At 34.4% G+C, this 57,671-nt stretch carries 52 protein-coding genes (1 of these 52 running past the window's edge); 23 read left to right on the top strand and 29 right to left on the bottom strand.

The features are described from left to right. The 3 genes from meaB to LNP22_RS18240 form a co-directional block, all read right to left on the bottom strand. Positions 1-202 carry the 5' portion of a methylmalonyl Co-A mutase-associated GTPase MeaB gene (gene meaB / locus LNP22_RS18250; protein WP_429670535.1) on the bottom strand. Its footprint begins 902 nt before the window's first position, so the window shows 202 of its 1,104 coding nt (coding positions 1-202); the start codon lies at positions 200-202; the stop codon falls past the left edge of the window. A 144-nt stretch (positions 203-346) separates the two neighbouring features. After that, the gene (locus LNP22_RS18245; RefSeq protein ID WP_229974722.1) at positions 347-988 is read right to left on the bottom strand and encodes an NAD(P)-dependent oxidoreductase; all 642 of its coding nucleotides are present in this window, start codon (positions 986-988) and stop codon (positions 347-349) included. 56 nt (positions 989-1,044) lie between these two features. Then, positions 1,045-1,452 carry an Rrf2 family transcriptional regulator gene (locus tag LNP22_RS18240; protein WP_229974721.1) on the bottom strand — a complete coding sequence of 136 codons (408 nt, stop codon included), beginning with the start codon at positions 1,450-1,452 and terminating at the stop codon, positions 1,045-1,047. 116 nt (positions 1,453-1,568) lie between these two features. Between LNP22_RS18240 and LNP22_RS18235 the strand changes: the two genes are divergently transcribed. Further along, positions 1,569-2,480: an AEC family transporter gene (locus LNP22_RS18235; protein ID WP_229974720.1), complete on the top strand. Its 912-nt coding sequence runs from the start codon at positions 1,569-1,571 to the stop codon at positions 2,478-2,480. 111 nt (positions 2,481-2,591) lie between these two features. Continuing rightward, the gene (locus LNP22_RS18230; protein WP_229974719.1) at positions 2,592-3,230 is read left to right on the top strand and encodes a peroxiredoxin; all 639 of its coding nucleotides are present in this window, start codon (positions 2,592-2,594) and stop codon (positions 3,228-3,230) included. Positions 3,231-3,301: 71 nt separating this feature from the next. On the opposite strand, the gene LNP22_RS18225 is transcribed toward LNP22_RS18230, so the two are convergent. From LNP22_RS18225 to LNP22_RS18210, 4 genes are all read right to left on the bottom strand, one after another. Next, positions 3,302-5,539 carry a cation:proton antiporter domain-containing protein gene (locus LNP22_RS18225; RefSeq protein WP_229974718.1) on the bottom strand — a complete coding sequence of 746 codons (2,238 nt, stop codon included), beginning with the start codon at positions 5,537-5,539 and terminating at the stop codon, positions 3,302-3,304. A gap of 236 nt (positions 5,540-5,775) precedes the next feature. Continuing rightward, positions 5,776-7,122: an adenylosuccinate lyase gene (gene purB / locus LNP22_RS18220; protein ID WP_229974717.1), complete on the bottom strand. Its 1,347-nt coding sequence runs from the start codon at positions 7,120-7,122 to the stop codon at positions 5,776-5,778. Positions 7,123-7,201: 79 nt separating this feature from the next. Then, on the bottom strand, positions 7,202-7,891 hold the full coding sequence (locus LNP22_RS18215) for an SIR2 family NAD-dependent protein deacylase (protein ID WP_229974716.1): 690 nt from the start codon (positions 7,889-7,891) through the stop codon (positions 7,202-7,204). 4 nt (positions 7,892-7,895) lie between these two features. Further along, complete coding sequence (locus tag LNP22_RS18210) at positions 7,896-8,417, bottom strand: GNAT family N-acetyltransferase (protein WP_229974715.1); 522 nt, start codon at positions 8,415-8,417, stop codon at positions 7,896-7,898. Between the two features lie 118 nt (positions 8,418-8,535). Here LNP22_RS18210 and LNP22_RS18205 point away from each other — a divergent pair, with 118 nt between their 5' ends. Beyond that, entirely contained in the window at positions 8,536-9,213 is a 678-nt protein-coding gene (locus tag LNP22_RS18205) for a TrmH family RNA methyltransferase (RefSeq protein ID WP_229974714.1), read from the top strand. 62 nt (positions 9,214-9,275) lie between these two features. Here the strand turns inward: LNP22_RS18205 and LNP22_RS18200 are convergent, their stop codons facing one another. From LNP22_RS18200 to LNP22_RS18170, 7 genes are all read right to left on the bottom strand, one after another. Further along, positions 9,276-10,871: a PepSY-associated TM helix domain-containing protein gene (locus LNP22_RS18200; RefSeq protein ID WP_229974713.1), complete on the bottom strand. Its 1,596-nt coding sequence runs from the start codon at positions 10,869-10,871 to the stop codon at positions 9,276-9,278. Between the two features lie 91 nt (positions 10,872-10,962). Next, positions 10,963-13,122 carry a TonB-dependent receptor gene (locus LNP22_RS18195; protein WP_229974712.1) on the bottom strand — a complete coding sequence of 720 codons (2,160 nt, stop codon included), beginning with the start codon at positions 13,120-13,122 and terminating at the stop codon, positions 10,963-10,965. Between the two features lie 102 nt (positions 13,123-13,224). Then, positions 13,225-13,398 (bottom strand): hypothetical protein, encoded by a 174-nt coding sequence (locus LNP22_RS18190; RefSeq protein WP_229974711.1) that lies wholly within the window; start codon positions 13,396-13,398, stop codon positions 13,225-13,227. Between the two features lie 381 nt (positions 13,399-13,779). Continuing rightward, a complete protein-coding gene (gene secA, locus LNP22_RS18185) occupies positions 13,780-17,121 on the bottom strand; it encodes a preprotein translocase subunit SecA (protein ID WP_229974710.1) in 3,342 nt (1,113 codons plus the stop codon). 87 nt (positions 17,122-17,208) lie between these two features. Next, positions 17,209-17,430, bottom strand: coding sequence for a DUF2795 domain-containing protein (locus tag LNP22_RS18180; protein WP_007138072.1), 222 nt, complete (start codon positions 17,428-17,430; stop codon positions 17,209-17,211). Positions 17,431-17,604: 174 nt separating this feature from the next. Next, complete coding sequence (locus LNP22_RS18175; RefSeq protein WP_229974709.1) at positions 17,605-18,174, bottom strand: cob(I)yrinic acid a,c-diamide adenosyltransferase; 570 nt, start codon at positions 18,172-18,174, stop codon at positions 17,605-17,607. Positions 18,175-18,304: 130 nt separating this feature from the next. Continuing rightward, positions 18,305-18,991, bottom strand: coding sequence for an ABC transporter ATP-binding protein (locus tag LNP22_RS18170; RefSeq protein ID WP_229974708.1), 687 nt, complete (start codon positions 18,989-18,991; stop codon positions 18,305-18,307). A gap of 312 nt (positions 18,992-19,303) precedes the next feature. Between LNP22_RS18170 and LNP22_RS18165 the strand changes: the two genes are divergently transcribed. Then, positions 19,304-19,960 carry a DUF6565 domain-containing protein gene (locus LNP22_RS18165; protein WP_210666225.1) on the top strand — a complete coding sequence of 219 codons (657 nt, stop codon included), beginning with the start codon at positions 19,304-19,306 and terminating at the stop codon, positions 19,958-19,960. Between the two features lie 51 nt (positions 19,961-20,011). Here the strand turns inward: LNP22_RS18165 and LNP22_RS18160 are convergent, their stop codons facing one another. Continuing rightward, positions 20,012-20,791, bottom strand: a complete 780-nt coding sequence (locus LNP22_RS18160) for an O-methyltransferase (protein WP_229974707.1) — start codon at positions 20,789-20,791, stop codon at positions 20,012-20,014. A gap of 151 nt (positions 20,792-20,942) precedes the next feature. On the opposite strand from LNP22_RS18160, the gene LNP22_RS18155 reads away from it, so the two are divergent. Then, positions 20,943-22,499 (top strand): SDR family NAD(P)-dependent oxidoreductase, encoded by a 1,557-nt coding sequence (locus LNP22_RS18155; protein ID WP_229976404.1) that lies wholly within the window; start codon positions 20,943-20,945, stop codon positions 22,497-22,499. 118 nt (positions 22,500-22,617) lie between these two features. Here LNP22_RS18155 and LNP22_RS18150 read toward each other — a convergent pair whose 3' ends face one another. From LNP22_RS18150 to LNP22_RS18140, 3 genes are all read right to left on the bottom strand, one after another. Continuing rightward, positions 22,618-23,061 carry a GNAT family N-acetyltransferase gene (locus tag LNP22_RS18150; protein WP_229974706.1) on the bottom strand — a complete coding sequence of 148 codons (444 nt, stop codon included), beginning with the start codon at positions 23,059-23,061 and terminating at the stop codon, positions 22,618-22,620. Between the two features lie 92 nt (positions 23,062-23,153). Continuing rightward, the gene (locus LNP22_RS18145; RefSeq protein ID WP_229974705.1) at positions 23,154-23,621 is read right to left on the bottom strand and encodes an FKBP-type peptidyl-prolyl cis-trans isomerase; all 468 of its coding nucleotides are present in this window, start codon (positions 23,619-23,621) and stop codon (positions 23,154-23,156) included. A gap of 65 nt (positions 23,622-23,686) precedes the next feature. Further along, the gene (locus LNP22_RS18140; RefSeq protein WP_229974704.1) at positions 23,687-25,549 is read right to left on the bottom strand and encodes an ABC-F family ATP-binding cassette domain-containing protein; all 1,863 of its coding nucleotides are present in this window, start codon (positions 25,547-25,549) and stop codon (positions 23,687-23,689) included. A gap of 481 nt (positions 25,550-26,030) precedes the next feature. Between LNP22_RS18140 and LNP22_RS18135 the strand changes: the two genes are divergently transcribed. Beyond that, on the top strand, positions 26,031-27,665 hold the full coding sequence (locus tag LNP22_RS18135) for a T9SS type A sorting domain-containing protein (protein WP_229974703.1): 1,635 nt from the start codon (positions 26,031-26,033) through the stop codon (positions 27,663-27,665). Between the two features lie 66 nt (positions 27,666-27,731). Here LNP22_RS18135 and LNP22_RS18130 read toward each other — a convergent pair whose 3' ends face one another. Further along, positions 27,732-28,664 carry a T9SS C-terminal target domain-containing protein gene (locus LNP22_RS18130; RefSeq protein ID WP_229974702.1) on the bottom strand — a complete coding sequence of 311 codons (933 nt, stop codon included), beginning with the start codon at positions 28,662-28,664 and terminating at the stop codon, positions 27,732-27,734. Positions 28,665-28,910: 246 nt separating this feature from the next. Here LNP22_RS18130 and LNP22_RS18125 point away from each other — a divergent pair, with 246 nt between their 5' ends. The 11 genes from LNP22_RS18125 (at position 28,911) to LNP22_RS18075 (ending at position 37,157) form a co-directional block, all read left to right on the top strand. Next, complete coding sequence (locus LNP22_RS18125) at positions 28,911-30,074, top strand: glycosyltransferase family 2 protein (RefSeq protein WP_229974701.1); 1,164 nt, start codon at positions 28,911-28,913, stop codon at positions 30,072-30,074. 84 nt (positions 30,075-30,158) lie between these two features. Beyond that, a complete protein-coding gene (locus LNP22_RS18120; protein WP_229974700.1) occupies positions 30,159-31,508 on the top strand; it encodes a dihydrolipoamide acetyltransferase family protein in 1,350 nt (449 codons plus the stop codon). A gap of 217 nt (positions 31,509-31,725) precedes the next feature. Next, complete coding sequence (locus tag LNP22_RS18115; RefSeq protein ID WP_210666218.1) at positions 31,726-32,496, top strand: 3'-5' exonuclease; 771 nt, start codon at positions 31,726-31,728, stop codon at positions 32,494-32,496. Positions 32,497-32,581: 85 nt separating this feature from the next. Further along, positions 32,582-33,193, top strand: coding sequence for a fumarylacetoacetate hydrolase family protein (locus tag LNP22_RS18110; protein ID WP_229974699.1), 612 nt, complete (start codon positions 32,582-32,584; stop codon positions 33,191-33,193). After that, entirely contained in the window at positions 33,193-33,537 is a 345-nt protein-coding gene (locus tag LNP22_RS18105) for an Hpt domain-containing protein (RefSeq protein ID WP_229974698.1), read from the top strand. Before LNP22_RS18110 ends, LNP22_RS18105 begins: the two co-directional genes overlap by 1 nt. 213 nt (positions 33,538-33,750) lie before the next feature. Further along, complete coding sequence (locus tag LNP22_RS18100) at positions 33,751-35,004, top strand: CinA family nicotinamide mononucleotide deamidase-related protein (protein WP_229974697.1); 1,254 nt, start codon at positions 33,751-33,753, stop codon at positions 35,002-35,004. A gap of 71 nt (positions 35,005-35,075) precedes the next feature. After that, positions 35,076-35,312, top strand: a complete 237-nt coding sequence (gene rpmB / locus LNP22_RS18095; protein WP_007805815.1) for a 50S ribosomal protein L28 — start codon at positions 35,076-35,078, stop codon at positions 35,310-35,312. A 27-nt stretch (positions 35,313-35,339) separates the two neighbouring features. Further along, positions 35,340-35,522 carry a 50S ribosomal protein L33 gene (gene rpmG / locus LNP22_RS18090; protein ID WP_007805817.1) on the top strand — a complete coding sequence of 61 codons (183 nt, stop codon included), beginning with the start codon at positions 35,340-35,342 and terminating at the stop codon, positions 35,520-35,522. A gap of 70 nt (positions 35,523-35,592) precedes the next feature. Further along, positions 35,593-35,745, top strand: a complete 153-nt coding sequence (locus tag LNP22_RS18085) for a DUF4295 domain-containing protein (protein WP_072961632.1) — start codon at positions 35,593-35,595, stop codon at positions 35,743-35,745. Positions 35,746-36,016: 271 nt separating this feature from the next. Then, positions 36,017-36,970, top strand: a complete 954-nt coding sequence (gene ftsY, locus LNP22_RS18080; RefSeq protein WP_210666214.1) for a signal recognition particle-docking protein FtsY — start codon at positions 36,017-36,019, stop codon at positions 36,968-36,970. A gap of 7 nt (positions 36,971-36,977) precedes the next feature. Beyond that, positions 36,978-37,157 carry a hypothetical protein gene (locus LNP22_RS18075; RefSeq protein ID WP_229974696.1) on the top strand — a complete coding sequence of 60 codons (180 nt, stop codon included), beginning with the start codon at positions 36,978-36,980 and terminating at the stop codon, positions 37,155-37,157. A 106-nt stretch (positions 37,158-37,263) separates the two neighbouring features. Here the strand turns inward: LNP22_RS18075 and LNP22_RS18070 are convergent, their stop codons facing one another. Beyond that, a complete protein-coding gene (locus tag LNP22_RS18070; RefSeq protein ID WP_229974695.1) occupies positions 37,264-38,328 on the bottom strand; it encodes a serine hydrolase domain-containing protein in 1,065 nt (354 codons plus the stop codon). 263 nt (positions 38,329-38,591) lie between these two features. Here LNP22_RS18070 and LNP22_RS18065 point away from each other — a divergent pair, with 263 nt between their 5' ends. Then, positions 38,592-39,032 (top strand): lipocalin family protein, encoded by a 441-nt coding sequence (locus LNP22_RS18065; protein WP_229974694.1) that lies wholly within the window; start codon positions 38,592-38,594, stop codon positions 39,030-39,032. Further along, on the top strand, positions 39,013-39,309 hold the full coding sequence (locus LNP22_RS18060) for a DciA family protein (protein ID WP_210666210.1): 297 nt from the start codon (positions 39,013-39,015) through the stop codon (positions 39,307-39,309). The genes LNP22_RS18065 and LNP22_RS18060 overlap by 20 nt, the downstream gene beginning before the upstream one ends. A 132-nt stretch (positions 39,310-39,441) precedes the next feature. Here LNP22_RS18060 and LNP22_RS18055 read toward each other — a convergent pair whose 3' ends face one another. Next, positions 39,442-39,861 (bottom strand): nucleoside-diphosphate kinase, encoded by a 420-nt coding sequence (locus tag LNP22_RS18055; protein ID WP_035640013.1) that lies wholly within the window; start codon positions 39,859-39,861, stop codon positions 39,442-39,444. Positions 39,862-39,971: 110 nt separating this feature from the next. Beyond that, positions 39,972-41,561, bottom strand: coding sequence for a bacillithiol biosynthesis cysteine-adding enzyme BshC (bshC, locus tag LNP22_RS18050; protein ID WP_229974693.1), 1,590 nt, complete (start codon positions 41,559-41,561; stop codon positions 39,972-39,974). A 111-nt stretch (positions 41,562-41,672) separates the two neighbouring features. On the opposite strand from bshC, the gene LNP22_RS18045 reads away from it, so the two are divergent. After that, complete coding sequence (locus LNP22_RS18045) at positions 41,673-42,950, top strand: MFS transporter (protein ID WP_210666208.1); 1,278 nt, start codon at positions 41,673-41,675, stop codon at positions 42,948-42,950. Between the two features lie 74 nt (positions 42,951-43,024). Here the strand turns inward: LNP22_RS18045 and LNP22_RS18040 are convergent, their stop codons facing one another. After that, positions 43,025-47,077: a DUF7948 domain-containing protein gene (locus tag LNP22_RS18040; RefSeq protein WP_229974692.1), complete on the bottom strand. Its 4,053-nt coding sequence runs from the start codon at positions 47,075-47,077 to the stop codon at positions 43,025-43,027. A gap of 120 nt (positions 47,078-47,197) precedes the next feature. Between LNP22_RS18040 and LNP22_RS18035 the strand changes: the two genes are divergently transcribed. Continuing rightward, complete coding sequence (locus tag LNP22_RS18035) at positions 47,198-49,402, top strand: B12-binding domain-containing radical SAM protein (RefSeq protein WP_229974691.1); 2,205 nt, start codon at positions 47,198-47,200, stop codon at positions 49,400-49,402. Here LNP22_RS18035 and LNP22_RS18030 read toward each other — a convergent pair whose 3' ends face one another. The 3 genes from LNP22_RS18030 to LNP22_RS18020 are packed head-to-tail and all read right to left on the bottom strand — an operon-like array spanning position 49,403 to position 52,166. After that, the gene (locus LNP22_RS18030; RefSeq protein ID WP_229974690.1) at positions 49,403-50,167 is read right to left on the bottom strand and encodes an MBL fold metallo-hydrolase; all 765 of its coding nucleotides are present in this window, start codon (positions 50,165-50,167) and stop codon (positions 49,403-49,405) included. A 53-nt stretch (positions 50,168-50,220) separates the two neighbouring features. Then, a complete protein-coding gene (locus LNP22_RS18025; RefSeq protein ID WP_229974689.1) occupies positions 50,221-50,907 on the bottom strand; it encodes a response regulator transcription factor in 687 nt (228 codons plus the stop codon). Next, complete coding sequence (locus tag LNP22_RS18020) at positions 50,904-52,166, bottom strand: sensor histidine kinase (RefSeq protein WP_210666204.1); 1,263 nt, start codon at positions 52,164-52,166, stop codon at positions 50,904-50,906. Before LNP22_RS18020 ends, LNP22_RS18025 begins: the two co-directional genes overlap by 4 nt. Positions 52,167-52,328: 162 nt before the next feature. Here LNP22_RS18020 and LNP22_RS18015 point away from each other — a divergent pair, with 162 nt between their 5' ends. Both LNP22_RS18015 and LNP22_RS18010 read left to right on the top strand, forming a co-directional pair. Next, positions 52,329-52,742 (top strand): DUF1573 domain-containing protein, encoded by a 414-nt coding sequence (locus LNP22_RS18015; RefSeq protein WP_229974688.1) that lies wholly within the window; start codon positions 52,329-52,331, stop codon positions 52,740-52,742. A 677-nt stretch (positions 52,743-53,419) separates the two neighbouring features. Next, the gene (locus LNP22_RS18010; protein ID WP_229974687.1) at positions 53,420-54,487 is read left to right on the top strand and encodes an outer membrane beta-barrel protein; all 1,068 of its coding nucleotides are present in this window, start codon (positions 53,420-53,422) and stop codon (positions 54,485-54,487) included. Positions 54,488-54,768: 281 nt separating this feature from the next. Here the strand turns inward: LNP22_RS18010 and LNP22_RS18005 are convergent, their stop codons facing one another. The 3 genes from LNP22_RS18005 to rimO are packed head-to-tail and all read right to left on the bottom strand — an operon-like array spanning position 54,769 to position 57,601. Further along, on the bottom strand, positions 54,769-55,674 hold the full coding sequence (locus tag LNP22_RS18005; protein ID WP_229974686.1) for an N-acetylmuramoyl-L-alanine amidase: 906 nt from the start codon (positions 55,672-55,674) through the stop codon (positions 54,769-54,771). 35 nt (positions 55,675-55,709) lie between these two features. Next, positions 55,710-56,246 (bottom strand): hypothetical protein, encoded by a 537-nt coding sequence (locus LNP22_RS18000; protein ID WP_229974685.1) that lies wholly within the window; start codon positions 56,244-56,246, stop codon positions 55,710-55,712. A gap of 41 nt (positions 56,247-56,287) precedes the next feature. Beyond that, a complete protein-coding gene (gene rimO, locus LNP22_RS17995) occupies positions 56,288-57,601 on the bottom strand; it encodes a 30S ribosomal protein S12 methylthiotransferase RimO (RefSeq protein WP_229974684.1) in 1,314 nt (437 codons plus the stop codon). Between the last annotated feature and the right edge of the window lie 70 nt (positions 57,602-57,671).

The following is a 57,671-nucleotide window of genomic DNA, read 5'->3' as shown; positions in this document are numbered from 1 at the left end:
ACGTAATAGCACGACTTAAAGCAGTCCGACTACTACTTAATATCCCGTCAACTAATTCTTTTGAACTCGGTTGTAGTTTCCTTTTTTGCTGAATTTCATTGATAGCCGAAACGTTGGTGATTTCGGGAGGTGAAATTCCAGCTTTTTCATGTAAACTGCTTGATTTGCTTTTTGAATTTGACAAAATGTTACTTTTAGACATCGTAAAAGTACAGAAAACAAAAACAGTTTCAAAAAGACAATTGACCTTTTGAAACTGCTGGAGTTTTGTTGCCACGAATTACATGATTTTTTTAACGAAAGTATTATAAAAAAATCAATAAAAATTCATGCAATTTGAATGCGATTAATAACCTGCCGTAAAGCGTACTTGGTGGTGCTTTGGTGTTTCGATTTCGTCTGCAATTACCACAGCTAAATCTTCTACAGACAAAATGCTTCTTTGCTCATCATTAAAAACTGGATTTTCTAAACCCAGACGGTATTTACCTGTTCTTCCTGTCTTTGTTCCTGCATGCATTTCAAAAGCTGGACTAAAAAAGGCCCAATCCAATTCTTTTTCTTCCTTGATGATATTCAAATAATTTCTGGCTGCGTTTGCTCCGTCATAAATTTCTTTTGGAAAATCTGGCGTATCTACCGCTTGTAAATCTGGCGCAACAAATAAACTTCCTCCTCCTCCAATTGTAATAAAACGGCTTGTACCTGATTTTTTAACAGCTTCTTGAATGGCTTTAGAACCATTAAGAAAATCATTATAAATGTTCGGGTTTGTCCAACCAGGGTTAAAGGCGTTTACGACCACATCGTTCCCTTTTAAAATGTCGGCTAAAGTATCAATAACAAAAATATCTGCCGCTACCCAAGTAGCATTTGAAGTTTCCTTTGGATTTCTTGCAATGGCAGTAATGGTGTGATTTCTGTTTGTTAATTCTGTTAAAATTGCGGAACCTACAAATCCTGTAGCTCCAATAATTGCGATTTTCATAAATATATAATTTAATTAGTAATAAAAATTGTTACAGTTTTGAATAAAAAAACGGTTTAGAATTGATTAGAAAAATCTTCTAATGTAATATCTTCTAGTTGAAGGCTTATTTTGCGATTGATATCGGTATATAAATTACTTAAATTTTGATTGATTTTTTTTCCAACAGGACATTCCGGGTTAGGAGTATTTTTTGCATAGCCGAGATTGATAGTCTCAAAAGTCATTTCAAATATGGCTTTCAAAGTAATACTCGATGGATCAACAGTCAATTTTGTTCCACCGTTTTTGCCTTCTTTACTCTCTACCAGTCGATGCGATTTTAGGTTGGCAATTTCTTTTCGAACCAAAACGGGATTCAAGTTGATACTCCCCGCAATAAATTCTGATGATAAAAAATCATTAGGAAATTTAGTGAGCAAAGTAAGAATGTGAGTCGTTATGGCAAATTTACCTGAAATCATACTGTAATAAAATATATTACAAATATAAAGTCTTTTATCGAATAAAAAATAATTTTAACTAAAAATTAATTGAATACGGCAATTCGGAAAGTAGTATTTTTGCTTTTTTACAGACTATGAACAATTTTATTTTAATATTCATTTTTCTTGCTACAGGTCTCATTCTGCAGCATATTAAGCGGTTTCCAACCCACATCTACAAAGTTTTAAATAAAATTGTAGTATATATTTGCCTTCCTGCTTTGTCCTTATATCATATTCCTAAAATAAAGTGGGACAATAATTTATTGTTTCCAATCGCTTCTGGTTGGATTGTTTTTGTTCTGGCTTTTGTTTTTTTTCATTTTGTTGGAAAAAAAATGGGATGGTCAAATAAGCTCATCGGTTGTCTGATCTTGACTGCAGGTTTAAGTAATTCTTCCTTTTTAGGATATCCCATTATTGAAGCTTTGTATGGAAAGGAAGGTCTGAAAACGGCTATTTTGGTCGATCAGCCGGGAACTTTTGTGGTAGTCTCGACATTAGGCATATTTGTGGCTGCATTTTATTCAAAAGGAAGTCCAAATGCATCAGAAATCATTAAAAAAGTACTTCTTTTTCCTCCTTTTTTAGCTTTTCTAACGGCTTGCCTGATGAATGTTATGCAGTATCAATTTGATACCAATATTCAATACGGATTGCTTAAAATAGGAAGTTTTGTAACTCCTTTGGCGCTCACCTCTGTTGGTTTGCAATTGCAGTTTGACAGAAAAAGCAGGCACTGGAAATTTTTGCGATTGGGTCTTTTTTACAAATTAATTTTTGCTCCGGCTCTCATTTTATTTTTATATATTTTTGTATTGAATAAACATTCGGAGGAAATTAAAATTACGATCATGCAAATGGCAATGGCGCCCATGATTACGGGAGCTATTTTAGCCTCTTCTTACGGATTAAAACCTAAATTAAGCAGCATGATGATTGGTTTTGGGATTCCGCTTTCGTTCTTAACCTTAGGCATTTGGTATTTTGTAGTAGGTTTTATTTAATTAAAACACTAACTATATAGGAAGAATAGAATTTTAACTTTTTTTTAAAAAATTTGGCGTTTTTCTTATGCTTTTTTTGAGTAACTTTAAATGAACAAAAAAAAGAATATTATGGCAACATTACGATTAGGCGATATAGCTCCGGATTTTCAGGCGGAGACAACAGAAAGACCCATTAAATTTCATGAATGGTTGGGAGATTCTTGGGGTGTTTTATTTTCGCATCCTTCAGATTTTACACCTGTATGTACGACAGAATTGGGTACGGTAGCAAATTATCTTCCGGAATTTACAAAACGAAATACAAAAGTGATTGCTTTAAGTGTTGATGGTTTAGAATCTCACAAAGAATGGATCAAAGACATAAACGAAACGCAACACACGACCGTAAATTTTCCAATTATTGCTGACGAAGATAAAAAGATTGCAAATTTATACGACATGCTGCATCCTAATGCAAGTGACAAATTTACAGTACGTTCTGTTTTTGTGATTGGTCCTGACAAAAAAATAAAACTAACTTTGACTTATCCCGCCTCAACAGGACGAAATTTTGACGAACTGCTTCGTGTTATTGATAGTTTGCAACTTACTGCCAATTATAGTGTTGCAACTCCAGCTAACTGGAAAGACGGAGAAGATGTAGTGATTACACCGGCTGTTCTCGATAGTGACATTCCAGGGAAATTCCCAAAAGGGCATACGACTATCAAACCTTATTTGCGAATGACGCCACAGCCTAACAAGTAAAATAAATAAAGGCTAATTTTTTTATAACTTTATGTTTTTAAAATAAAGAAAAGTATAATGTCATCATGATATTATACTTTTTTTATGTATTCGATCATCTTCTTTTTGTCTCCAACAACCCAAATAATATCGTTTTTTTGCAAGATAAGGTTAGATTCCGGATTCAGGATACGGTTTCCGTTTCGCTCGATTCCCACGACCATTGCATTTGTTTCATTTCTGAATTTTCCAATACTTTTTTGTGCAAAATTTTCATCCGAAACCTCTAGCTGGCGCAATACAACCTGAGATTCATCTATTGTTTTTGGAGCTTCAATTTCATTCTGATTCAGATATTGTGTAAATTCTGTAATCTGTGCATCGGTTCCAATCACCGAGATTTCATCCCCGGGAAATAAACGCTCGTTTTTGGTAGGAATAGGAATCATCACTTCACCACGTTTTATATAGGCAATATTAATACCCATTAATTCGCGAATGCGCATTTCTTCTAATGTTTTGCCAGCCAAATTAGATTCTTTTCCAATGTCAAATATAGACATGTGACCATCCCAAGGCATTAAGTTGGCATAACGTCTGTCTATCTTTTTATTTTCTCTGTCATTCAAATTCTTCAAAAAGTGATTCTCAATTTTATGATATTGTTCGTTTAGTTTTTTAGGAAATATTTGATAAGCCACGATAGCAAGGATCAAAGCAACGATCGCGATTAGAGGTGAGAAGAAGATGTTTAATAAAAATCCAACAAAAAATAAACCGAGACTTATTCTAACTAATATCAGCATTAAAAGGGCACCTCGATATTTACGTTCTTTCCAAAGTATATCTACTTCTTCTACGGCTACACGGCGCAACGACAGCGCCCATAAAAAGGGAGCTATAATGACTAGTGTAATTAGGACTGCCAAAGTGTTTCCGAATCTTGTGTCGGCAACTAATGGCGCGACAAACTTGGCCGATAATAAAATGACAGCTGCCACAATAATTGAATGAACCACAATTTGCAAAAGATATGTATTTAAGACTTTTTGCCAGATGCTCACAGATTTTATGGCTTGTGCATTTACGCTATAACGGTTGATATTTTTGACCCATTTTTTGGGTAATTTTCGTTCTAAAAAGTCAGAGAAAGGTACCGCATATTTTACCATAAAAGGAGTAGTAAACGTAGTTACTGCAGAAACGGCTACCACAACAGGGTACAAAAAAGAACTTGTAACGTTGAGTGTCATTCCTAAAGTGGCAATAATAAAAGAAAACTCTCCAATTTGCGACAAACTCATCCCGGTTTGTACAGATTGTTTTAGGGGTTGTCCTGCCAAAAGTGCACCAATAGTAGAACTTACAGACTGTCCGAGGATCGTAATAAAAGTTAAAATTCCTACAGGTAAAGCATATTCATAAAGTGTATTTGGGTCAATTAACATTCCTACCGATACAAAAAAAACGGCGCCAAATAAATCTTTTACAGGTTTTATCAAATGTTCAATATGTTCAGCCTGAGTAGTTTCTGCAATAATAGATCCCATTATAAAAGCACCCAGCGCAGGTGAAAAACCTACGTTTGAAGCAAAACTCACCATCATCAAACACAAAGCAAGCGAAATAATAAGCAGCATTTCGTCTGTCAATAAATGTTTTGCTTTTTTAAGAAGCGTCGGAATAAAAAAGATGCCGCCAACAAACCAAACGGTTAAAAAGAAAACTAGTTTTAGAACAGACATCAATAATTCGGTTCCGGAAAACTGCTGACTTACCGCAATAGTCGACAGCAATACCATCATTAAAATAGCCACTAAATCCTGTACAATCAGTGATCCGATAACAATTCCTGCAAATTTTTGTGCTTTTACGCCCAATTCATCAAATGTTTTTAAGATAATTGTGGTAGACGAAATCGATAAAATTACGCCCAAAAAAATACTATCCATTTGTGACCAGCCCATCCATTGCCCCACCAGATATCCCATCGAGACCATCGTGATTATTTGGGTAATGGCAGTAATCGAAGCCGTTCCGCCTACTTTCATGAGCTTTTTAAAACTAAATTCGAGCCCCAAACTAAACAGTAAAATAATGACCCCAATTTCAGCCCAGACTTCCACACTTTTCATATCGGTAATCGAAGGAAAAAAATCAAAATGATTTCCGGCTAAGAAACCCGCAATCAAATACCCCAAAACAAGGGGCTGTTTCATTTTTTTAAAGAGCAATACAGCAATTCCGGCGGTAATCAGGATAAGTCCTAAATCGCTAATAAGTGGTTTTAGATGATGTGTAGTTTCGGCAACGGCGTTTAAGGCAATCATAAAAGTTTTGATTTTTTCAGGAGCTATTCCAGCCTTTCATTCCAAGCTTTTGATCAAAAAACTTATTTTTTAATGCTGTCTCAGGAGCTTCCTCTGGTCGCTCTGTTCCAACAAAAAAATATAGTTTTTTTCGCAAAAGGCTTTTCTTTTCAGTCAGGGCTAACCTCTCGAGAACATTCATAAAAAAAAGCTATCGTTAAAGATAGCTTTTTTTGAGAAAATATTTTGTGTTTTATTTAAATTCCTGTGTAATTACTAGGTGTTATCGCCATTAATTCTGCTCTTACAGCATCAGAAACTTCCAAAGTAGCAATAAAATTATGAATTGCCTTTTTGTCAATCGCTTCGTTAGTTCGTGTTAAACCTTTCAAAGCTTCATAAGGATTTGGATAGGCTTCTCTGCGCAAAATTGTCTGAATTGCTTCTGCTACCACGGCCCAATTTTTCTCTAGATCTTCTGCAAATTTCGCTTCGTTCAAAAGCAATTTATTCAAACCTTTCAAAGACGCTTCAAAAGCAATAATCGTGTGTCCCATCGGAACGCCAATATTGCGTAAAACAGTACTGTCAGTTAAATCACGTTGTAATCTGGAGATTGGCAATTTAGCCGCCAAATGCTCAAAAATAGCATTTGCCATTCCTAAATTTCCTTCTGAGTTTTCAAAATCAATCGGATTTACTTTATGTGGCATTGCGGACGAACCAATTTCTCCTTCTTTTATTTTTTGTTTAAAATAATCCATCGAAACATACGTCCAAATGTCTCTGTCCAAATCGATAATAATATTGTTGATTCTTTTTAAAGCATCAAAAAAGGCCGCAAAATGATCGTAATGCTCAATTTGAGTAGTCGGGAAAGAGTGGTGCAAACCAAGATCGGTTTCGACAAATTTGCTCCCAAACTGTTTCCAATCGATTTGTGGATAGGCTACATGATGCGCATTATAATTTCCAGTTGCCCCACCAAATTTGGCTGCGAACGGAATATTAAATAACAAACGCATTTGCTCTTCTAAACGCTCTACAAAAACCAAGATTTCTTTGCCCAAACGAGTAGGAGAGGCCGGTTGTCCGTGCGTGCGAGCCAGCATCGGAATGTCTTTCCATTCTACACTTAGTTCTTTTAATTTGGAAATTAGACCAATTAAAGATGGCATGTAAACCTGCTCAAAAGCTTCTTTTGTAGAAAGCGGAATGGCAGTGTTGTTAATATCCTGAGAAGTTAATCCGAAGTGAATGAACTCTTTATGCTGTGATAATCCTAATTTTTCAAAGGCATCTTTGATAAAGTATTCCACCGCTTTTACGTCGTGGTTGGTTACTTTTTCTGTTTCTTTTATCCAAAGCGCATCTGCTGTCGAGAAGTTTTTATAAATGTCACGTAAACTGTCAAATAAATTTGGATTTACATCAGAAAGTTGCGGCAACGGTACTTCGCACAAGGCAATAAAGTATTCAATTTCAACCAATACACGGTATTTGATTAAAGCTTCTTCAGAAAAATAAGGTGCTAATGAAAGGGTTTTACTTCTATATCTTCCGTCAATTGGTGATATAGCGTTCAATTCGTTTAAAGTAGTCATTGTTATGTTGTTTGTTCGAAAGTTGCAAATATAAACAGAATTTGGCGATTAAAAGGAATCAAAATAGGCAATTGTGTTTTTAAATCGATTTTAAATGTTCTCTCAAATCTGCAACTCCCTCAGATGCAATTTTAGAAATAATTACTACTTTATTTCGAAGATTCGGAATCGCAATTGGTTTCGGATCGATATAAAAAACAGGCGTTTTATGATCCGTATAGGCGATCAATCCTGCAGCTGGATATACTTGCAATGAAGTGCCAATTACGGCAAAATAATCTGCCGATTCCGTAATTTCGATGGCTTCCTCAAGAGCGGGAACATCTTCGCCAAACCAAACAATATGAGGGCGCAATTGATGACCGTTTTCGTCCAGATCACCTGTAAATAAATCTTCTTTCCAGTCTAAAATAACATTTCGATTTTGAATACTGCTTACTTTTAGTAATTCTCCGTGCAAATGCAAAACCTTTGTACTGCCGGCACGTTCATGCAAGTCATCTACATTTTGTGTGATAATGTGTACATCAAAATCATTTTCTAATTCTGCCAAAAATTGATGTCCCAAATTAGGCTGTACTTCTTTAAGTTGCTGGCGCCTTTTATTATAAAAATCCAAAACTAATTCTTGATTTTTTCTCCATCCCTCCGGAGTTGCGACTTCCATCACATCGTGTCCCTCCCACAAACCATTGCTATCCCGAAAAGTTTTGATCCCGCTTTCTGCGCTGATTCCTGCACCCGTTAAAACAACTAATTTCTTTTTCATGGCGTTATTTCAGCATTAGTTTCATTAATAAATCTGTTTGTTCGTCATCGCCCAGTCTAAAAATATGTTTATCAAAGGCTATAAAACCGTTTTTTTTATAAAAATGTAAAGCGCCATGATTTTCTTCCCAAACACCCAGCCAAATGTATTTCAAACTTGATTTTTGTGCGACCTGTAAGGCTTTTTCGTATAAAAGTTGTCCAATTTTATTGCCTTTGTGTTCTTTTAAAACATAAATACGTTCTATTTCTAAGGCATTTTTGTCTTTTAATTCTGTCTGCGCTGCTGCGAAATTGACCTTTAAATATCCGACTATTTTCTCTTCAAGAAGTGCGAAATAAAATTCTGAGTTAGAATTTGTCAGTTCGTCGGTGAGTTTTTCAAGAGAAAATTTTTCGGTTAAGTATTGTTTCATATTTTCCTCAGAATTGATAGCGGCAAAAGTTTCAGAAAAGGTTTGTTTGCCTATTTTCTGTAGTTTCTCTAATTCTGAAAGACCAATTTTTTTGATTACAATTGTTTCCATCCGTGTAATTTATTCACGAATTTAATTAAACTTTTGCTGATGTTAAAAGAAAGGCTTCTTTTTTAACTCAATTAAAAAGAAATATAAAAAATGTATTTTTGTCACAAATAAAACTCAAATGATTGATTTAGATTACCTCGCTTTTCTTGAAAATATACTGACAGATAATCGCAAAGAAAAATTCTTAAAAGTGCTCTCGACCCGAACGAAACATTTTACAGTTGTAGTAGAGGATGTTTTTCAGATGCACAATACGAGTGCTGTAATGCGTAGTTGTGAAGTTTTTGGAATTCAGGAACTCAATATTATCGAGCAGCGTTACGGTAAAAGAATTGATAAAGAAATTGCTATGGGCGCCCAAAAATGGGTAGATATCAATCAGTTTGATTCGGTTACAAACTGTATTTCGACTTTAAAAAATCAGGGTTACCAAATTATTGCAACTACGCCACATGAAAATGATTGCCTGCTGGAAGATTTTGATATTACTCAACCGAGTGCCCTGTTTTTTGGTACTGAGCGAGACGGGCTATCTCCTGAAATTCTCGAAAAAGCAGATGGTTTTCTTAAAATTCCGATGGTGGGTTTTACAGAAAGTCTTAATATTTCTGTTTCTGCGGCGATTATCATTCAAAATATAACCAACAGATTAAGGAATTCTGATATCGCTTGGCAGTTATCGGCAGATGAAATTTTAGAGAAACGCTTAGCATGGGCCAAAAGTTCTATAAAAGATATCAAGAGAATAGAAGCACGTTATTTTGAGGAAAATCCCGATAAGTTGCCGAAAGATTAAGTTACTAAGCTGCTAAGAAAAAACTTAGAACCTTAGTAACTTAGAATCTCAATAGCTTGAAATTATTTTTTCAAAAACAAAATAAATCCCAGAATGCTAACAATCAAAATAGTCAAAGCTGCCAGCACCATGGTCAGGTCGCGAATGTTTTTTCCTGCCCAATCCATGAATAAAAATTTATGAAGAATGGCAAAAGAGTATCCTTCAACCTTATCTGAATTTTTGATCACAGCTGCTAATCGTGAAGTAGAAGTTTCGATAAAATAAGTTGTTTTTTCGGGCGTTTCGTAGGCCAATTTTACTACTGGCAATCTTTTGTTTACAAAACCATATTCGCGGCTTTCAAAATCAGTAAGAACTTTTGATTCTACTAATTTTGCGTTTTCTAAAGAAGCGCTAGATTCATTAGTCGTCTCGACCATTTCGCAACAGGCTGCTTTTGGAGCGCCATCTGTAAAATAGTACGCTAGAAATTGCGCATACTCTAAATCAATATTGGGTGCTGTTTTATTAGTGATTGCATTGATATAAAGAACTTCCGATTTTGGACCTTCTTTTTTGTTCCATTTTGAATTGGAATCAGATTTTGAAGCTTTGTATTTTTCTTTTTGAATGAGTTGGCAGCGATAATATACGGTGTCATTGAGGGTAGTGATACTGCTGTTTTGAAAACGACTCCAGTCTACATTTAAATTAGTATTGGCAAGAGGGATTTCTTTTGCGGTAAAAGTAGGTTCGTAAACCATTTGCGACAAGGTATACGGCTCCCACTTGGTAGTGGCATGATAAGCGCCGCTAAAAGCAAATGTCAAAGTAAAAAGCGAAACCCAAATCCCAATTTGGCGGTGGTATTTTCGAAGCCCTTTTTTGGGTGCTAAATTATCTGTTTTTTTGAATTGTTTCCAAAGTAATCCATAGATCAAAATGCCGCTAAGGGCAGAAAATCCGATAATGGTAAGCAAAAAAATCATTGTAATAATTCGGATGCTGTTGTTGGTAATAGCATCGATAAACGACCAGTTATGAAAAGTGTCAAAGAACCAAATAAACCATTGTCGTGAAGTAGGATTGTAAGTTGCGAGTTTGCTCGAAGACGTTTCTACATACACTTGCATCGCATCGGGACGGTCTAAAGTTACTTTGTAAACAGGTAAATAACGGTTGACATATTTGTATTGCGTAGTAAATTCGGTTACTATTTCGCTCTTTTTTATGGCGCTTTTTTGGTCGTCTAAAAAATAACGCGAAAGCCATTCTGCGTATTTTTGATCTCCATTCTCTAACTTTTTAGCAGACGAAGTGTCAAAATATAATAAATCACCTGTTATGTTTTTTACCTGATAAAAAGTAGCATCGCCGAAAGCGACAATTCTGAAATTTTTAAATTCGGCAATATTGTTTTTTTGCAAAACTTCCTGAATAGAAAATTGCAATTTATTTTTGTCAATAGGCTGAAAATCTAGTTTTTCGTGTGCAATTTCTGGTTTAAAAAAATGCGCCATAAAAGGATGCATTAAACCTGATAACGTCCAGAATATAACTGGTATGATAGTGATTAGCCCAATAGTACGATGCCACTTGTACATGTGCTGTTTGATTTTCTTGACGATTTTGGAATCTTTTTTCTTGGATTTTTTTTCTTTTATTTCTTTGCTCATGTCTATATTCTTATGATTTTTTTGCCACAGATTAAAGAATTAAAATAATTTTTTTTTAATCTGTGTTAATCCTTTAATCTGTGGTTAAATATTATTTTTTTAATGAAAAATTATATTGTATGCCAAACACAAATGTTCTGGGAGCTGCTGCTGTATAAGTGGGTTGCGCATTTGTTGTATTGGCTCTGGAAACATTGTAGGCGTATAATTTGTCTGTTAGGTTCATGACATTACCATAGATTTCGAAGGCTTTCCATTGGTAACCAATTCTGGCGTTGAACAAGTTGTAACCATCATATTTCACAGTGTTGATTTGGTCTTGATAGTAGCTACCCACCAACTGCCATTCAATAGAAGTTCTAAAATTAGGAAGCCAATTTGGGTAGTAAGTCACCTCAGAATTTCCAGACCATTTTGGTGCTGCTGGCATTTCTTTACCGTTTAAATCCTGAACCGGGTCAGTGGGTTTGTCAGAAAGTTTAAAATCGATATACTCGTGCTGGGCGTAAGTGCCGCCCATGCGAATGTTGAATTGTTTTGAAGGTCGGTAGGAGGCTCCAAACTCGATTCCTTTATGGCGGGTTGCTCCCGCAGAACGATAATCTGTAGAATTATCGGGAAGTTTGATGCTTAATAATTCGTTTTTACCTTCCATATAATACAAGGCATAATCAAAATTTAATTTGTTTTGAAGGAAAGAAAACCATCCACCCACTTCGTAATTATTGAAGGTCGCAGGTTCTAAATTATAATAAAAATCGGCGGTAACTCCTGTTGTTCCTCCAGTTCCTGGTTTAGTTCTGAAGATCGAAGTGATTCCGGGAGGTGCAAAACCTTGTGAATAATTGCCATAAAATCCCGCAAACTCAAACGGATTGTAATTGGCTCCGGCTTTAAAAGTTATTTTATCGTAGATTTTGCTTCCAGTAGATTGGTCAAGCGCATTGTCATAGTTGACTTTCATATTGTCGTAACGCCCGCCGATGGTCACTACTAATTTTTCGATAGGATTGCAACTTAATTGCGCATAACCCGCTGCATTAAAAATATCTGCGGTATAATCTGCTAATTTTGAATCGGGGTGTTCTGCTACAATTTCGTAAGAGCTGACTTTTTGTTTTCCAGCTTCACCTGGATTTAAGCTGGCATTTAAGTCAATTACATACGACCAATACGTTACGGGTGAATAATCGTAGAGCGCGCCAGCAACAATTTTGGTATTCAGAAAATCAAATTTTTGAGTGTGTTGACCAATAGCGCCGTAACTCTTAAAGTTATTAGAATTGATTTCGCCTGTTGCTTTTGTTGGATTAACAGTTGGGCTCCATTTGATTCCGTAGGAAGGATTTTGTCCTAACTTATTGTCGCGCAAATAAGCCGTGATGTAACTGCTTGAGTTGTTATTCCAATCGTGCTCAAGTGTGATGCGAGTTCGTAAGGCATCTGATTTTCTGTAGGTAAAATTGGTGGTGCTTTTATAGCTTCTGTTGTAAAACGCCTCTTCATTGACACTACCACTCATATCTGAATAATATTTTCCATACATGGTATTACTAATCAGTCGGGTAGTGGACGAAATGGCATAATCGATTCTGGCATTCAAATTGTCTTTGTTATAATCGGAATAGGTCATCCATCCATTTTCCTGTAAAGTTGAAATTCCCGCAATATGAAAACCTACTTTTCCTATTGTGGCACCACCGGCAGCCTGAATTCTTCTGTATCCATAATTGTCGGCCTGAACGCCAAACTTGAATTCAGGATCAACCGGTGGTTTTTGCGAAATTAGATTGATCGTTCCGCCCACAGCTTCTGGTCCGTAAAGCGAAGAAACAGGCCCTTTTACAACCTCGATACTTTGTAAATTAAACTGATTGATTTCTAACAAAGCATTGTGATTGAAGATTCCCATTGGTCGAATAGGCAAACCGTCTTCAAGATATAAATAGTAAGCGTTTGTGGTCATCGGCTGACGGATAGCCATCATGTGCTGCTCGTTTCCTAAATTAACCATCAAAACTCCGGGTGTTTTATTGATGATTTCGTAAACCGCACTGGCTTTAGTTTCTTTAATGGTTTTAGCCGTTATTTTGCTAATTGCGACAGGAGTTTCTTTGCGTAAAGTAGCCGTTCTGTTGGCAGTTATAAAAACGTTTTCAAGTTCCTGAGTTCGAGTCGTGTCTTTTTCTGCTTTATTTTGTGCCAAGACGCATTGCCCCACGATCAATACGGCGAAATAGATATTTTTCATTTTAAATGATATAAATTTTAAAAAGTAACAGGTATTTTCCCTGATTTAAAAAAAAACAAGGAAAAAAGATTTCAATTTTGAATTGAAAAGTGTAGCTAAAATTTATACCAAAGTGGATGGAGGATGAAAAGTACTATTTGAAACCGATATTGGTTTTGCGTCAAAAGAAGCAAAAAGGGCTCTTACTGATTGGATTGGTGTTACTAATTTGAAATTAGCTGTAGCTGTATTTTGAATGTAAACAATCTCTGCTTTTTCTTTCAGATTGTTTTGCATTCTTTTTTCGTTATCGGCGTATTTTTTAAGGCTTTTTTGAAGTTCACATCGGCCGTTACAACTATTAAAAACCATTTTTCGTTGTACACAAATAGTTTTTGAGATTTCTTCCTGATTTAATTTGAATGAAGTATAAACAAAGAAGCTCCCAAATGAGGGCACCAAAAGCATACAGGAGAGAAATAGGATCAGTAACTTTTTCAAGAGTTGTTTCGTTGTTTACAAGTGCAAAAATACATTTTTATTGTTTTTAAAGAGTATGATTTTCGTCATTTTACAAAAAAAAAATATCTCCAATTATCAAAAGTAACTGGAGATATTTATGTGAGAAACCTAACAGATTTTAAAATCTGTTAGGTTTAGAGAATTTTAAAGAATTTATTATTTAACAAGAACCCATTCACCAGAAGCGATTAAAGTTTCTGCTTTTTTAAATTTCATTGTTTCTGTTTTACCCGAAGCCACTTCCTGAACTGTTACGGTGTCATTACGATTGATTTTTGGCATATCTCTCACAATAGTTTCTGTAACCTGACGTTGTTGTGTTTCTCCAGCTTCACGATTGATGTCTTCGCTGTTTACCACTTCGTCTTTGCTTAATTTGAAGTTTTCTTTTTGACGCACTTCTCTAGCTTCTTGAATTTCAGGGACGTTTTGAGCAGGCAAATCACCTTTGAATAGGAATGAAATAACCTCTTTATTAACGTTTTCTAACATTCCTCTGAACAAATTAAAAGCTTCTAATTTGTAAATAAGCAACGGATCTTTTTGCTCGTGAACCGCTAGTTGAACAGATTGTTTCAATTCGTCCATTTTACGCAAGTGTTTTTTCCAAGCTTCATCTACAATAGAAAGTGTGATGTTTTTCTCGAAATCAGCGATCAATTGCGTTCCTTGGCTGTCGTATGCTTTTTTCAAGTCAGTTACAACATTCAAAGTTTTTATTCCGTCAGTAAATGGAACTACGATACGCTCAAAATGGTTGTTTGGCTCTTCGTAAACTCCTTTAATGATTGGGAAAGCTTCTCTGGCGCTTCTTTCTGTTTTTTCTGTATAGAATGCTAAAGTTTCCTTGTAAATTTTTCCTGTGATTTCAACATCTGTTAATTTAGAAAAATCTGCTTCTGAAATTGGAGAAGTGATCGAGAAATAACGAATCAAATCAAATTCGAAAGTTTTAAAGTCATTAAATGGCTTGGTTTGACTCACGATTAGCTCGCAAGTATCATACAACATATTAGCGATATCTAGTTTTAAACGCTCACCAAATAAAGCGTGACGACGACGTTTGTACACCACTTCACGTTGAGAGTTCATTACGTCATCATATTCTAATAAACGTTTACGAACACCAAAGTTATTTTCTTCAACTTTTTTCTGAGCACGTTCTATTGATTTTGTCATCATAGAATGCTGAATTACTTCGCCTTCCTGCAATCCCATTCTATCCATTACTTTAGCGACTCTTTCAGAACCAAATAAACGCATCAGGTTGTCTTCAAGAGAAACATAAAACTGAGAACTTCCCGGATCTCCCTGACGTCCTGCACGACCACGTAACTGTCTGTCAACACGACGGGAATCATGACGCTCTGTACCCACGATTGCCAAACCTCCTGCAGCTTTTACTTCTGGAGATAATTTAATATCGGTACCACGACCGGCCATGTTTGTTGCAATCGTTACCACTCCGGCTTTACCGGCTTCTTCAACAATTTGTGCTTCTTGCTTGTGCATTTTAGCATTCAAAACGTTGTGTGTAACGCCTCTCATTTTTAACATTCGGCTTAATAATTCTGAAATCTCAACAGAAGTTGTTCCAATCAATACTGGTCTTCCTGCATTTGATAATTCTGTTACATCTTCGATAACAGCATTGAATTTTTCGCGGGTTGTTTTATAAATGTAATCTTCTTTGTCTTGTCTTGCGATGCCTCGGTTGGTTGGAATTTCGACAACGTCTAGTTTGTAGATTTGCCATAACTCTCCCGCTTCTGTAACTGCAGTACCCGTCATACCTGCCAATTTGCTGTACATTCTAAAATAATTCTGTAATGTAACAGTTGCAAAAGTTTGGGTAGCAGCCTCGATTTTTACATTTTCCTTGGCTTCAATCGCCTGGTGTAAACCATCAGAATAACGACGACCATCCATGATACGGCCTGTTTGCTCATCGACAATCATAATCTTGTTGTCCATGATTACGTATTCTACATCTTTTTCAAAAAGAGCATACGCTTTTAAAAGCTGCGTTAAAGTATGAATACGTTCACTTTTTACTCCAAAATCTTGAAATAATCTTTCTTTTGCTTCCGCTTCTGCATCTTTATCTAATTTTTGCTTCTCGATAGCAGCAATTTCAGTTCCGATATCTGGAAGTACGAAAAAGTCGGCATCAGTGTCACCCGATAGGTATTTGATACCATTGTCCGTCAATTCTACTTGATTGTTTTTTTCTTCAATTACAAAATACAAAGCCTCATCTACTTTGTGCATTTCGCGATTGTTGTCCTGCATGTATTGATTTTCGGTTTTTTGAAGCAATTGTTTGATTCCTTCTTCACTCAAAAATTTAATTAATGCTTTGTTTTTAGGCAAACTTCTGTAAGCTCTCAATAATAAGAATCCCCCTTCTTTAGTGTTGCCTTCTTTGATTAATTTTTTAGCTTCAGCCAAGAAACCATTTGCCAACTGACGTTGCTGACTTACTAGGTTTTCTATTTTTGGTTTCAATTCATTAAATTCATGACGATCTCCTTGTGGAACCGGTCCTGAAATAATCAATGGTGTTCTTGCATCATCGATCAATACAGAATCGACCTCATCGACAATAGCATAATTGTGTTTTCTCTGTACCAAATCGTTTGGCGAGTGCGCCATATTATCTCTTAAGTAGTCAAAACCAAATTCGTTATTGGTTCCGTAAGTGATATCAGCATCGTAGGCTTTCTTTCTTTGTTCTGTACTTGGTTGGTGATTATCAATACAATCAACCGTTAAACCGTGAAATTCAAACAGAGGTGCTTTCCAGGTGCTATCACGTTTAGCCAGATAATCATTTACTGTTACCAAGTGAACGCCGTTTCCTGTCAGTGCATTCAAATAAAGAGGCAAAGTAGCCACCAAAGTTTTACCTTCACCCGTTTGCATTTCAGCAACTTTACCTTCGTGTAAAACCATTCCTCCAATCAGCTGTACGTCGTAGTGTATCATGTCCCAAGTAATTTCTTTACCTGCGGCATTCCATTTGTTGGCCCAGATTGCTTTGTCTCCGTTAATAGTGATGTAGCTTTTTGCAGCAGAGAATTCTCTGTCTTTAGGAGTAGCGGTAACTTCTATAAATTCGTTGTCTTTAAATCGACGGGCGGTTTCTTTTACAACAGAAAACGCTTCCGGAAGGATGTCTAAAAGTGTTTTCTCTGAGATTTCGTAAGCTTCTTTTTCAAGCGTATCAATAGCTTCATATAAGTCTTCTCTTTTATCGATGTCTTCGATTTTTTCAACTTCCGCTTTAAGCGAAGTAATTTTAGCATCTTTGTCTGCTCTGGCTTCTTTTATTTTTTCTTTAAAAAACACCGTTCTGGCTCTCAATTCATCGTGAGACAAACTCATTAAGCTAGTTTCGAATGTTTTTATTTTGTTTAAATAAGGTTGTAAAGCTTTGACATCTTTCTGAGATTTATCACCTACAAAGACTTTTATGATACTGTTTATGAAACTCATGATTTATTGTATTTCTATTTTATCTAAATGTGTATTTCAACCAAAAAAAAAGCCTCTGTGATGAGACTTTTTCCTTTGGTTTATTTTTTAATATTCATCCTCATTCCAAAGATAATCTTCGTCTGTTGGATAATCAGGCCAAATTTCTTCCATTGATTCATATATCTCTCCTTCATCTTCAATCGACTGAAGGTTTTCTACTACTTCTAACGGAGCACCAGCTCTAATAGCGTAGTCAATAAGTTCGTCTTTGTTAGCAGGCCATGGCGCATCACTTAAATAAGATGCTAATTCTAATGTCCAATACATCTGTTATCTGTTTAGTTTGTGCAAAAATAAATTTTTTACTGAAAAAGACAAGTAAATTTTGATTTATTTTAATAAAATTTAAGAACGTCTCTATAATTGCAGATTTTAGATTGTAGATTTTAGATTATTAAAGCGTTGCATTATCTAAAATCGTAATTCTAAAATCTAAAATTTTTATTTCCTCGGAATCCATTTTACTTCTTCCGCTTTTAAGTCTGAGGACAACTTCCGTGCCAAGACGAAAAGGTAGTCAGATAGTCGGTTCAGGTACTGTATTGCAATTTCTGGGACATGCTCATTATGGCTTAAATGTACCGCCAAACGCTCTGCACGTCTACAAACACAGCGTGCAATATGACAATATGACACGGTTTGATGGCCTCCGGGTAAAACAAAATGTGTCATTTGCGGAAGCGATTCTTCCATTTTGTCTATTTCGTTTTCTAATAATTCAATATCAGTATCTATAATTCCCAGATTTTTCAATCGGAGTTCACCGTTTTTCAAAACTTCTTTTTCCTGCGGAGTGGCTAAAATAGCCCCAACAGTAAATAGTCGGTCCTGAATTTCGATCAAAATTGATTTATAATCCGGATTGATTTCCTGATCACGAATCAATCCTATATAGGAGTTCAATTCGTCAACAGTACCATAACTGTCAATTCGCATGTGGTCTTTAGGAACTCGGGTGCCTCCAAAAAGCGATGTGGTGCCTTTGTCTCCTGTTTTGGTATATACTTTCATTTTTTTGAGTTGCTAAGTTTCTAAGTTGTTGAGAAACTGAGTTTTTATAAGCTGCTATGCTTCTGTAGAATTAAGTTTTTTTATTTCCAATTAAACGATTCAACAAATAAACAGTTCAATTATTTAGAAATTATTTTGTGGTGTCACTTTCGATCACGCCATCACGCAAGCGAATTATACGGTGAGCATACGCAGCAATATCTTCTTCGTGAGTAACCAAAATTACGGTGTTGCCTTGTGCATGAATATCGCCAAAAAGCTTCATGATTTCTACAGATGTTTTACTGTCTAAGTTTCCGGTTGGCTCATCGGCGAGGATTATCGAAGGTTTATTAACCAAAGCACGTGCGATCGCCACACGCTGACGTTGTCCTCCAGAAAGCTGATTAGGTTGGTGATCCATTCTGTCGGCAAGATTTACTTGCTGTAATACTTCGGTTGCCCGTGCATTCCTGTCAGATTTAGAATGTCCTGCATAAATCATGGGTAAAGCAACATTATCTAATGCTGTAGTTCTGGGTAAAAGATTGAAAGTCTGAAACACAAAACCAATTTCTTTGTTTCGAATTCCTGCCAATTCATCATCTTTCATTTGGCTGACATCTTTTCCGTTCAAAACATAATGTCCCGAAGTTGGTGTGTCCAAACAACCTAATAAATTCATTAAAGTAGATTTTCCTGAACCCGAAGGGCCCATCAATGCAACATATTCGCCTTTGTTGATTTCTAAATCGATGCCTTTTAAGACATAAACAATTTCGTTGCCTAAAACAAAGTTTCGTTTAATATCAGTTATTTTAATTAATGGGTTTGCCATTTTATTTTACAATTTTGGATTTAAAAGTACAAAACACTTTTCAATAATTGATAAGTAGCCCAGAATTGATTTTTGTTACAGTAGAAGGAGTGTTTTACCGACTGAACTTTTTTCTCAAAAAGAAGAAAATTTTAAACACTCGTTATTTTATATTCTTATTCTTTAAAAGGGCATTATATTATTTTAAATTATTTTTACATAATTGTCATATTTTTTAATTTTAATTAAATATTTTTTAATTTTTTATGTAATTTTTAATAATATGTCTAAAATTTAACTATATTTGGCATATAATATTAAATATTAAAAATTATGAAGAACATACAAATTTTATCAGGAATTGCCATTTTGGCCTTAGGTTTTACCTCATGTAAAGACGAAAAACAAGAGAAAGCAGAAAAAACAGTCGAATCATACGTAATGTATGTAGATTCTGTAAAAAATGTTGCTGCGGACGATTTGAAAGAAAATTGGAAAGATGTGGAAGCTGAATATGATAGAAGAGCTGCAAATGCAGAATTAGCATTGGCAGATATTAAAGACAATACTGTACAAACCGAAAAAATTAATAATAGCAAAATTAAATACGAAGAATTTAAAAATAGTATGGCAGCAACTCTTGCTCCACCACTAACTCCTAAACAACAATTGCGTAATGCTTTGTTTGGTGAAGGAAAAATTGGTGAAGATATGAGCTTTAATTGGGTAAATGCTCAAAACATTCACAATGTGTACCAACAATTTGTGCATACGGTAGAAAACAATAAAGACAGCTATTCTCGCGAAGATTGGGATGAGATCAAACTAATGTATGAAGCGCTTGACAGCAGAAAAAATACAGTAGAAAAAGAAGGTCTTACTTCTGAAGATAACAGAAAAATTGCTGGTTTAAAAATTAAATTTGGACCTATCTACACTCTAAATAGAATGGGAGCTAAATCTGAAGAAGCAGCTGAGGCTAAAAAATAAAAAAAAGCAATAATTACAAAAATGACAATCAGCAATGGTTGTCATTTTTTTTTAAGCTCTAATTACAAAATGTTGTTTTTCCTGCTCATGCCTGAAAAACACAAATCCCCACTGAAAAGTATCGATGGTGACTTTTACTTTCGGATGATTCTTAATTGTCTGCCAGGCTTCTTCCATTTCTGAAGACCAATGAATATCATCAAAAATCCAGACAGAATCGTTAGTGATTGTTGGTAATAAAAATTCAAAATAAGCCAAGGTTGCTTTTTTTGAATGATTGCCATCGAAATAAATTAAATCCCAATCGCAGATATCTGCAGAATTTTTCAAAAATTCACTAAATTCTACATTTAGAAATTCAAAGTTAAAATCTGGAAATTGCTCGTTAAATAAATTTTCCGCAACTGAAAGTGTGTTTTGGCAACCTTCAATACTAAGTAAAAACGAATTCTTATCTCCCAATGCCATTGCAGAAGTTGCTAAGCCTAATGAAGTTCCTATTTCTAAGATGTTTTTTGGCTGAAAATAATTAGTTATCCTAAAAAGCAGTTCGGCTCTTTTTGGCGAAATACCAGCTGTTTTAGCTATTTTAGAAATTTGTCTTTTATTAGATTTAAAAACTCTTGAACCAACACCAAAATCAGTAACTTCTATAAAGTTTTTATTTTGTAGAAGCGATTTGCGGTACTTTTTCAGAATCGAATATTCGGTTTTAGGTTTTTTATCGTAAAAGCATTTTGTCAGTAAATTAAAGACAAAAGGAGAGTGAACAGCATGCTCGTTTTTAGAATGCCAAAGGAATTTTAAGTATGATTTTATTTGAAATAACATAGAGAAATTTACAAAGTAGCGGCGAAGATAGTAAGAATTTTTAGAAGCAGAAAGGCATAAGTCAAAAGTAAGGCGTTATGACTTTTGCAACTGAAATTTTAAGACGCTAAAAACACTATATTTGCGGCCTTGAAATAATACGCATTTTATGATGTTGAAGGAAGAAATAGAGGAGAAAAATATAATAACGGCGCAAGAAATTGATCGTTGTATTGCTGTTTTGGCACAACTAAATGCTGATACAGATCAGATATTTGATATTCCTAAAGACCAGCGAATCGCTTTGATTAAGGAAGCTGGAATGTTTTCGAGACCAGATCGAGGAGAATTTTCCAGAAGGGTTAAGGACGGAAAACAAGCCCTCTTGCGCAAAAAAGAGAAGAAAGATAAAACAGCACGTAAAGATACCGGAATTCGCCATGCGCGTGAAGCAAGCATTTTTGTTGCACCAAAATTATTAGCTTTTAATGATCTTGCTCATAAAGAACAACTAGAACTAGAACTAGAAACGCCACGAAACTGCTATGTCTGTAAAAATGGTTTTACTAAAATGCATCATTTTTATGATAGTATGTGTACCGATTGCGGCGATTTTAATTATGCAAAACGTTTTCAAACAGCTAATGTAAAGGGACAAGTAGCTGTGATTACTGGTTCTAGATTAAAAATAGGATATCACATTACTCTAATGCTTTTACGCGGAGGAGCAACTGTTATTGCGACGACTCGTTTTCCTGTAGACTCTGCATTGCGGTTTTCTAAAGAAGATGATTTTATGGAATGGGGACATCGCTTAAAAATACACGGTTTAGATTTAAGACACATTCCGAGTGTGGAGATTTTTTGCAATTTTATTGAGCAAAAATACGACCGATTGGATATTTTGATCAATAATGCGGCTCAAACCGTGAGACGTCCTGCTGGATTTTATTCCCATTTGATGGAAAATGAATCATTGCCAATAAATGCACTTCCAAAGCAAGCACAGGAATTATTGTTAGATCATATAAGCTGTCTGGATGAATTAAAAATCCTGACAACAGGGGCTTCTTCCAATGATAATATGCCGGTAACTTGGCACGGCCCTGAACCTGGGATTGGGTTACGCGCTTCGGCTAAATTATCTCAAATTCCGTATTCTTTTGATAATGCTTTGGTGGCGAATGAGGTTTTTCCAGAAGGAGAACTCGATGCCGACTTGCAACAAGTAGATTTACGAAAAACAAATAGTTGGCGTTTGCGTCTTGGTCAGATAGAAACAACTGAAATGATCGAAGTTCAATTGGTCAATTCGGTTGCGCCTTTTGTACTTTGTAATCGTCTTTCGGAAGTGATGAAGAAGGACAATACGGGTCAAAAACATATTATAAATGTTTCTGCCATGGAGGGTAAATTTCATCGCTTTTTTAAGGAAGATCGTCATCCGCATACCAACATGGCAAAAGCGGCTTTAAATATGTTAACACATACATCGTCTGGTACTTTGGCAAAACATGGTATTTTTATGAATGCCGTAGATACGGGTTGGGTAACCGATGAAGACCCTGCTGAATTAGCCAAAAAGAAGCAAGAACTAGAAGATTTTCAGCCGCCATTAGATATCGTAGATGGTGCTGCTAGAGTGATGGACCCTTTGTTTGATGGCATCAATACTGGAAAACATTGGTGTGGGAAGTTTTTGAAAGATTATAATCCTATTCCTTGGTAGCAGTAGTTTTTAGTCACGGTCGCAGTCTCAGTTTTTCTGCTTCATAAAAAATCCACAACAAGATTTAATATTGTTGTGGATTTTTTGTTTAAATAAAAAACGCTAACCAGAATTATTGTTATTTATTTTCCAGTTTCATTTTCAAAATGGGGTAATCTTTTCCTTCATCATCCTTATCGGTTCTATCGTATGTTAGAAAGCCAAATTTGGAATAGAAATTTACAGCATTTTGATTTTGTTCGTTTACATCGACTTTGTCGACAGCTAGTTCATTAATAGCAAAATTCATTAATGTTTTGCCAAATCCTTTTCCAATATGTTCTGGCGCCAAGAATAACATTTCTATTTTGTAATCTGAAACACCAATAAAGCCAAGGACTTTATCCGAATTTGTAAGGCAAAATACGGGAAAAGAGTTGAAATCGATGCCAGATACAATTGTTTTATAATAATCAATATCAGATAGCATTAAAAAATTATGTGTAGAACGAACAGAATTTTCCCAAACAAGAATCATTTGTTCTTTAAATCTTTCGTTATAAGGTTGTATTTCAAATTTCATTTTGTTTGATATGTTTATTTCTTTATGCAAAAATAAAAAACCACAACAAATAATTTTCTGTTGTGGTTTCTTACGAACATGTCTTAAGTTTTTTATTTATTGACTTTAATTAATTTTACATCAAAAACAAGAACAGAACCTCCGGGAATTCCGCTGTAATCATAACTGCCGTATCCTAAGTGTGAAGGAATCAAAAGAATGCCACTTCCGCCTTCTTTAAAATAAGGAATACCTTCTGTCCAGCCTTTTATAACTTGATTTAACCCAAAAGAAATTCCCTCAGCTTTGCTCTGATCAAAAATGTTTCCGTTTGTGTAATATCCTTTATAAGCAACGGTTACATTAGAGGTTGCTGTTGGTTGGGTACCAGTTCCGGGTTCATTTATTACATAATACAAACCAGAATCACTTCGTTGTGCTGTTAATTTATTTTTAGCAATATAATCTGTAATTTCTTTTTCATTCTCAGCAGTGTAGTCCGTTTTTTGAGGAGCCTGTTTGTCATTCGAACAAGAAATAAAAAGAGTTAAGGCTACTAAAGTCGTTAAAATGTGTTTCATTAGAAATTAATTTTTAAAAGATCAAATATAATAGAAAGCATTATTTTTTGTGAATGAAATATCGTTTACCCTTCAATTTTAGCCGAAAGCTCAAACCAACGTTCTTCTTTTTGGTCTATTTTATTGATGATGTTTTGCAATTCGTTTGCTTTTTTCTCGATATCAGCGTCGGCAACTTTTCCTTCAGAGAACAGTTGTTCTATTTTAGTTTTATCAATTTCCAGATCTTTGATTTCTCTTTCTAGTTTTTGATATTCTTTTTGCTCATTGAAAGTCAGGTTTCCAGTCGGATTATTTTGTTTCCAGTCTTTCTTTTCGGCTTTGTTTTCTTCCTTCTGCGCTACGTCTGCACTATCTTCATAAGCACGGAAATCTGAGTAGTTTCCGGGAAAATTTTCGATTTCACCATTTCCTCTAAAAACAAATAAATGATCGACTATTTTATCCATAAAATAACGATCGTGCGATACAACCAATAAACATCCTGGATAATCGAGTAGGAAGCTTTCGAGTACATTTAGCGTTACAATATCCAAATCGTTGGTAGGCTCATCGAGAATCAAAAAGTTAGGATTTTGAATTAAAACGGTACATAAATACAGTCGTTTTAACTCACCACCACTTAGTTTTTCTACAAAATCGTATTGCTTTTTGGCATCAAAAAGAAAACGCTCCAGCAATTGTGAAGCCGAAATCATGCGTCCTTTTGAAAGCGGAATAAATTCGCCGTATTCTTTTATAATATCAATTACACGCTGATTCGGTTTCGGATTGATTCCAGATTGCGTATAATAACCAATTTTTATGGTTTCTCCTTTTACAACGCGGCCACTATCCAGCGGAAGTGTTCCTGTAATAAGGTTTAAGAAAGTCGATTTTCCGGTACCGTTTTTACCAATAATTCCGATGCGTTCTCCGCGCTGAAAATCAAAACTAAATTTGTCGAGAATGACATGATCCTTAAATTTTTTAGAAATTTTGTGAAGCTCAATAATTTTGCTTCCCATGCGTTCCATATTGATTTCGAGTTCGACTTTGTTTTCGCGACGGCGGCTTTGCGCTTTTTCTTTAATGACATAAAAATCATCCTGACGCGATTTAGATTTGGTAGTTCTCGCCTTTGGCTGGCGGCGCATCCATTCTAATTCTTTTGTAAATAAGTTTTTGGCTTTGTCAACGCTCGCATTTTCAGAGGTAATTCTTTCCTCTTTTTTTTCTAAGTAATAAGAGTAATTTCCTTTGTATTGGTAAAGTTTTCCGTTGTCTAATTCGATAATTTCATTACAAACACGCTCCAAAAAGAAACGGTCGTGTGTTACCATAAAAAGCGTAATATTTTCTTTGGCAAAATAACTTTCAAGCCATTCGATCATTTCCAAATCTAAGTGATTGGTTGGCTCATCCAAAATCAATAAATCGGGGCGATTGATAAGAATAATAGCTAGTGAAAGACGTTTTTTTTGTCCACCAGAAAGATTCTTTACTTTCAATTTAAAATCTTCTAATTTTAATTTGAATAAAATTTGTTTGTATTGGGTCTCAAAATCCCAGGCATTGTGCTGATCCATGCCGTCAAAAGCTTTTTGATACGCTTCTCCGTCATCTGGATTTTCAAGTGCTTTTTCGTAGGCTTCAATTACTTTTAAGGTTTCGTTATCCGATGCAAAAATACTTTCTTCAATAGTAAGTTCTTCCTGCAAGTTATTGTCCTGAGAGAGAAACGCCATCTTGATTCCTTTTCTCAAAACCACTTGTCCAGTATCAGGCTCGTCCAAACCATTGATAATGCTCATAATGGTCGTTTTTCCGGAGCCATTTTTGGCAATAAAAGCAATTTTTTGGTCTTTATTGATTCCGAATGAGATGTTGTCAAAAAGGGTTCTTTCACCAAATGACTTCGATATATTTTCTACAGATAGGTAATTCATGTTGTAATAGTGCCTAAAATAGGGCTTTATTGTTTATTTAAAACTAAGAGGTCTGCAATTAGGTCTCTAATTTTAAATAGGAGTTTAATTTAGACCGTGCAAAGATACCTTTTTGAATCAAAGAAAAAAATAGCTTTACAGTAACGTTCAATTGTAAAAGATAAGGTGACTTTTAATATCAAATAGATTTTGAAAAACACAATTAGTAAATACTCTCTTGTACTTATTATTCGTAATATTTCGAGGTCGATTTTATAAAGAAATCAAAAATCGATGCTTTAATCTACTATTCTAAGAAAATAGCTTCTGAAATAAAGCTTTGTAATGAAACTGATAACGTGTTTTGGTCTGAACTCTTTCTTTATTATATGATTAAGCTTATAAAAAGATACTGTTTTTAATATTTACTTTTATTATATTTGACCATTTGCATAACAACTACAGCAAGCTTAAAATTTAACAAAATTTCAAAACAAGAATAATGAAAAAAACTTTTTTATTTCTTTTTTTAATAATCAGCCAAGTAGCTGTAATGGGGCAAACCGTTAATTATACAGCTTCTACAAGTGTAATTGCCAATCCAGAAAGAGGTTTACAAAAATATTCTATAAGTGGAACTAACTATGCAACAACAGTTGGCGCAAATAATCTCCCAGTTGCAACTTTAAATAGTTGGAAAAACAGCACTGACAAAGTAACTGTTGTATACCGCTATTATTTGTTGGATGCTTTTATGAATTCAAACATCAATTCGACTTTTTTGAATAATATGCAAACTGATTTTAATAATATAAGATCAGCAGGGTTTAAAGTTATTGTCAGATTTGCTTATTCTAATTCTGAAGGAACGGTTGCTCAGCAGCCCACAAAAGCACAAATATTAACGCATATTTCTCAGCTTTCTTCTTTATTAACCAATAATAAAGATGTTATTTTTTCGCTTCAGGCAGGATTTATTGGCACTTGGGGTGAATGGTATTATACAAACTCAAGCGAGTATGGAACAGATGGCGCCATATCGGCTATCCAATGGGGCAATAGAAAAGAGATAATAGACGCAATGTTAGCCATGACTCCAATTGAAATACCAATTCAGGTTAGGTATGTTGGCATAAAACAGACCATGTACGGAACAACTCAGTTAACCCCTGCCACTGCTTATCAACAAAATGCAAATGCAAGAATAGGATTTTATAATGATGCTTTTTTAAATAATTATGGTGACATGGGAACATTCAGTGCTGATGAATGTACTAATCCTGTTGGTACGCCAGACTATAATTATTTATCTAATGAGACGAATTATTTGCCAATGACCGGAGAAACTAACGGATTAAACACTTGCGATAATGGTTATAGAACTAAAGGCGATAATGCTGTATATGAAATGGGTTTAACTAATTGGACAACTTTGAACAGGGATTATCATCCTGATTTTTGGAATCAAATTAATGCAAGTCAATATGATAAAATACTTAAAAACTTGGGTTATAGATTTGTTTTGAATTCTTCAACAGTACAATCAAATGGTTCAAACTTTAATTTGACATTGAATATTACAAATGTTGGTAACGCAAGACCTTTTAAGCAACGAGATGTTTATTTGATAATGAAAAATACAGCAACAAATTCATTAACAACTCGTTTATTAAATACTGATATTAGAACATGGGAAAATTCAATTTCAATTACACAAAATTTTAATCCGGGAATAACTGGAGTATTTCAATTTTATCTTTGGATGCCCGATAAAGAATCTCTCTTATCTTCAAATTCAGATTATAGTATTCAATTTGCAAATAATGGCACTTGGGAATCAGCAACAGGATTCAATAATTTATTGCAGACAGTTAACTTAAATACACTCGGAATGCAGGATTTTTCTTTTAAAAATAATTTATCAATCTATCCAAACCCTGCATCTGATTTTATTAAAATTCAATTAAATAGTTCTGAAAAAGAAGAAATTCAAATATATGATTCAGTTGGACAACTAGTTAAAATAGCAACAATATCAAATAATGATAAAATAGATGTTTCTAAATTTACTAGCGGAATATATTTTATTCGTTTAAAAAACAACCCATCATTATCTCTAAAATTTGTTAAATTATAAGATGTAAATGTTTTACAAAACATAACTTTTTTGTAGAGTAAACGGTATTATACTGCTATTTGTGAATTATTGATTAAGGTACGAGTTTAGTATAGAACTTAAATCTATGCGATGAATTTGTTGCTGTATGTTCAAAATTGGTTTTCGCATCAGCGCTTCATTTGTTAAATAATAGTGCAAACCATCTTCGGTTGCGATGCTTTCTATCTGATGAAACGGTAGTTTAAGATTAATTCTTCTTTTGTTTCCAGACAAAAAATCATTGTTTTTAAAATCGTATAATAGGTATAAAAATAGTTTTCCAGTTTTTGAATAACCACAAAGTACAATTCGTTTTTTAGATTCTAAAAATGTAGCGCCTGTTATTAAACCTTGTGTGTCAAGCGTATTTTTTAGTTGCGCAGTATGATTTCCAGATTGTTTGGGTAGGCTGTAAATACTGGTTTTAGAAGCGGTCCATTGTTTGGTAAACAAATAAATACTGTCTTTTGAAACAATAAATGATTCGCAGTCAAAATTGGTCTGGTTGCCTTTTTGTAAAGAAAAATCGGTTTGATCAGAATACGTAAACGAAATAGTGTCGATGATCGGCTTTCTATCCAAAAATGATTTTTTCTCAATTTTTAAAATATGTAAATCTCTTCTGTTTCCAGCTGCATTATTGCCAAAATCGCCTATGTACAAATAGCTGCTGTCTTGCGAAATTTCCTCCCAGTCGTTATTTTTTACTTTTTCTAAAATAAATTTTTTACGAATTTTTCCTTTGCTATCCATGCCGTAGATTGTCGTGTCATGATCGTCATTATGTGTCCAAAGCAAATTATCAAAAGCAACTAATCCAGAAGTTTCTTTTATTGAATCACTCAATTTTATTGAATATTTTGGTTTTATTTTGAAATTTTTATATTCACAACTTCCGTCATTTACCGTTGCATTTGAATTGTAATTTTTAGAAAGCGGATCGGTACAACCTGAAATTTGCGCGTAGGTAGTATTCATGCAAACAAGTATCAGAAAAAAAGTGGTTTTTAGGTTTTTCATATTTCAAAAATAAGATATTCCTTCAGTATTGTACTTCATATTGGTTTTTGTTTTAGATTAAAACTTTAAATCTGCAAAGAATCATTTTGTAGGTTGTGATGAAGAATATAGAAAGGGGAGAAATTTTGCCAAAAACGATTGTACTTTGAGATTGGATTTGGCCGAAAATTTCTAACTTCACCAAAAAAATCAGTTAAATTTTTTATGCAATTATCTGTTGTTATCCTTAATTATAATGTGCGTTATTTTTTGGAACTCTGTGTTTTGAGTGTTCAGGAAGCGCTTATTTCGCTTGATGCGGAAATCATTGTAGTTGATAATAATTCGGATGATGATAGTGTTTTGATGTTGCAGGAGCGATTTCCGAAAGTCAAACTTATTCAAAACAAAGATAATTTTGGCTTTCCAAAAGGCAATAATATAGGAGTAGAGCATGCAAAAGGAGAATATGTTTGTATTTTAAATCCGGATACAGTTGTCGCAGAAGATACTTTTACCAAAATTCTGGCTTTCGCCGAAAGGCAGATCAATTTAGGAATTGTCGGCTGTAAATTAATTGATGGAACTGGAGCTTTTCTACCAGAAAGCAAGCGTGGGGTTCCAACTCCGTGGGTGGCTTTTACTAAGATTTTTGGGTTATACAAAGTGTTTCCAAAACAGAAGTTCTTTAATCAATATTATGCGCAAAATTTAGGTGAAAATCAAACTGGAAAAGTCGCTATTTTGGTAGGCGCTTTTATGCTAATGAAACGCGATTTGTATCATGATCTAGAGGGTTTTGATGAAAAATGTTTTATGTATGCAGATGATATCGATTTGTCTTACAGGGTGCTGCAAAAGCAAAAAACAAATTATTATTTTCATGAAACCACAGTTATTCATTATAAGGGAGAAAGTACCGTTAAAGACGATAAATACATGAGCCATTTTCAACAGGCTATGCGTTTTTTTTATAAAAAGCATTTTAAGCAATCATGGTTTTTTACTTTTTTTATTCAAATTGGAATTGTGTTTTTTTCTGTGGCAAAATGGTTTCAGGGAAAACAAAAGTCAAAACCAGTGCCCGAAAGTTATGTTTTGTACTCTTCGGATCTAAAATTGACTGAAAAATTGTCCTTTGTTTTTAAAAATAAAGTAGCTATTATCGATTTCAAAAAAGAAAAAATGGTAAATTCGTCACTGATTTTTAGAGGTAAAAGGGTAGAGATTATTTTAGATAATCAATATGTTTCATTCAAAAAATGTATCAAAATCATAGAAACTCTTAAAGATAAGAGCATTACTTTTAAAATTTTACCCAAAAACGCCAATTTTGTTATTGGAAGTGATTCAAGAAATGACAGGGGGCAAATTATAAAAATCAAGTAAAAAATTATATTAAATGTAATTTATATTTAAAATATTCAGTAATTTCGCAATCTGAAAATCAAAATCACCTTTTAGGTTAATAATATGGCAAGATTTGAATTAAAACTTCCTAAAATGGGAGAAAGTGTCGCTGAAGCAACTATTACAAATTGGTTGAAAGAAGTAGGAGACAAAATTGAAGCTGATGAAGCGGTACTTGAAATTGCAACTGATAAGGTTGATAGCGAAGTGCCGAGCGAAGTATCGGGTATTTTGGTTGAGCAATTATTTGGTAAGGATGACTTGGTTCAGGTTGGTCAAACCATCGCAATTATCGAAACAGATGGTGATGCTCCAACAACGAAAGCGGTTATAGAGACTGCTGTTCCTGATGAGATTGCTGAGATTGAAAAAAACATCGAAGTGGCAAAAGAAGTGGTTGCTGCTCCACAAGATTTTTCAGGTTCTGATAAATTTTATTCTCCATTAGTAAAAAATATTGCAAAAGAAGAAGCAGTTTCTGTTTCCGAATTAGAAAATATTGCAGGTTCAGGAAAAGACGGTCGTGTGACCAAAGAGGATATTCTTAAATATGTTGAGGATCGCAAGGCTGGTAATATCACGCCAAAAGTAGAAACAGCTGCAAAAGTTGAGGTAGTGGCGCCTAAAATTGAGGAGGCAGCTCCTAAAGCGGTAGCGCCAGTGGTTCAAAAAAGCCAACAAGCGGTTCCGGTTTCTGTAAACGGAGGCGACGAGATTATCGAAATGGACAGAATGCGTAAACTAATCTCAGGTTACATGATCGCTTCGGTGCAAACATCGGCTCACGTGCAATCTTTTATAGAGGTTGATGTAACGAATATCGTAAAATGGAGAGATAAAGTAAAAACTGCTTTTGAAAAAAGAGAAGGCGAGAAGCTTACTTTTACGCCTATTATGATGGAAGCTGTTGCAAAAGCATTAAAAGATTTTCCAGGAATGAATATCTCTGTTGATGGTGAATATATCATCAAAAAGAAAAATATTAACTTAGGTATGGCGGCTGCTTTACCCAACGGAAATTTAATTGTGCCTGTTATTAAAAATGCGGATCAGTTAAATTTGGTTGGAATGGCAAAAGCGGTAAATGATTTAGGTAATCGTGCAAAAGCAGGAAAACTTAAACCGGATGATACACAAGGCGGAACTTACACCGTAACAAACGTAGGGACATTTGGTAGTGTGTTTGGTACCCCAATTATCAATCAGCCTCAGGTGGGAATCCTGGCTTTGGGTGCTATTCGTAAAGTGCCTGCGGTTATTGAAACTCCAGAAGGTGACTTTATCGGAATTCGCCAGAAAATGTTCCTGTCGCACTCTTACGATCACAGAGTGGTAGATGGTGCTTTAGGAGGAAGTTTTGTAAAAAGAGTAGCAGAATATCTGGAAGCTTTTGATGTAGACAGAGATTTCTAAAAAGTTTTAGACTTAAAATATCGCCCAATAAATTCAGTAGAGTTTATTGGGTTTTTTTATTTGTTTAAAAAGTAAAACAATTCTGAAAAAATTAGATTTGAAGATTCTTTTTTGTGAGTTTTGAAGTAAAATCAAATGATTTTATGACCAAAAAAAGTGAATAAAATAGGAAAAATTCGGCTTTAAAAATTACATTTGTAATCTTATAAAATAAAAAATGGAACTGAAACTCAACAAACCAATTTGCTTTTTTGATCTTGAAACAACGGGAATTGATATTGGAAAAGATAGGATAGTAGAAATTTCGATATTGAAAGTTTTTCCAAACGGAAATAAAGAAAGTAAAACATGGTTGGTGAATCCGACTATTCCAATTCCGCCGCAAACAACGGCTGTGCACGGTATTACAGATGAAAAAGTAGCCAATGAACCTACTTTTAATGAGTTGGCTCCGCAAGTCTATAATATGATTAAAGACAGCGATTTGGGTGGATTCAATTCGGATCGTTTTGATATTCCGTTGCTGGCAGAAGAATTACTGCGTGCCGGAGTTGATTTTGATATGAAAAATAAAGTCTCTGTCGACGTGCAGACGATCTTTCATAAAATGGAAGAGCGCACGCTGAGTGCCGCATTAAAATTTTACTGCGGAAAAAGCCTCGAAAATGCGCATTCGGCAGAAGCTGATACAATGGCGACTTACGAGATTTTAAAAGCACAATTAGATCGTTATCCTGAATTGGAAAATGATATGAAATCCTTGTCAGAATTTACAACCCGAAAAAAGATCGCCGATTTTGCAGGAATGATCGCTTTTGATAATGATAACGAAGAAATTTTTACTTTTGGGAAGCACAAAGGCGCAAAAGTAGACAAAGTGCTGCAAACCGAACCAGGATATTTTAGCTGGATTCAAAATGCTGATTTTCCTTTGTATACCAAAAAAGTCCTGACGGCTATTAAATTAAGAAAATTAAATACGAAATAAGGTGCTGAGTGACTAAGCTTCTGAGATGCTAAGTTCTAGTTTTTAGAGTCTTAGTCACTTAACAACTTAACAACTCATAAAAAGAATGAAAATCATCTGTATCGGTAGAAATTATACCAATCATATTGAAGAATTAAAAAATGAGCGACCAGCTGAACCGGTGGTTTTTATGAAACCGGATTCTGCTGTATTACTAAAACAACATCCGTTTGTAATTCCCGAATTTTCGCAGGATGTACATCATGAAATCGAGATTATTGTTAAAATTAGTAAGGTTGGAAAGTACATCGAACCTAAGTTTGCATATAAATATTATGACGAAATAAGCGTAGGAATCGATTTTACAGCCAGAGATTTGCAAGCCAGACTAAAAGAAAAAGGATTGCCTTGGGAAAAAGCAAAAGCATTTGATGGTTCTGCGGTTATCGGTGATTTTTTACCCAAAACTGATTTTGCTTCGATGGAAAATCTTACATTTGGATTAACGAATAATTCTGAAATAGTTCAAAAAGGAAATTCAAGCCTAATGTTGTGGAAAATAGATGAGCTTATTTCGTATGTATCGCAGTATTTTACACTCAAAATTGGCGATATTATTTTTACAGGAACCCCCGAAGGTGTTGCTGCTGTAAAACCAAACGATGTTTTAGAAGGCTTTTTAGAAGATAAAAAATTATTTAGAATACAAGTAAAATAATGGCTTTAAAATACAACCTTTCAAAAGTATACGCACTCTCAGATAATGATCCGGATTTTGTAAAAGACATCCTGACATTATTTGTTAACGAAGTTCCTGAAGACCTAAAAGAAATCAGAGAAGGAATAAAGAAAAAAGACCATAAACATGCTTATGCTTATGCACACAAGGTAAAACCTACTCTGGATTTAATGGGTCTAAATGTCGCTTTTGAAGAGATTCTGCAAGTAGAAGCCTGGACAAAAGCAGAGGGCAAGAAAAAAGAGATCATCGAGACTTTCAAAAGTATCAAAATACAAGTAAAAGAAGCAATCAAAGAAATCAAAAAAGACTTTGATCTTTAGCATTTGGGCGTGACCCTATTTTTGCCCGATAAAAATCAGGTCAAAAATAGGGTCGGGTTTTTTGCTGTATCTTTTGTTCCATAACGTTTTTTGGTTGTCCAGACGTTTTTTTCGTCACAAAAGGATGCCGTTTCAACCCCTCACGCAATTTGTCACGACCACATTCATCTTAAATAATGGCTTATAATCGGGTCAGAAAAAAATAGCACACACATGAAAGCAACCATCATTACTATCGGAGACGAAATTTTAATAGGCCAAATTATTGATACAAATTCTGGCTTTATTGCCAAATCACTCGACAAAATAGGCGTAGAAGTCACAGAAATGATTTCGATAAGCGATGATAAAAAACATATTCTGGACACTTTTGCACAATTGCAAAACAAAGTAGATGTTGTTATCGTAACCGGAGGATTAGGGCCAACAAAAGACGATGTGACCAAAAAAACATTTTGCGAATATTTTGATGACAATTTGGTCGTAAATCCAGAAGTACTAGCGCACGTAACCCAATTGATAGAAGGTTTTTACAAACGTCCTATTTCACAATTAAATAAAGATCAGGCTCTTGTTCCTTCAACTTGTAATGTATTGCACAATCAGGTAGGTACCGCACCCGGAATGTGGATGAAGAAAGAAAACACCGTTTTTGTGTCTCTTCCGGGGGTTCCGTACGAAATGAAATATTTAGTCGAAAACGAAATAATTCCAAAAATTGTTCGCGAATACAAACGCCCTTATATCATTCATAAAACCATTCTAACGTATGGTCAAGGCGAGAGTATGGTGGCAGAACGTATAGAAGATTGGGAAAATAATTTGCCCGATTTTATCAAACTGGCATATCTGCCAAGCCCAGGAAGGGTACGCCTGCGTCTGTCTGCCCGAGGAACAGACAAAGAAATGTTAGAAACAGCTCTTGAAACCAATATACAATCACTAGATGCTATAATTAACGATATTATAGTAGGTTACGAAGAAAACGAAACGATCGAGGTGATTGTAGGAAGAATGTTAGCCAAACAAAATAGAACTATTTCGACTGCAGAAAGCCTTACAGGCGGAAAAATTGGTTCTGTTTTATCAGCTGTTCCCGGAGCATCAAAATATTATAAAGGCACGGTGGTTTCGTATGCAACAGAGATAAAAGTGAATGTTCTCGGGATCTCGCAAGATTTGATTGATAAATATTCGGTGGTAAGTGCTGAGGTTGCAAAGGCTATGGCTTTGAATGTGAAACAGATACTTAAAACCGACTATGCAATTGCCACAACAGGTAATGCAGGACCTACAAAAGGAGACTCAGATGCCGAAATCGGAACGGTTTTTCTTGCAATTGCAACCCCAAATGATATAATTGTAGAAGAATTTAATTTTGGTCAACCACGTGAAAAAGTGATAGATAGAGCCACGTTTAAGAGTTTTGAAATATTACAGAAAGAAATTTTAAAAAATGTGCATTAATTTTTTGTTTCAATCGTTTATTTTTCTTTTCTTTGCACCCTGATTTTGAATAACGATAAAAGATAAGTATAATGTCAAGAGTTTGTGACCTTACAGGTAAAAGAGCGATGGTAGGAAATAACGTTTCTCACGCTATGAACAAAACTAAGAGAAAATTTTCTGTAAACTTAGTTAAGAAGCGTTTTTATCTTCCAGAAGAAGATAGATGGATTACTCTTAGAGTAGCAGCATCTACGATAAAAACAATTAATAAAAATGGAATTTCTGCTGTTTTGAAAAAAGCGCAGTCAGAAGGATTTATCAAATAATCTTTTCCTAAATAAATAGATAGCAAGATGGCAAAGAAAGGTAATAGAATCCAGGTAATTTTAGAATGTACTGAGCACAAGACTACAGGTGTTGCAGGGACTTCAAGATACATCACAACAAAGAACAAAAAAAATACTCCAGACAGATTAGAGATTAAAAAATTTAATCCAATCTTGAAGCGTGTAACTGTTCACAAAGAAATTAAGTAATAATTAGAGGTTTGATAAAATCTCAGGTGGAAACATTTGGTTTTTTATTAATTTCAATAACATTTGAATCATGGCAAAGAAAACCGTAGCATCGTTACAAACAGCTTCTAAGAGATTATCAAAAGCCATCAAAATGGTGAAATCTCCTAAAACTGGCGCTTATACATTCGTAGAATCTATTATGGCTCCTGAAGAAGTGGACACTTTCTTGAAAAAGAAATAATAACAATCACATTATATAGAAAAGCTACTTTCATTCCGAAAGTAGCTTTTTTATTTTTATATTTGTCTAAAATTTTTTAGAAGCACAGCAATTGGCTTTTTTTAAACATGATTCCCGCCATCCGCTATATCTTTGTCTGCCTAAAGAAGGCAAACAAAGGATATCGCTACTGTCGGGGCTAGTCTAAAACAATGGTGCTTTTTTTCAATTTTCAGGCTTCAGATTATTTAGAAATATAAGAAGTCTCCAATCTTAAATTAATCTACAAAAAATGAGTTTTTTTAAAAAATTATTTTCTACTGATAAAAAAGAGACTTTAGACAAAGGTCTCGAAAAATCAAAAACTACTTTCTTTTCAAAATTAAGCAAGGCAGTTGCCGGAAAATCTAAAGTCGATGACGATGTTCTGGACAACCTCGAAGAAATTTTGGTTGCCTCAGATGTTGGCGTAAACACGACACTTAAAATTATTAAGCGAATCGAGAAACGCGTTGCCGATGATAAATATTTAGGAACAGAAGAATTAAACCAAATACTTCGTGACGAAATTGGTGCTTTGTTATCTGAAACCAACAGAGGCGAAGCCACCGAATTTGAGATTCCGAAAGATAAAAAACCATATGTTTTAATGGTCGTTGGTGTAAATGGTGTTGGTAAAACGACTACAATTGGCAAGCTGGCGTATCAGTTTAAAAAAGCGGGTTATAAAGTGGTTTTGGGTGCTGCAGATACTTTTCGTGCCGCAGCGATCGATCAATTACAAGTTTGGGCTGATCGTGTGGATGTTCCTATTGTAAGGCAAAATATGGGCAGCGATCCTGCTTCTGTTGCTTTTGATACCTTGCAATCTGCGGTGGCTCAAGATGCCGATATCGTGATTATCGATACTGCCGGACGCTTGCACAATAAAATCAATTTGATGAACGAGTTGACCAAAGTAAAACGTGTAATGCAAAAAGTGGTGGCCGATGCACCACATGATGTGCTCTTGGTTTTGGATGGTTCTACGGGTCAAAATGCTTTTGAGCAAGCCAAACAATTTACTGCCGCTACTGAAGTTACTTCTCTTGCCGTGACAAAATTAGACGGAACAGCAAAAGGCGGTGTTGTTATTGGTATTTCTGACCAGTTTCAGATTCCTGTAAAATACATTGGTATTGGTGAGGGAATTGAAGATTTACAGGTCTTTAATAAATATGAATTTGTTGATAGTTTCTTTAAATAATTGTAGAATGAGTTTTTCTTCTTTAAAAAATTTAACACCAGTTACGTTTTATTTTGCAAGTGTGGTGTGTTTTGTTTTGGCCAATGTACTTAAAGGCAAAAGTTTGTCTTTTTATTATGTTTTATTGGTTGTAGGACTGATTTTCTTTTTTGTCGGAATGCTAAAAAGAATACGCACGAAGCGATAAAATTAATCGAATTAAGATTTTATAATAAAAAAATCAATATTTCTAAATCCCAAATTCCAATTTTAAAGTTGGGATTTGGGATTTATTTTTTAGAATTTATACAAAGTTACTTGTACAAAGCGCTAATTTTCTCCCATAAAGTTTCGTCAAAATCAGACAAAGCAAGATTGACATCATCTGCAGCGTCTCCCATTCTGATAATTACCATTTTTTTACTCGGAATAACATATATTTTCTGATCGTTTTTGCCCAGTGCCATAAACATATCGTTTGGTGCGGTCGGAATAATACTTCCTGGAAAAGTAAGTTGTGATTGTGGTAAATGATAATTGCTTTTTCCGTTCAGCCACCACAAATAACCATATCCTAAATTGATGTTTTGCGAAGTATTTGTTGCTTCGTTAAAGAAAGTTTCATTAAGGATTGTATTGTTGTCCCATTTTCCTTTATTGAGCATTAGGAGGCCAAAACGCGCCATACTTCTTGAGTTGCTCATGTAGACACTGTTTACGTCAATCTGAACCCAATTGCCGTTCATTCCGATTTTGTCTCGTAATTTGGTGTTAAAATAATTCCCCCAAGTTTGTCCGCTTGCCTGAGCGACTACATCCTGTAGTTTTACATAGACATTATGATATGCCCAGCGGGTTCCAGCATCTGCTTTGTAAATCAAACTTGCTGGGTCAACTTCGTCAGTGGTGTCGTCTACACCTGAAGTCATGGTGAGCAGGTTTTTGCACGTAATGAGGTTTTCTTTGGCCAAAGTTTCGCTTGTCCAGCCGGTACCAATATATTGCGATACTTTATTATTGATGTTGAGTAAATTCTCTTGTTGTGCAATTCCTGTCACGGTCGAGGTGAGTGTTTTTCCGGCACTTGCCCAATACCAGTTGGTGCTGGCGGTATGACCATTGAAATAATTTTCTAAAACAATGCGGCCGTTCACCAAAACAATGAATGATTTGGAATGTTTAAGCTCGAGATAATCTAAAAGCGGTTGTACAGCATTTTGATTCCATTTGAGGTCGGAAATAGATTGCGTTTCCCAAGTAGTTCCTGTTAAAGGTGGAAAATACATGGTTTGATTGGTGGTTGTGGTTGTGTCGTTGTCTTCTTTGCTACAGCTGAAGAACGTGAACAGGATCAGGATTTTACAAATGTTTTTGGTCATGGTTTTTGTTTTTGGTTTGGGGTTTGACCAAAAATATGCAAAATAGTTTAATGTGTTTGGTGTTTTTTTATTTCTTTTGAATTTTATAAGGTTAACTTTGTAGTCTGCAAAATAATATTCTGAAAACTGGAGTCCTAGCCCTGATGGGAGCGGCATCCTTTTGTGGCGGGGTTCGCCACAAAAGATAGAGTCGGACAGCAGGAAATAGCTCCCGATACTTTAGATATTTGGTGCGAGAAGGTCTAATTTTAAAAAATAAAAACATGAAAAAATCGTTTATAATTTTGTTTGTATCAGTTTTGATGATAAGCTGTAAGCAGGAAATTAAGTCGGAGGATATTGCAAAACTAAATGGTTATTGGGAAATTGAAAAAGTAGTTTTTGAGAAGGGTGAAGAGAAGAATTACGGTATGAATGAGAGTTTTGATTATTTTGAAATCAAGAATAATAAAGGATTTAGGAAGAAAGTTATGCCACAATTTGACGGAACTTTTTTGACAAGTGATTCTTTCGAAAATGTCACGGTACGTTTTGACGGAGAAAAAACTTTTCTGGATTATAAAACAGCGTATGCCAAGTGGAGTGAGGAAATAATTGCAATTTCTGATAAAGAATTTGTAGCTAAAAATAAAGAAAACAAAGAATATCATTATAAAAAAGCAGGACCGATAAATTTACTAAAAGATGGCGAAAAGACTAAATAATGAAAGTACGATTGGAGCGGTTTTGCAACAAATTATTCAGGTCAATAAGCTACAGCCAGGAATGGATCAAATAGATGTGAAGGAAGCTTGGCGACAATTGATGGGAAACGGCGTAAATACGTATACTAAAAATATAGTGTTGAAGGGAAGTACGCTGTATGTAGAACTGGGTTCGGCTGTTTTGAGAGAAGAACTGAGTCACGGAAAGTCTAAAATTGTAAAAATGATCAATGAAGAATTGGGTCGTGATGTGGTTAAGGATGTGGTGCTGCGATGATTTTAGATTTTAGATTTTAGATTTTTCGAAATTTTCAATAAAAAAATCCATTTCAAACGAAATGGATTTTTTTTGTGATTGTTAAGTTCAGTAATCTAAAATCTAAACTCTGAACTCTAAAATCTAAAATGATTAAAACTGCTCTCTACCAGCAAAGTGAAATGCGCTTTCGATAGCGGCATTTTCGTCGCTATCAGAACCGTGTACTGCATTTTCTCCAATAGAAGTAGCGTATGCTTTACGAATAGTTCCCTCAGCAGCTTCAGCTGGATTTGTAGCTCCAATTAAAGTTCTGAAATCTTCTACTGCGTTTTCTTTTTCTAAAATAGCAGCAACGATTGGTCCGCGTGACATAAATTCAACCAACTCTCCGTAGAATGGTCTTGCAGCGTGTACTGCATAAAATGCCTGAGCATCAGCTACAGTTAATTGTGTTAATTTTAAAGAAACGATTTTGAAACCTCCGTTTGTAATCATTGCTAAGATATTCCCGATGTGTCCGTTTGCTACAGCATCCGGCTTGATCATTGTAAAAGTTCTATTTGTTGCCATTTTCTTGCGATTTTTAAATTTTGTGCAAAAATAGACTTTTTTATGAATTGTTTTTAATTAATTCATAATTAAAACTTCACGAATTGATGTTTTAGCAAATAAATACAAAACTAAATGGTGATGATGTCAAAATTAGTTGCCAAAGGTTTGAGTTTTTGCAATAAAAGCGGAATCAATTGCTCGCCTTTTTCGAGATAAAATTCTGAAAAATTCGCTTGACGTTCCTGCAAACTTTTATTGGGGAACAATTCACATTGCAGATCGATAACACGCTGTAATTGGTCGCTTAGATTTCTTTTTTGTGCTTTTAATAAACGTTTCTCCAAATTCTCTAAGCCTTTTGTTTGCTTGACTTCCTGCGCTTTTACAGCACCAATAAAAGATTTATCGGTTTGTTGCGCCAATGCTGAAAGGTGCTGAAATTGTTGAGCTAAAATTTCTTTTTGAGGCGTTAAATCAATTGGAAATGGAGATAGTCTATGTGTAATCGCATTGATCAAATCGGCTGGTTTGGCAAATAAATCTTGCCAGCTTAAACCTAATTTGTCTGCTTTTTTTACTTGTTTTTCTGTGGTTAAAAGTACTGAGTTTCGCACCAAAAGCATCGGGAAAGTAATGTTTACGGCGTCAAAAAAAGATTTTAATTCCAGCCAGTAAGCAATTTCTCCACCTCCGCCAATGTAGCACAAATTAGGGAGAATGATTTCCTGATACAAGGGACGCATGATTACGTTGGGACTGAATTTCTCTGGATGATTCTCTACTAAATGTAGAATTTCTTCTTCTGAAAATGATGTTGTAGTACCGTTGACGATGTATTTGTCATTCTCAAAAACAATTCGTTCACGCAAAGTGTCTTCGATATAAAATAAATTGATTTCACGAGGATTAACCTGTACCGTATAGTTTTTTAGTTGTTCGATTGTTTTCTGAACCGTTTTGAAAGAAGTTTGTTTTATTAATTCTTCTTTTATGTAAGGAATGAAGGCTCTTTTTAAATGCGCATCATCAGCATCCAAAATGACTAAACCTTGTGCGGCAAACAAACTATTGGCTAAAAAACGGGTGGCATCGGCTAAATTTTCATGTTGCAAATAGGCTTCTTCAAATAGTTTTTTTAGATAATTCGCATTGGTACTGGCGCCCAATTCTTTAGAATAAATCTCCAAAAACTCGATTAAACCTTCTGTAGAAAGTCTTCCTACCGGTCCTGTACTTTCCTTATTCCAACGGAATTTTTTTCCTTTAAAATTAAAATAATTAATTTCTTCAAAATCATGATCTTCAGTCGCCATCCAGTAGATGGGTACAAAATTATGAGCAGGATATTTCGATTTTAATTCTTTGGTAAGATTGATTGTCGAAATAATTTTATATAAAAAGTACAAAGGTCCGCTAAACAAATTCAGCTGATGACCTGTGGTAATAGTAAAAGTATTGGAATGCTCTAGTAGTCCGATATTTTGCTGGGTCGCATCTGAAATTTTGATGTTTTGGTATTGCTTTTTTAAGGTTTCAACCAAAGGAATTCTATTCGAGTTATCGAAATTTTTTTGCTTTTCAGCGATTTGTTTTTCAAAGTTTTCCAGTGTTGGAAAATGATTATATAGGGAGTTTAAATCTGATTTTTGCTCTAAATAATCGTGTATCAAAGTCGAGAAATATCCAGAGTTTTGATAGCTGATACAGTCGGTTGGCATATTGATTTTTATTTGTTGCTAAATTACCAAAAAAAAGCGGAACTAAATATTTGTTACTTTCAAAAATTAAATAGACTTTTAAGGTCTATTTACTAAATCTTTTCGAACCACATGAAAAATAATCCTAAGCAAGAGAACTCTCTAAAACATGTTCTTTTTGGCAGTTTAATTGGTACTACCATTGAGTTTTTTGATTTTTATATTTACGCCAATGCGGCAGTATTGGTTTTTCCGCAATTGTTTTTTCCTGGTTCAGATTCGACCACTTCGGTAATAGAATCGCTCGCTACGTTTGCAGTTGCTTTTTTTGCAAGACCTATAGGCTCGGCGGTTTTTGGTCATTATGGTGATAAAATTGGACGAAAAACTACCTTGGTCGTGGCTTTATTAACTATGGGAGTCTCTACGGTTTGTATTGGTTTACTGCCTACTTATGCCAGTATCGGCATATTGGCACCCATTTTATTGACGGTTTGCAGGTTTGGTCAAGGACTGGGTTTAGGTGGCGAGTGGGGTGGAGCAGTTTTATTGGCCATCGAGAATGCTCCTCCTAACAAACGTGCTTGGTACGGAATGTTTCCACAATTGGGTGCGCCAATCGGATTATTGCTTTCTGGTGGCACATTTTTGATTTTAGGAGATGTTTTGACCAACGAACAATTTTTTGACTACGGATGGAGAATTCCGTTTATTGCGAGCTCTGTTTTGGTAGTTGTAGGGTTTTATATCCGATTGAAAATTACAGAAACGCCATCGTTTGTTCAGTCTGTTGAAGCCAAAGAACAAGTCAAAATTCCACTTGTAACCATTCTAAAAAAGTATCAGAAAGAATTAATTTTCGGCACATTTGCTGCGGTAACTACTTTTGTGGTATTTTATTTAATGACTGTTTTTAGTTTGAGTTGGGCGACTACCAATCTCGGATTTGCAAGACGTGATTTTTTGATAATTCAGCTTTTCTCAGTTCTGTTTTTTGGGTTTTCGATTCCGATTTCGGCTATAATCGCAGATAAATTTGGAAGAAGAAAAGTTTTGATAGCGGTGTCGATAGCCATTGTTTTTTTTGGATTTTTGTTTGCAGCTTTCTTAGATTCCGGAAGCGTAACTTTTATTACGATTTTTTTATGTCTTGGAATGACCTTGATGGGGTTGACTTACGGACCACTTGGAACTTTTCTTTCAGAATTATTCCCAACTGAAGTGCGTTATTCCGGTGCTTCTCTAACATTTAATTTGGCCGGAATTATTGGTGCAGCATTTGCACCTATGATTGCCATTTGGTTTGCTACCCATTACGGTTTAACTTATGTTGGATATTATTTGTCAATTGCTGCAGTAATTACAGTTTTGGCACTTTTATTTGTGTCTAAAAAAATACATAAGTTTTAAAATATTTTTATCTGATAATTAAAAAGTCAGTTTTAATAGTATTAGACGGACTTCTTTTGTATAAATGTAAACTTTTATCGCTTTAAGCTAAAGTGACTTCTGAATTCTTTCCCATTCAGTCTGGTAACTACAAACCAATAATCTGAAGCGGGTTCATCCTGACCACTATAAGTTCCGTCCCAGGAAGCATTAATTGGTAATTCTTTAATGAATTTCCCATATCTGTCAAATATCCTAATTCCTGTGTTTGGAGCCAGATAAGCAAAATTTATAGTCCAGATGTCATTAAAACCATCATTATTTGGAGTAAAAAATTTAGGAAACGGAAGTTCGTCTACATAATTAATACAATCACCAAATGTTGCTTCAGATATATTTACAGTTACAGGTATTTTGTCACTTTCACAACTATTTGTAGTTTGAGAGGCATAATAAGTGGCTCCATTTTCAATTGGAGTTAATTCTGATAATTTGATATTCGAAGAAGCACTTTCGTACCAGTTAATGTTTTGTCCCGCAATATCAATATTATCTATTAAGGCGTTTTTTTGAATACAAAATACTTGCGGTGAATTGGCAATTGGCGGTTTTGTGTCTTGTACTTTTATATTAATTGCTACTCTTTCACTTTCGCAATTGTTAATAGTTTGGGTAACGAAATAAGTTTTGTTTTCAAGTATTGTTGTTGTTGAAAGACTATTTCCAACTGTTGCTTTATCATACCAGATTAGATCTTGTCCACTAATATTTATATCAGCAATTGTTGCATTTTCATCAATACAAAAACTTTGATCGTTTTTTGCTATTGGCAGTGTACTATCAGTAACTTTAATCAAAATCGGCGTTCTGTCGCTTTCGCAACCTACTGTTTGGGAGGCATAGTATGTTTTATTGTTTTCCAATAAAGTTGTATTTGGTAAAACAGCTGCTGCAAAATTCGTGTCGTACCATTTTATATTTTGACCAAAAATTGCAATATTATCTAAAGTCGCTTTTTGACTTTTGCAAAAGGGTTGATTTGCATTTCCTGTTGGAGCAGAAGGTGTATTTTCAATCGAAACTGTAACGCCAAATCTTTCGCTTTCGCAAGTATTTACAGTTTGTGAAGTATAATAAGTTTTACCATCCTGAAGATTCGTTGATGTTGATAAAGGATTTCCATTTACCACAGCATCGTACCATTTTATGAGATCTCCATTAATCTGAATATTTGCAATTGTCGGATTTTGTCCTGAACAAAAAGATTGATTTGCATTTCCTGTTGGAGGTAAAGTATTCTGTATTTTTGCTGTTACTGCAAATCTTTCACTTTCGCAACCATTTATTGTTTGTGTTGCATAATAGATTATATCATTTTGAAGTAAGGTTGTACTTGGTAAAAGTGTTCCGGCAGCTGCAGCATTATACCATTTTATATTTTGACCTGTGATTTGAATATTTGCCAATGTTGCATTTTGTTGGATGCATAAATTTTGTGAGGTATTTGCCACCGGAAGTGGTTGACGAGTAATAGTAACCATTTGATTTTGATGTGAGATATTGCCATTTCCATCATTATAGTTCCAGACAATTGTATAAGTTCCGGGTAAACTATAAGATAAAGGATTTGTAGTTGAACCAGTAATTGCACCTGCACACATATCTGTAGCTGTAGGAATTGTGGTTATAGTCGTGTGGCAATCTCCTGTTATTGTTGGTAGAGTTGCAATATCTGGAACGGCAGCTTGAACGTCGCCAATAGCAACAGTGATTTTTTTTGTATCATCACAACCACCAGTTCCTGTAATTAAACAGCTATATTCTCCAATATTAGTAGTTGAAGTATTTGTAATTGTTGGATTTTGATCTGTTGACGTAAAACCATTTGGACCTGTCCATGAATAATTTATACCTCCAGATGCTTTAAGTTCTAAGGTTTTACCAATGCAGACTGGTGAGTTGCTTGATACTGTGGGATTTGATAAACAATCTTGAAATTTAACCAAAAAAGCATCGGCAATATTTGGGGTAAAACCATTTATATCTTGGTATAAATTTGGCTGATATGTATTTGAAGTAGCAATATTAGTTTTACTATTAGTACTTCCTGCAAGATAAACATTGGAATTATTATCAACGTCAGTCATTATTGCATTATCAGCCTTTTCTCCTCCAAAATAAGTTGCCCATTCTCTTTGCCCTTCAGTATTAAATTTTACTAAGTAAGATTCTGTACCTGCATTTTTAATTTCTTGATATGTATTTGGTGTAGTAATAAAACCATTTTCGTATCTTCCTATAAAATAAATAGAGCCATTTTTAGTGACAGATCCTCCAGAAGCTTCCGGAAAAAAATAAGTACCCCATATTTTGAATCCATTAGGATCAAATTTTATGATACCTCCACATTTACCCAATCCATTTGCAACAAAATTTTGCTGAAAAGAACCTGGAGTGCTAATATTTATAGTGCTATTTGTTTCTCCAAAGCAATAGAGGTTATCTGTTCCATCAATTCCAATGTAATAAAATAAATCTGTTTTTTCTCCTCCAAAATATGTACCCCATTTTCTACTACCATTGGGTGAAAATTTGACCAAAAAATTATCCTGATTTTCATTGAATTCTTTAAAAGAACCTATTGTTGAAATACCACTACTGCTTTGTGAAGAGCCTAAAAAAATAATATCTCCATTAGAATCAATTTTAGAGTCAGAAATAGAATCATCATTATTTCCTCCGTAATAAGTTCCCCATTGTCTTATCCCGTCTTTATTTAATTTTGCTATAAATCCGTCTCGTGCATTATTTGATGATTTTATGATATTTAATTGATGCGCATTTGAAGTAGAAATATTTTCATAACTAAATGTGGCACCACAAATGTAAATGTTTTCATTTGGATCAACTGTAATACTATATATATTGTCATTATCTAAGCCTCCGTAATAAGTTCCCCATTGTCTGGTACCATTATTGTCAAATTTAGCAACAAAACCATCATAAAACTTGCTTTTAATTGGCTGATGGCTACCAACTGTAGAAATGTTATTATTACTTAGAGACGCTCCAACTATATAGATGTTATTAGAATTAGAAATTTTAATTTGAAAAATATCATCTGTACTTGATCCTCCATAGTATGTTCCCCAAATCCTTGTACCATCACTGTTTAGTTTTGCAAAAAAAGAATCATAATTACCAATTGATGCATAATTATTTTGATTTGATCCTGTTGATGCAATATTGATTGTACTGTAAGTTGTTCCTGAAATGTATACAAAATCATCTTTTGTACAAATAGATGATACATAATCTGGTTGTGCTCCGCCATAATAAGTTCCCCAAAGTCTCATGGGTACAGGATCAATAATGATAGTTTTTCCATCAACAGCATTAACTGTATCAAACCCATAAACAGCTCTCTTAATCTTCTTATAACTAACATAAATTTCCTTTTTACTATTTCCCTCTTCACTCCAACTCGAAGGAAGGGTTTCTTCCATTTTTCCAAAACGAACACTCATCTGGATTTTATTATCAACCAGATCAGTTTCAGCACCATTAAATTTTAATTGAATGTCAGAAATTTTTCCTTTAGGATGAATTACAAAATTATATTCTACTGTTTTTTCCGGATCTTTCGGAATAGAAAATACAATATCAATATTTGGATAAATATTTTTATAAGTAATTTGTTTATATTGGTGTACTCCTAAAATACCATCAGGTTTATTTAGGATATTATAATAATTTTCAAAGTCGTCTGATGGTTCTTCTGCGATCAATTCTACTTTTGAACTGGAATTCAGAAAATCAATATCAATTCTATGAAAAGTATATTCCAAACTAGATTCTGGAAGCTCCTCCTTTTTACTTTTCTCAAAATGTGAAGGCAAAACATTTTCATGTCTCGGATTTAACGAAGGATTCTTTTTTACTTCATAAATATCATAAGAAAATCCATTTTTCTTAAGCTGAACATTCAAACCATTAGAACTTAATAAGTACTTTACAGCTGTATTTGACTTTCCTTTTTGATCAATAATCTGACCTTTGTTTTCTTTAAAACCAAGAGATTTGTTTTTATTTTGAGCTAAAGTTAAACTGTTAATTATGAGAAAAAAAAAGAGTAAAGTTCGCTTCATTTGATAGATTTGAGTTAAGACAAATGTAATTAATTATCTACAAATAAAATTAAAATAACGATATAAATCTTTTCTTCAAAATCATCCAAATATCCCGTATTTTTGCAAAAAATATTTCTTTTGAAAACCAAACTCTTCGTCATCACGCCTCCTTTTACACAACTGAATACGCCGTATCCGGCAACAGCGTATATAAAAGGATTTCTAAATACAAAAAATATCGAATCGGTTCAGGCGGATTTAGGTATTGATGTGATATTGGAATTGTTTTCGAAGAAAGGGTTGATTGATTTGTTTCAGGTTTCAAGTTCCAAATTTGAAGTTTCAAAACCTGAAGTCTCCGATAATTCGAAACGTATTTTTGCTTTACAGGATGAATACATCAAGACCATTGATGCTGTAATTCTGTTTTTGCAGGGAAAAAATCCAACCTTGGCTTTGCAGATTTGTCAGGAAGATTTTTTGCCGGAAGCTTCTCGTTTTGCACAGCTCGAAGAACTCGATTGGGCTTTTGGGACCATGGGAACGCAGGACAAAGCCAAGCATTTGGCAACTTTGTACCTGGAAGATATTTCGGATTTTATTGTAGAATGTGTCGATGAAAATTTTGGTTTTAGCCGATATGCCGAACGTTTGGGTCGAAGCGCTAATTCTTTTGATGAATTGTACTGCGCTTTACAACAAAAACTAACGTACATTGATTCAATTTTAATTTCGCTTTTAAAAGTTAAAATTGAGGAAATAAAACCCACATTGTTTTTAATTTCTGTTCCCTTTCCAGGGAATTTATATAGCGCTTTTCGGTGCGCGCAATGGGTAAAACAACATCATCCTGAGATCAAGATTTCGATGGGTGGCGGTTTTCCAAATACCGAATTACGATCTCTTTCTGATGCTCGTGTTTTTGAGTTTTTTGATTTTATTACCTTAGATGATGGTGAAGTGCCGATTGAGGAGTTAATTTTTAATCTCGAAAATCCAAATTCTGATTCTTATAAAAGGACTTTTTTACTAGAAAATGGCGAAGTTGTTTATAAAAATAATTCCTTAAAACACGATTATAAGCAAGCTCAGGTCGGAACGCCAGATTACTCTGATTTGTTTTTGGATAAATACATTTCTGTGATCGAAATTGTTAATCCAATGCATAGAATGTGGAGTGACGGGCGATGGAATAAGCTTACAATGGCACACGGATGTTATTGGGGAAAATGTACTTTTTGCGATATTTCGCTCGATTACATAAAAGTTTATGAGCCCGTGGCAGCCAATTTGCTTTGCGATCGCATAGAAGAAATGATGCTTCAAACGGGACAAAATGGCTTTCATTTTGTCGATGAAGCAGCGCCGCCAGCTTTAATGCGTGCCTTGGCGCTGGAAATTCTTCGTAGAAAATTAGCGGTAACCTGGTGGACGAACATTCGATTCGAAAAAAGCTTTTCTAAAAATCTGTGTTTGCTCTTAAAGGCTTCCGGTTGTATTGCTGTTTCGGGCGGGTTAGAGGTAGCTTCTGATCGTTTATTGAAATTGATTGATAAAGGTGTTACAGTTGAACAAGTAGCAAAAGTGACGAGCAATTTTACCGAAGCAGGGATTATGGTACATGCTTATTTAATGTACGGTTATCCGACACAAACGGTTCAGGAGACTGTAGATAGTCTCGAAATGGTGCGTCAGTTGTTTGAAGCGGGCGTTTTGCAATCTGGTTTTTGGCATCAATTTGCAATGACAGCGCACAGTCCTGTTGGGTTGTATCCAGAGAAATTTGGCGTGACAAAAACAACCGAAATTATCGGAACTTTTGCCAATAATGATATTGATTATACCGATGCTACTGGTATTGACCACAATAAATTTAGTTTTGGATTAAAAAAATCACTTTTTAATTTCATGCACGGTATCTGTTTTGATTATGAGTTGCAAGATTGGTTTGATTTTAAAATTCCAAAGACTAAAATTCATCACGATTTTATTTTTAATGCGCTTGAAGAACAAAACCACTTCGACACAAAACCAAATGCAAAAGTGGTTTGGCTAGGCGGAAAGCCACTTGTTGAGTATTTTACAAAATCAAAAAAAGGTCAAACCTGGGAAATGATGACGCTGACTTTTCATGATAAGAAAGAAAGATTTGTTATTCAAACTAATAAAAGTGAGGGCGAATGGCTGATTCAGATTGTACAAAAAACCGCTATTTCAAATACAAAAAATTATACTTTTCAAGAAGTGAAAAATGATTTCGAAACGCAATTAGAGGATTTCGAACTATTTTGGTATTCGAAACCCATTAATACGTTACGCGAATTTGGTTTGCTGGTTTTATAATTAGTAATCAACGCTTTCTCCGTCAAGCGGAATGGCAACTTTTTCGAGAAGATTATTTTTTTCAAGTGCCAGTTTCAATTCTTCCCGGGTTGTGGGACAATGGTTGAGAGCTTCGAGATGATTTGCAAGCACTTTATTGGGTGCCAGTGCTACAAATTTTAAGATATCATCCATTTTCATTAAAAGAGGTTGTCCGATGTCAAGTCTTGCTGTTCCACAGGCGAAAACAGCAATGTCTGGTTTTTTTTCGATCAAAACTTTTTCTACATCTTTTGTAAAAATGGTATCAGCGCTTATGTAAATTGATTTTTCATTAGGCAATTCAATATAAAAACCCATCACATTGCCCATCAATTTTGCAATAAATCCATAACCGTGAATGGCAGGAATTCCTGTAATTTTACCTTCTAAAAAAGCTTGTTTTTCACCATAATTTAAGGTTTGAGAGATGTTTAGGCCTCTTTTTAGTAACGCTTTTTCGTCTTTGGTACTACAGATTACTGGAGTGTTTTTTCTCCTTAAAAAAATCTCTCCTCTTTTGTCAATATGATCAGGATGCAAATGAGTTATCAAGCAATGTGTGACACGGTTTAGGATATCTTTGCTATTGCGAGGCAGCATCACCAAAGGGTTTCTTTTAGGTTGGTAGCGAAATAATGTAAAAGGAGCAATCGTTTTTCTCTTTCCCAACATTGGATCTACCAAAATTACGTGATCTTCTGTTTCTATGATTAAAGTAGCGTTTCGTAAATGATGTAATTTCATATTTGAAATAATTAGATATTAAATTTACGAAAAATAGTGATAATGAAAAATTATTACACCATTGAAAATCGAAATCCAATTCCGTGCAGGTTTTCTATTGCGATTCCGCTTTCGCTAATTAGAATTTTTCGCAAACGTGAAATAAAAACATCCAGACTTCGTCCCATAAAATAATCATCAGTACCCCATAATGACATCAGAATCTGTTCTCTTTTTAAAACTTTATTTTTGTTGTCAAGAAATAATTTGAGGAGTTCTGATTCGCGCTGAGTGAGGCCAATTTTTTCATGATCATTAAAAAGAATAAAATTTTTGGTATCAAATTGGTATTTTCCAATTTCATAAAGCGATTTTTCAAGAGTAATATTTTTTTGCACTCTTTTTAAGAAAATTTCAATTTTTAAGAGCAATTCTTCAATGCTGAAAGGTTTTACGAGATAATCATCGGCGCCCAAACGCAATCCTTTTATGCGGTCTTCTTTTAAAGTTTTAGCTGATAGAAAAATAATAGGGACATAATTATCGAGTTTTCTAATTTCGGTTGCCAATTCAAAGCCATCCATTTTTGGCATCATAATATCAAAAATGCAAATGTCAAAATCTTCTTTTTTAAAAGTTTCGAAAGCTGATTTTCCTTCGCAGCAATGTACAACCTCATAATTGTTTTGCTCCAAAATGTCTTTGGTTAAAAAAGATAACGTTTCATCGTCTTCGGCATAAAGAATTCTGATTTTTTTCATTTTTTATAAGGAATTGATAAGGTAATCGTAGTTCCGTTTACGCTGTTGTTTGAGGCCGCAATTTTCCAGCTTTGTAAGGTGCAAATCTTTTTTACATAGTACAAACCGAGTCCAAATCCATTGACTTCGTTGCTTTTTGAGTTTTGAATGCGGTAAAACTTATCAAATATAAACGGAATATTTTTAATTGTAATTCCGATCCCGTTGTCGATGAATTCTAATTTTAAAATTTGATTTTCGATTGTAATCCGAATCAAAATTTCGGGTTGCGAATCACAATATTTTACGGCATTGTCGAGTAAATTATACACTAAATTGGAAAAATGAAAAATATCGGTTGCTATCTGATGATCATCAGTATTTGATTCGATTGTAATATTAGCGTCAGGATATTTTAATTGAATGTTTTGAATGGCTTCTTCGAGAACTGGTACGATCAGGACGCTTTCGATTTTTAATTCTAATGCTGTATAATCTGATTTGGCAACATTCAGAATTTTTTCGATATGACTATTCAATTTATTACTCTGATTGATAATAATGTCCGTATAAGTATGCAATTTTTTATCTTCTTTAATCGGATTTTGCTCGATCAAGTATTTAGAAGCAATGAGAATAGAAGATAAAGGTGTTTTGAACTCATGAGTCATATTATTGATGAAATCACGCTGCAATTCCGAGTATTTTTTTTGCTGCAAAAGCGTAAAAATGGAGTACACATAAATTAACAGAATAAAAATAAGCATGATCGAAAGTACAAACCAAAAACGCATCGAACTAAAAAGATAACTTGTTTCGTTTGGGAACCGCACAGCAAAATAATAGATCAAATTTTGATGTTTTGGAAAATAAACAGACTGTTTTGCTTTGCTTTTTTCGGATAGCGAAATATAATTGCCATAAATCATTTCGTCGCTTTGACAGTTGTACATGGCGTATTCAAAATCTGTCGTAATATTCATTTTTTTGAACTCAGATTTTAGATAAAATTCCAGAATATCAGGTTCAAAATCATTGTCGATGTTTACAATATAGTAGTCATTGGCTATTTTTTGCACCGGATTTTGTGCGGGTAATTCATGATTAGTGCCTTCGTATAGTTTTTTGGCAACTTCCAGCAAAGCAATATGTGTTTTCTGGCTTAACTTTTTTTGCTCTAAAGTAAAAGCCTCTTTTGTCCACAATAACTGTGCAATCAATATTCCTATGATGGCTACAAGTCCGAGAATAATGATGCTATTGAGTTTATTTATTTTCAAACAAAAGGATTTAGAAGTGCAATATTAATCAAAAATAGATTTAAAAACTCCCATTAACAAGTCATTAACAAACATTTGAAAGCGGTTAACAGCGATTGTAGAAGGTCATAAGTACTTTTGCTATAGAGAATAACAAGAACTTTAACCATTAAATAAATAACTATGAAAATGATCAAAATTACAATGTTGGCTTTGGCCTTGGGATTAATGTCTTTTGCGACAATCTCGCCGGTAGAATATTTGATTGCTAAGAAGAATAACACAACTTTGGGTGCAGCTATTGTCTGGAAAACAGAAAGTGTTGATGTTGGTGAAATTCCGCAAGGAAAACCAAAAGCTATTGTTTTTGAATTTAAGAATTCTGGAAATACAGCGATTGTTGTTACTAATGTTGTCGGCTCTTGCGGCTGCACAGCGACAGATTATACCAAGGAGCCAATTCTTCCTGGAAAAACAGCAAAAATCACGGCTACTTACAATGCAGCAAATAAGGGTGCCTTTACAAAAACAGTTACAGTTACTACAAATGCAGAGGCTACGCCTAAAGTGCTTACTCTAAAAGGAACCGTAATCTAAGATATAAGGTTGATTATATAAAGGTGAAAACTCCGGATGCTTTATGCGTTCGGAGTTTTTTTTTGCTTTTAAATTATTGTAATCTTCAAAATGTGCTTTGCATTTTGTTAACGAAATCTGTTCTGTTTAGAGCAGTTTTTTTGTTTTTGGTAATTTGTATAGTACTAATTAAGGATCCTTTTTTTGTAATTTGAAGGATATTTATTTGTAAGAATTTTAACTTCGGTAAAATGTAAATTATGTTTTAATTAAATCAGTTTTATTTTAATCAATTTTTATTAATTAGAATTATACCCCATATTTTTTAGGGTAAAATTGATTTTTTTAATTTTAAAAAGGTTTTTTTGTGTTTAAATATTCTTATTTTTTAATTAGAACCCTTAATTTTTATATGTTTTTTATAAAATTTAGTTATTGAATTTTCAAAAACAAATCCTAAATAATATGAAATAACGATTATTGAATACTAAATTTTTGTAATCCATAATTCTTGCGTCAAATCATCAAAAAAGTACTTTTGGATTCTTGTGATGATACAAAAGTTAATAAATTCGCTAATGAAAATGGTGGTGTTTTTAGGAATAAAAAATAATGTTTTAAATAATGATTTATACTGTCACTAGATATAAGAAGGATTAACTAACCAGAATCAATATTAACTAAAAACCAATTAAAACATGAAAAAAGTAGTATACATTTTTGCTGCGATGCTAACAAGTTCTTTCGCTATAGCTCAAGAAGAGGAAGTGTCAGTTTCGCCAGCGACCACTTTTGCAGGATCTGCGGATGCCTATTATAAGTATGATTTTGCCAAACAAATGAATGGTTTGACGAGTTTTACAAACTCACAAGACTCTTTTGAACTAGGAATGGCTTCTATAGAAGCATCACACACATTTGGAAAAGCATCTGTATTTGTAGATTTGGGTTTTGGAAAAAGAGCAGGAGAATTTTCATATAATGAAACAACAGATAAAGATATCAATGCAAAATTTTTAATAAAACAATTATATTTCACTTATCAAATTTCTGAAGAATTTAAAGTAGTAGCGGGTAGTTTTGGCACTCATATCGGGTACGAATTAGTTGATGCAGTAGATAACAAAAACTATAGTATGTCGTACGCATTCTCATACGGTCCGTTTTTTAATACGGGTATAAAAGCACAATATACTTCGGGCAAATTTACAGCAATGTTGGGTATTACAAATCCAACCGATTTTAAGTCGGCGATGGATGCTGGTACAAAACAAAAAACGTATGTGGGACAAATCGGGTATGTTGGTGAGACAGGAAGTGCTTATCTGAATTTTACAACAGGAAGCGGTAACCCTGCCTTTGATGACAACAAAACGCAATTTGATTTTGTGGCTTCAAAAACAATTACAGATGCATTTTCATTAGGTTTTAATGCAACTTATGCAAAAACTAAAAATGATTTTGACAGTGAGTTAGATGGCGATTGGTTTTCAGTAATAGGATATGCCAGCTATGCTTTTAAACCAAGTTTAAGTTTGGCTTACAGAGCAGAATATTTTGATGGAAAAGATGCTATAGGTTTAGGAACATTAGATGGTTCCAGTGTTTTTGCGAATACAATATCATTAAATTATAAAGTAGGTAAATTAACAATAATCCCTGAGTTACGTTACGATGCTGCTTCAGAAGATATCTTTTTAGATACTGATAGTGCACCAGCTGGCGGATCATTTTTCGGATTACTTGCAACAACATACTCTTTCTAGAGACAAAGATTGATATTTTTTTTTTTTTTTTGGAGCTGTCGAAACATAATAATGTTTAGGCAGCTTTTTTATTGACATCAATTGTAAAGTGACCAAAATTGATTGGTAGTGAATTTTATTTGATCAAGAGTCCCGAAAAGAATGATATAATGACGTAAACTTATAGAATTTTAGGTTGTTTGAGTTCAGAATTTACAAAAAGTAAAAGTTAGATGTTTCGTAAAAAAAAAATACCTTTCTAATCTAATTTAGAAAGGTGTTTTTTTATTTTTTAGTATGTTTTATTGAAGTTGCTTTTTGTAGATAGAATAGATGGTATCGATTGTTTTTCTATCTAATACTGAAGTAGTATCAGTTTGAATGTAATGCAATTTAAAAGCCATAATTGCTGCAGTAAGGTTCTTTGTGTTATAACCTATAATACGTAACGCAGGCTCAATTTTAAAGTCAAAGGGAGCTTCTTCTAAAACTTCATCTTGCCAAATTCCAAAACCTTTTTCGGCCAAAGTTTTCCAAGGAAACAAAGCACTCGGATCTGTTTTTCTTCCGGGAGCAATATCGGCGTGACCAATAAAATTTTGAGTCGGAATGTTGTAATCTTTTTTTAATTTTGTTAAAAGAGCTACTAAACTGCTTATTTGTGCTTCAGAAAAAGGCTCAAATCCATTATTGTCCAATTCAATCCCGATAGAAGTTGAGTTAAGATCGGTTGTTTTTCCCCAAGTAGAGTTTCCGGCATGCCAAGCTCGTAAATAATCGTTTAGCATTTGTACCACTTTACCATTCTCAGAAATTACATAATGCGCACTAACCTGTGTTTTTACTTTTGTAAAAGTATTGATGGTTTGCTCTAAAGAATCTTGTGCAGTATGATGAATGATGACAAAACTTGGTTTTCTTAAATTAAAATTAACGGTTCCAATCCATTCTGTGCTGATACCATTTAATAAAGCGGTCGATCCTGTCTTCGAAATTGAATCTCGCACAATATGAAGCTGTTGTGCGTAAAGAGAATCTATGCTAAGCGGCGCCACAGCAGGTATTGGTTGAACTTCTTTGCTTGTTATTTGTTGTTCTAAAGTTTTAAGTTGCTGATCGTATACTTTTTCGGTAATTTTATGAGGGTTTTTTGTTGCGCACGAAGTGATAATAAGTGCAGTAATCAGGTAATAAAAATGTTTTGTCATGTTTATACATTTTTTTTTAAGTGAGTAAGTAGCAATTATTCGGTTTCTTTGGTTGCATCTTTAACTTCCTTAATATCTTCTTTTATATCTTTTTTAGAGTCTTTTTTCTTTTTAGATTTCGGCTTTTTTACTTCTTTAAAATTAGCCATAAATGCAGTAAATTTCTCTTTTTGATCAGGATTTAAGAAAGCATTTATTTTTTTATTAGTTTCTTCTCTAAGAGCATTGATTTGTTCTAGTTTTTGATCCTGGCTGCTACTTTCATTTTTTAGCAGAATACCTTGCTCTCTCATGCTGTCTGCCATGACATTGGTAATGGCAATTGCTTGCAATTCATCAAGATTTACCTCTGGTTTCATTTGTTCTACAATTTTAGCAGCGGTTTCTTCAGCAGGAATTTCTTTAGGCTTGCTTGGCGCACTTTGTTGTCCCTGCATCATGCTTCTGTCCATTCCCATTGCGCCACCTCTTCCGTAGCCATTATTATTATAGCCATTTCCATATTGAGCCCAAACTGTATTGATGCTCAACAAAGCAAAAACAAGAAGAAATAGTGATTGAATTGGTTTCATAATTGCGTTTTTATGTTGGTTAGCTATTCTTTATCGTAAATTTAAGCAGGTTCTCCGTATAAATCAAATTCTGTTGCTTCTATTATTCTAATATTAACAAATTCTCCCGTTTTTACGTAATGTTTCGAGGCGTCTATTAATACTTCATTATCTACATCAGGACTATCAAATTCGGTTCTGCCAACAAAATGAGCGCCTTCTTTTCGGTCAATAATACATTTAAAAACCTGACCTACTTTTTCTTGGTTTAAGTCCCATGAAATTTGAGATTGTAATTCCATAATTTCATTGGCTCTGGCTTGTTTTACATCATCTGGCACATTATCTTCCAATAAATAAGCATGTGTGTTTTCTTCGTGAGAGTATGCAAAACATCCCATTCTGTCAAATTTCATTTCCTGAACAAAATCTTTCAAAATCTCAAAATCTTCTTGTGTTTCGCCAGGATATCCTACAATCAAAGTCGTTCTAATGGCCATTCCGGGAACAGCAGCACGAAAATCTTTCAATAATTGTGTGGTTTTGGCCTGAGTAGTACCACGACGCATCGATTTCAAAATAGAGTCTGAAATATGCTGCAACGGAATATCAATATAATTACAAATCTTAGGCTCACGTTTCATTAATTCAAGTACATCCATCGGAAACCCAGTTGGGTAGGCATAATGCAAACGAATCCATTCAATTCCTTCTACTTTTGCCAAAGCTTCCAGAAGTTCTGCCAGATTTCTCTTTTTATAAATATCAAGACCGTAATAAGTAAGGTCCTGCGCAATTAAAATCAATTCTTTAACTCCGTTTCTTGCCAGACCTTCTGTTTCTTTAACCAATTTTTCAATAGGCTGCGAAACGTGTTTACCGCGCATCAGCGGAATAGCACAAAAACTGCAAGGTCTGTCGCAACCTTCGGCAATTTTTAGGTAAGCGTAGTTTTTTGGAGTCGTTGTCAAACGTTCTCCCAACAATTCATGTTTATAATCGGCTCCCAAAGCTTTCAATAATTGAGGCAATTCTGTTGTGCCAAAATATTGATCTACATTCGGAATCTCTTTTTCTAAATCAGGTCTGTAACGCTCAGATAAACATCCGGTTACAAAAACTTTGTCAACCAGTCCTTTCTCTTTTTTATCAGCATATTCCAAAATCATGTTTACAGACTCTGCTTTGGCATTGTCAATAAACCCGCATGTGTTAATTACGATAATATTTCCCTCCTCTGCAGCTGGTGCCTCGTGTGTTACTTCTTTTCCATTGGCACGAAGTTGTCCCATCAACACTTCGCTATCGTATACATTTTTTGAACACCCAAGAGTGATTACGTTAATTTTGTTCTTTTTTAAGGACTTGGTTCTCATACTTTTATAAATTGGAGTGCAAAATTACGCTTTTTTATTCAAACACCGCTCCTTTAGGTTTGTTTTAGTG

Origin of the sequence: Flavobacterium flavipigmentatum (assembly GCF_020911905.1) — a bacterium.
GTDB classification, from domain to species: domain Bacteria; phylum Bacteroidota; class Bacteroidia; order Flavobacteriales; family Flavobacteriaceae; genus Flavobacterium; species Flavobacterium flavipigmentatum.
This window is presented reverse-complemented; position numbering and strand designations above follow the sequence as displayed.

Coding starts and splice junctions, on each gene's coding strand:
- LNP22_RS18230 (WP_229974719.1), top strand. CDS start 2,592: ATGGCAACATTACGATTAGGCGATATAGCTCCGGATTTTCAGGCGGAG.
- secA (WP_229974710.1), bottom strand. CDS start 17,121: ATGAGTTTCATAAACAGTATCATAAAAGTCTTTGTAGGTGATAAATCT.
- LNP22_RS18000 (WP_229974685.1), bottom strand. CDS start 56,246: ATGAAACCAATTCAATCACTATTTCTTCTTGTTTTTGCTTTGTTGAGC.
- LNP22_RS18205 (WP_229974714.1), top strand. CDS start 8,536: ATGATTGATTTAGATTACCTCGCTTTTCTTGAAAATATACTGACAGAT.
- LNP22_RS18085 (WP_072961632.1), top strand. CDS start 35,593: ATGGCAAAGAAAACCGTAGCATCGTTACAAACAGCTTCTAAGAGATTA.
- LNP22_RS18005 (WP_229974686.1), bottom strand. CDS start 55,674: ATGACAAAACATTTTTATTACCTGATTACTGCACTTATTATCACTTCG.
- LNP22_RS18145 (WP_229974705.1), bottom strand. CDS start 23,621: ATGAAACACATTTTAACGACTTTAGTAGCCTTAACTCTTTTTATTTCT.
- LNP22_RS18015 (WP_229974688.1), top strand. CDS start 52,329: ATGAAAATGATCAAAATTACAATGTTGGCTTTGGCCTTGGGATTAATG.
- LNP22_RS18045 (WP_210666208.1), top strand. CDS start 41,673: ATGAAAAATAATCCTAAGCAAGAGAACTCTCTAAAACATGTTCTTTTT.
- LNP22_RS18150 (WP_229974706.1), bottom strand. CDS start 23,061: ATGAAATTTGAAATACAACCTTATAACGAAAGATTTAAAGAACAAATG.
- ftsY (WP_210666214.1), top strand. CDS start 36,017: ATGAGTTTTTTTAAAAAATTATTTTCTACTGATAAAAAAGAGACTTTA.
- LNP22_RS18170 (WP_229974708.1), bottom strand. CDS start 18,991: ATGGCAAACCCATTAATTAAAATAACTGATATTAAACGAAACTTTGTT.
- rpmB (WP_007805815.1), top strand. CDS start 35,076: ATGTCAAGAGTTTGTGACCTTACAGGTAAAAGAGCGATGGTAGGAAAT.
- LNP22_RS18200 (WP_229974713.1), bottom strand. CDS start 10,871: ATGAGCAAAGAAATAAAAGAAAAAAAATCCAAGAAAAAAGATTCCAAA.
- LNP22_RS18070 (WP_229974695.1), bottom strand. CDS start 38,328: ATGACCAAAAACATTTGTAAAATCCTGATCCTGTTCACGTTCTTCAGC.
- LNP22_RS18235 (WP_229974720.1), top strand. CDS start 1,569: ATGAACAATTTTATTTTAATATTCATTTTTCTTGCTACAGGTCTCATT.
- LNP22_RS18180 (WP_007138072.1), bottom strand. CDS start 17,430: ATGTATTGGACATTAGAATTAGCATCTTATTTAAGTGATGCGCCATGG.
- LNP22_RS18055 (WP_035640013.1), bottom strand. CDS start 39,861: ATGGCAACAAATAGAACTTTTACAATGATCAAGCCGGATGCTGTAGCA.
- LNP22_RS18120 (WP_229974700.1), top strand. CDS start 30,159: ATGGCAAGATTTGAATTAAAACTTCCTAAAATGGGAGAAAGTGTCGCT.
- bshC (WP_229974693.1), bottom strand. CDS start 41,561: ATGCCAACCGACTGTATCAGCTATCAAAACTCTGGATATTTCTCGACT.
- LNP22_RS18100 (WP_229974697.1), top strand. CDS start 33,751: ATGAAAGCAACCATCATTACTATCGGAGACGAAATTTTAATAGGCCAA.
- LNP22_RS18165 (WP_210666225.1), top strand. CDS start 19,304: ATGAAGAACATACAAATTTTATCAGGAATTGCCATTTTGGCCTTAGGT.
- LNP22_RS18190 (WP_229974711.1), bottom strand. CDS start 13,398: ATGCAAAACAATCTGAAAGAAAAAGCAGAGATTGTTTACATTCAAAAT.
- LNP22_RS18040 (WP_229974692.1), bottom strand. CDS start 47,077: ATGAAGCGAACTTTACTCTTTTTTTTTCTCATAATTAACAGTTTAACT.
- LNP22_RS18115 (WP_210666218.1), top strand. CDS start 31,726: ATGGAACTGAAACTCAACAAACCAATTTGCTTTTTTGATCTTGAAACA.
- LNP22_RS18060 (WP_210666210.1), top strand. CDS start 39,013: ATGGCGAAAAGACTAAATAATGAAAGTACGATTGGAGCGGTTTTGCAA.
- LNP22_RS18025 (WP_229974689.1), bottom strand. CDS start 50,907: ATGAAAAAAATCAGAATTCTTTATGCCGAAGACGATGAAACGTTATCT.
- rimO (WP_229974684.1), bottom strand. CDS start 57,601: ATGAGAACCAAGTCCTTAAAAAAGAACAAAATTAACGTAATCACTCTT.
- LNP22_RS18225 (WP_229974718.1), bottom strand. CDS start 5,539: ATGATTGCCTTAAACGCCGTTGCCGAAACTACACATCATCTAAAACCA.
- LNP22_RS18245 (WP_229974722.1), bottom strand. CDS start 988: ATGAAAATCGCAATTATTGGAGCTACAGGATTTGTAGGTTCCGCAATT.
- LNP22_RS18010 (WP_229974687.1), top strand. CDS start 53,420: ATGAAAAAAGTAGTATACATTTTTGCTGCGATGCTAACAAGTTCTTTC.
- LNP22_RS18110 (WP_229974699.1), top strand. CDS start 32,582: ATGAAAATCATCTGTATCGGTAGAAATTATACCAATCATATTGAAGAA.
- LNP22_RS18215 (WP_229974716.1), bottom strand. CDS start 7,891: ATGAAAAAGAAATTAGTTGTTTTAACGGGTGCAGGAATCAGCGCAGAA.
- LNP22_RS18130 (WP_229974702.1), bottom strand. CDS start 28,664: ATGAATACTACCTACGCGCAAATTTCAGGTTGTACCGATCCGCTTTCT.
- LNP22_RS18125 (WP_229974701.1), top strand. CDS start 28,911: ATGCAATTATCTGTTGTTATCCTTAATTATAATGTGCGTTATTTTTTG.
- LNP22_RS18155 (WP_229976404.1), top strand. CDS start 20,943: ATGTTGAAGGAAGAAATAGAGGAGAAAAATATAATAACGGCGCAAGAA.
- LNP22_RS18135 (WP_229974703.1), top strand. CDS start 26,031: ATGAAAAAAACTTTTTTATTTCTTTTTTTAATAATCAGCCAAGTAGCT.
- LNP22_RS18105 (WP_229974698.1), top strand. CDS start 33,193: ATGGCTTTAAAATACAACCTTTCAAAAGTATACGCACTCTCAGATAAT.
- LNP22_RS18175 (WP_229974709.1), bottom strand. CDS start 18,174: ATGAAAGTATATACCAAAACAGGAGACAAAGGCACCACATCGCTTTTT.
- LNP22_RS18160 (WP_229974707.1), bottom strand. CDS start 20,791: ATGTTATTTCAAATAAAATCATACTTAAAATTCCTTTGGCATTCTAAA.
- rpmG (WP_007805817.1), top strand. CDS start 35,340: ATGGCAAAGAAAGGTAATAGAATCCAGGTAATTTTAGAATGTACTGAG.
- LNP22_RS18195 (WP_229974712.1), bottom strand. CDS start 13,122: ATGAAAAATATCTATTTCGCCGTATTGATCGTGGGGCAATGCGTCTTG.
- LNP22_RS18075 (WP_229974696.1), top strand. CDS start 36,978: ATGAGTTTTTCTTCTTTAAAAAATTTAACACCAGTTACGTTTTATTTT.
- LNP22_RS18210 (WP_229974715.1), bottom strand. CDS start 8,417: ATGGAAACAATTGTAATCAAAAAAATTGGTCTTTCAGAATTAGAGAAA.
- LNP22_RS18140 (WP_229974704.1), bottom strand. CDS start 25,549: ATGAATTACCTATCTGTAGAAAATATATCGAAGTCATTTGGTGAAAGA.
- LNP22_RS18065 (WP_229974694.1), top strand. CDS start 38,592: ATGAAAAAATCGTTTATAATTTTGTTTGTATCAGTTTTGATGATAAGC.
- LNP22_RS18240 (WP_229974721.1), bottom strand. CDS start 1,452: ATGATTTCAGGTAAATTTGCCATAACGACTCACATTCTTACTTTGCTC.
- LNP22_RS18030 (WP_229974690.1), bottom strand. CDS start 50,167: ATGAAATTACATCATTTACGAAACGCTACTTTAATCATAGAAACAGAA.
- purB (WP_229974717.1), bottom strand. CDS start 7,122: ATGACTACTTTAAACGAATTGAACGCTATATCACCAATTGACGGAAGA.